Origin of the sequence: Halobellus captivus (assembly GCF_003697845.1) — an archaeon.
Taxonomy (GTDB): domain Archaea; phylum Halobacteriota; class Halobacteria; order Halobacteriales; family Haloferacaceae; genus Halorubrum; species Halorubrum glutamatedens.
The window spans coordinates 1-57,108 of record NZ_RDQE01000009.1 but is presented as its reverse complement, the minus strand read 5'-3'; the positions used below and the strand labels follow the sequence as shown (position 1 = coordinate 57,108).

Here is a 57,108-nt window from a genome sequence, read left to right as displayed (position 1 = left end):
GAGAACCGGCCCGGCGAACCCGCCGATCTCGCCGACCGCGAAGATGAACCCCACCGCAGTCCCCGTCAGCCTGGCACCGATCCCCTCGAGCTCCGGCGGGATCGTCCGAACGAGCGGGGAGAGCCCGCCGGTTCCCAGTCCGGCGGCCGCGATGCCGACGACCGCCGCACCTCCGGTGTCGCCCGCGATCAGCGCCGCGATCCCGAGGAAGGCCACGCCGCCGGACGCGGTGAGCGCCGGCCGCTTGACCTCGAACCGATCCGCCAGCTCCGGGATCCCGAGGACGCCGACGACGTAGGCGACGACGAACAGGCTCGTCGCCCGTCCGGCGAGGGCCGCCGGGAGCCCGCGCGACTCCAGGAGCGTCGGGAGCCATCCCTGTATCCCGTGGTTGATCAGCAGGTACATCGCCCCGACCACGACGACCAGCCGGAGCTCGCGGTGCGTGAGCACGAACCGGAGGTCCGCGGTCAGCGATCCCGGATCGAACGCCTCCCCGTCGCCGTTCTTGCCGTCTCTTCCGTCGGTATCCGCGTCGGCGTTTCGGTCGCCTCCCGCGTCGTCGATGCCGGTTCGGAGCGCGACGAGGAGCCAGATCGCCCCGTAGGCGACCGCGACGACGCCGCTCCAGAGGAACAGCGGCCGCCACCCGCCGAGGGCTGGGCCCAGAACGGGGCGGCCGACGGCGAAGACGCCCGCCGATCCCGCCGAGGCGGCGACGAGGTAGAGCGCCGTCGGTCGGCCGGTCCGCGCGGGGGGAAACAACACCGAAACGAGCTTCGGGAGCCCGAACGTGATGGCCGTCGCGCCGACGCCCATCGCCAGCGTGAACGCCAGGAGGGAGGCGAACCCGGGCGCGACGCTCCGCCCGACCTGTCCGCCGCCGTAGACCAGGACGCCCACGCCGATGATCCTCCCCGGGCCGATCCGATCCACGGCGAGCCCGGAGAACAGCGCGACCGGGATGTACGTCAGCGGGATCGCTCCCGCCAGGACGCCGGCCTGCGTGTTCGTCAACCCGACGTCGTCGATGATCGTCGGCAGGTACGCCGGCAACGAGAACCAGACGAACATGAGACAGGTGTAGCTCGCGCTCGCGGCGAGGGTCAACCCGTACTTGCGGCGACCGACGACTCGTCGCGCTCCCATCGATGGACCGTCCTCTCGCCGGGAGGATGGTATAGGTTGTCGTACCGGAACGGACGGACGGGACGTGTTCCGACGACCCGCTCGCACCCTGACGACTACGTGAGGCCGACCGGACCACACCCTTTTGTCGCCCCGCCGCGTCGGGATCACCCCATGACGAAGGCGGCCGACGACGGACACGTCGAGAGACAGGAGTACGACCCCGACGCCGAGCACCCGTTCCCGGACGAGCGGCTCAACGAGATGCTCGATCGACTCAAGGACGACCCGGAAGTCACGACGTACCTCGAGGCGCAGAACGTCAACGCGGTCGACCGGAAGGGGTACAACGACCACGGGACGAAACACGTCGAGATCGTCCGCAACCGCGCCCTCAAGCTCTACGAGCTGCTCAAGGCATGTAACGTCGAGTTCAACGGGGCCCGCCAGCAGGGCCTCGATGAGGCCGACGAGCCGGTGATACTCGTGCTCGCGGCGACGCTTCACGACGTCGGCCACGTCGTCCACCGCGACGACCACTCCTACTACTCGATCCCGCTGGCCGCGGACGTGCTCGACCGACTCCTTCCCGACTTCTACGACGTTCCCGAGCAGGTCCGCGTGAAGGCCGAGGTGCTCCACGCGATCCTCTGTCACCACACCGAGGAGGAGCCGCTGACGCGGGAGGCGGGCGTCATCCGGATCGCCGACGGTCTCGACATGGAACGCGGTCGTTCCCGGGTCCCCTACGAGAAGGGCGGACGCGGCATCAACACCGTCTCCTCGCAGGCGATCGAGTCCGTGGTCCTCCATCCCGACGAGGAGGTCCCCGTCCAGGTGGAGATCCGAATGAACAACGCCGCCGGCGTCTACCAGGTCGACTCGCTCCTACAGGCCAAAGTCGAGGGGTCGCTACTCGAGGACCTGGTCCGGATCGTCGCGATCAACACGAAGGAGAACGGCGGGGGCTCGCTCGTCGAACGGATCGAACTGTAGTCGCCTTTTCGGGTACATCGGCGACAGTCGCCGGGATCCTCTCCGTGATCGGGGGCTGCGACGGAACCCAGCAGGGACCGCCGGGTCGCTCGTTCTTTAATACGTGGACCACCTCGGCCGAGTCGGTATCCAGTCGTGGCCCGCTTCGGCAACTCGGTACGGCTCCTCGGAAACGCGGAGTTCGCGTCCCTCGCGGGGACCGCCTTCGCGCGGAGCCAGGCGTACTCGACGATCCTCATCGCGATCGCGCTGTACGCCGACCTGTTCGGCACCACCGGCTTCGTCGAGGGGCTGTTCGGCACCGCCTTCGCGGCCGTCCAACTGCTCGTCGTCCTCCCGCTCGGCCGGGCGGTCGACACGGGCAACGCCAAGCGCTACCTGCTCGTCGGCTTCCTGATCAACGTCGGGGTCTTCGTCGGGTTCGCGTTCGTCTCGAGCCCGGTCCACGTGATCCTCGTGCGGATGGCCCAGGGCCTCGGCGCGAGCGTTCTCTGGATCACGGGCGCGACGATAATCGGCGAGATCAGCCCCGACGACGAACAGGGCCTCTGGCTCGGGTCGTACAACCAGTTCGCGTCGGTGTCCTCGCTCATGGGGGACCTGCTCGGCGGCTACCTCCTGTACGCGTACGGGTTCACCGAGACGTACGCGGTCCTCTCTCTGATCACGCTCGTGAGCTTCCTCCTCGTCTACCGGTTCCTCCGGGACGATCCCGGCGGGAGGACCGACGCCGAGGCGGTCGACGGGATCGAGACGTTCCGGTCGCTTCTGGCGCTGCCGATGCTTCGCTCGCTCGTCGTCTTCCGGTTCACCTTCAGCGTCGGCAAGATGGCCGTCATCATCTTCCTCCCGATCTACGCCCGGACGACGTTCGGCATCTCCGCGTTCGCGATCGGGTGGATCATGGCCGGCGGGAAGGCGACGAAGGCGGTCACGCAGGGGTTCGTCGGCGACCTGACCGACCGGTACGGGAGGCGACACGCCTTCGTCGCGATCGGCGCCCTGCTGTACGGGGTCGGCACCGCCGCGATCCCGCTGGCGACCTACTTCGAGGGAACCGTCGATCCGGTCACCGTCTCGTATCTCGGCGACTCACAGACGCTCGGCGGGGCCTTCTTCGCGCTCTTCGCCGCCTACTCGCTGCTCGGGATAGCCGACTCGATCCGGCTGCCCGCCAGCATGTCTCTCTTCGTCGACGAGGGGGAGCGACACGACTCCGTCGCCAGCGCGATGTCGCTTCGTTCCATCTCCTGGAAGGTCGGACAGGTCGTCGGGCCGGTGATCGTCGGCACGACGATGGACTTCACCACGACCGAGACGGGGTTTCTGCTCGCCGCCGGGTTCATCGGGTTCGCCACGACGCTCTTTGCCGTCCAGGCGCGGCGGGCGGCGGCGAAGCGTCCGGACGGCGGCGGAGCGTGACGACCGAGTGTGTTGCGGACGCGTGGAGCGGCGGCCTGAGCGACATCCGTACCGGAACCGATTTGCGCGCGGCGGCGGTACCGCGGCCATGAGCGACAGCGAGGACCTCGCCGACCTGCGGACCGGCGCGAACTACCAGTTCGGGTCGGGGGCCGGGAGGGCGCTCTTTCCCCCCGACGAGCCGGTCACGATCCGCCGTTCCAGTGGCGGACGACCCCGGCAGGTGATCGCCGGCGACGTGGACGACACCCCCGGGAGCAGCGAGGGCGACCGGATCGTCACCTACGGGACCGACGGGCGGGTCACGCTCGGCGAACTCGGCGCGAGACGGATACGGGAGGCCTTCGCCGACCCCGCCCACCGGGTCGTCGTCGGCGAGGAGAGCGAGCCGTTCGTCCGCGACGGGCGGAACGCCTTCGCGAAGTTCGTGACGGCGGCGGACGACGGGATCCGCCCGGGCGACGAGGTCCTCGTCGTCGACGGCGACGACGCCCTGTTCGCGGCCGGGCGCGCGGAACTCTCGGGCGCGGAGGCGCTCGCGTTCGACAGCGGCGTCGCGGTGAAGGTCCGTCACGGGATCGCGGACGGCGGGGAGTGAGCGACGGTCACGACCGGGAAAGCGAGACGACCCACGCCGCCAGCGCGACCGCGAGGAGGAGTCCCGTGACGACCAGCAGGTCGACGAACGTCGGGAGCGTCTTCGGGACCAGGGGAACCAGACCGGCGTAGTACGCCGCGGTCGAGACGAACGCGAGGAGGAACGCGACCGTCGCGAGGCTCGCGACCGGATACCGTCGGGGGAGGGTTCCGACGCGCATACGCGTGGCGTCCGACGCCGCCGACAAGTTCTTTGTGGCCGCCGGAGTCGGGTCTCGATGACTAGCTAGAACACGACGCCGAGCCCGAGCGCCTCGACGAGCGGGACGCCGGCGACGAGCGCTCCGAGCAGGTAGCCGCCGATCGCCCCGCCGTTGAGCAGGGGCAAGCCGGCGTGGGGCCGCCCCTTCATCACCCAGCGCAACAGGACGAGCAGGCCGGCGAGCGTGCCGCCCATCGCGAGGAGCGCCGGGAGGTTGAGCCCGATGAACGGGACCGAGAGCGCCGGGGCCGACGAGAAGGTCGCGGCGCTGGCGACCATCACCGCCGGGATGACGGCGTCGCCGAGTCCGATGAAGAAGGCGTCGCGTTCCTCGATGTCGGGGACGTCCGCTGCGTGGTCGGCCTCGTCGCCGGCAACCCCGTCGGTCTCGTCGTCGATCTCGCCGCCGTCGACCCCGTCACCGTCAGCGGGATCGTTGCCGTCGGCGGGATCGTTTCCGTCGGCGGGATCGTCCTCCTCGAGGAGCGAGTAGGAGAGCGAGAGCGGGATCACGAGGACGACCGGGATGTTCAGGTCCATCACGCCCTCCGCGAGCGAGAGCATGTGTTCGGTTCCGTACACCGAGATCGCGTCGTAGACGGCGAGGAACGTCAGGAGGACGAGCGCGGGCAGGATTCCGAAGGAGATCCCGAAGAGGCCGGCCGCCCCCGCGCCCATCAACACCCCCGCGGCGTCGATCACGTACCACTCGGGGTGGACGAGGAGGCCGACGGCCACCGCGATCGCGGGGACGGCGGCGAGAAGCGGCGGGGCGAACGCGGCGAACACGTACCACGAGAGCCACGCGGAGACGCCGACGATGAGGAGCCGGATGGCCCAGTCGAACTCGTAGCGGAACGCCGCGAGCATCAGTCCCGTCATGGCGACGATGGCGACGATGTACACGAGACTGTTCGTCGGGTCCTGCGGGTCCTCGACGGGTTGATAGCCGCTCTCCGTGAACTCGGGGACCAACGCCAGCGCGCCCAGCTGGACGACGAGGAAGAGGCCGACCGCGAAGACGACGCCGCGGTACTCGCGGGGGAACATTCGAACGCACGTTCTCCACAGAGGCCTATCGTCCTTGCGTTTCGACGACGAGGCCGTGACTCGCGGTTCGTGTCGACTCGAAGAGGGGGATCCGTGCTTCCACGCCTCGAACGGGTCCGGGTGGTGGTGGGAGCGGGTGGCCCGAACCCACGCCGACGGACGACGGACGGTGGAAGCGAGTGGTGGGCCGACCATGCCCGAAACGGGTGGTCGACCGAGTTCGTCCGCGGCGTTCGGATCCATGGCGAAACGGTTGAAGAACGTGTCGACCGAATTATCCTCGTTGATACTCCCAGCGCGGATGGATGGGCACGTCGACGCGACGTGAGGGCGACGAACGGCCAAGGATGGCGAAAGGCGGGAAGCCGTGAAAGACGGGAGGCGGGTGGACGGGAGACGGCACCGAACAGCGGACCCCCAGGCTGTATCGGGCCGTCGCCCGAGGTGGGACGGGCGCGGGTCGTTGTCGCCGAACTTCGACGAGAAAAGCGTCGAACTCCGGCAACGCCAGGTACGGTTCCCTCGCGTATAAATCCACGGAGACCGGATGGAGACGGATCGCCTCCGACCCGAGAGCGTTCGAACGTCGATCCGGCTCAGGCGTCGAGCGTCAGCGACTCGCGGAGCGCCTCCTCCAAGTTGTCGAGCTCCGCGTCGAAGTTTCGCTTGAAGAAGGACTCGACGCCGGGAAGTTTCCCCTCGACGACGAACTCGTTCGCGAGCCGACAACCCCTCTCGGTCTCCGTGATGACGTGTTCGCCGGTCACCCGGAACGCGCTCGATCTGCCGACGAACTTCACTCGGTTCGGCGGGTCGCGTTCGACCTCCTCGGTGTCGACCGTGATCGTCGACCGGATCATCGGGATCGGGAGCGCGACGTGCCACGTCGCCGTCCCGTCCCCGTGGACCTCGAAGGTGTCGACCACGCTGATCGCTCCTGCACGCTTCTCCGCGTCCGAGATGAACGCCCACACGTCCTCGACGGGGGCATCGAACTCGAACGTCCGGGAGACTCGGACGGTCATGGACCCGGATACGAACGGGGGGTGAATAAAAGGGTGGAGTCGCGGATCCGGCCGCCGGCTCCGGACGCGTCCGTTCGAAGCCTCGCGGTCGGATCGCTCCCCGCGTGACCCGTCACCCCCGCGTCACGCGCCACGTGGTCGATCGGGCGCGGCCCCACTTCTCGATCTCGACGTCGTCGGCCTTCTCGGCGAGCCGCGGGAGCCTGGAGCCGACCTGCTTGGCGGTGAGATCGATCGCGTCGGCGATCGTCTTCGAGCGGACGTACCGCTCGCCACGGGTGACGCTGTCCGTGAGGTACGCGAGGATCCGCCGCTCCTCCTCGGTGTACTCGGTCATCGTTGGAGGTTGGTGTCAGACACGCTTAACGGTTTCTCGTCGGGGCGTCCGGTTACCGTCGCGACGCCTCACTCGAACGCCTGGACGGCGACGACCGCCAACAGAGCGAAGACGAACGCCGCCGCGAACCCCCAGGCCTTGCCGTACTGGGTCGGGTGGCCGTACATCACGACTGCGCCGACGGCCGCGACGGCCGACAGTGCGAGCGTCACGCCGATCCCCTTGTCGGACGCGATGGATCCCTCGGTCATACGAGTCGCTTCGCGGGTGGACACTTAGTTCATGCGAACCTGGCGATCCGCGCGCGAGCGGGAAGGCGAGAAAGCGGAGACGTGGCGAGGACGCGTCGGAGACGTGGCCCCGACGGCTAGACGATGTCGACGTGGTCGGACGCCTCGTTGAGCGCGAGGTTCGCGGCGATCTCGGCGTTCCGCATGGCGTACTCCGCGGTGTGCTGGAGGCTGACGAGCACCTCCCGGGTCATCAACAGCACGTCGTTGTCGAGGTCGTCGGGCAGTTCGCCGAGGATCTCCTGTTCGCGGTCCTCGAGTCGCGCGAAGAGGTCGCGGCACTCGACGGTGAGGTCGTAGTCGCGCTCGACGACGGCCCGGACCGCCAGCGCGGTGAGCTCGTCCACCTGGTCCGTGAACTCGCGGATCTGCCGCATCGTGGCGTTGTCGACGTCGAGCGTGTGGCCGTCGGCTTCCATCACGATGTCGGCGATGTCCTCGGCGTTGTCGGCGGTGAGCTCGAGGTTCTTCGCGACCGAGCGGTACCCGATGAGGGGGAACCCCTCCTCCAGTCCGACCGCCCGGGCGAGGTTCGGGTTCTGGTAGGCCGTGAAGATCAGCCGCAACAGGAGCACGAAGATCTTGTTCGCCTGCCGCTCGCGGTTGAGCGCGCGCTGAGCGAGGTCGGCGTTGCCGTGGGCGAGCGCCTTGACGGCCTCGCCGCGCATCGTCGAGCCGGTGTTCTCCAACCGTTCGAGGAGGTTGTCCAGCGTGAAGTCCTCGGGGTCGACGGAACAGCGGATCGAGATGTCCTCCGGCGTCTCCTCTATCACGCCGAGTCCCATGAGCTGGGTCTCGGCCTTGTACACCGCGTTGATGTGTTCGCTGTCGAGGGTCCCCTCGCTCCGGACGTGGATCACGCGCCGGCCGAGCACGTACTGGGCGACGACGGCCCGCTCGAGCGCCCGTGCATCGAGTCCGTCCGCGTTGATCACCGCCTCCGATTCCTCCGAGCTCACCGACTCGGGCAGCACCGTCAGCGTCCCCTTTCCTCCCATCCGCAGGGAGACCTCGTCACCCTTGTTCACGCCGTGTTCCTGTGCCCACTCGGCGGGGAGCGTCATCGCCAGCGTCGACGGTCCCAGCCGCTGGACCTTCCGCGTTTCCATATCCGTTGGTATCGCGTGAGATACCTTAACCTTGTTCCTATGTTCATTATACGCTCGAGCGAATATACAAGGTGATCGGTCATAGCAGTGTGCGGTTGGGTATCGATCCGTGAGAACCCGACCGCGACCAAAGCGACGACGGAAGGGCATCGACAGCAGGAAGAAGCCGATGGAGCCGGTTCAAGGCGGCACGAACGCTGACGTGACGAAGCCGGCCCACGCCGACCGGCTGGTCTCGAAACGGAAGACCGAGCTAGACTGAGAGGAACTCTCCGAGGTCACTCCTCGTCGATCGCGGCGGGATCGAACGAGCGGAGGATCTCCGCGAGCGCGCTGGCGAGCTCCTCGAAGCGATCGATCTCCATCGAATCGGTCGTCACCCAGACGCCGTGGCCGTTGGCGATCACCCGGGTGAGGTAGCCGTTCTCGAACACCCGGACGGTGAAGAAGTAGTTCCCGAGCTGCGTGTTGGCGTACAGCGACTGCGCGTGGAACCCGTGTCGTTCGCTCTCGGCGAACCCGACGAGGTCGGCGGTCCGGCTCAGATCGCTCCGCAGGTAGAGCTGTTCGACCTCCTCTTCGGTGAAGTACGTGAGGCTCCGCAGCTCGTCCCCCGTTGCGGTCCGCGCCGCGCTGAGTAGCGCCTCGGCGTGTTCTTCGAGTGCCTGTGACATGCCACCACATACGTCGGTGGGATACATGAGCGTGTGGGTCTCCCGTCGTTTTGCGACCGGAGGGACAGAGTTTAGCGACTCGGCCGATATCGCCCGGACGATGAGCGACTTCGACGACGTCTGCGTCCTGTTGCCGGCCTACGAGGAGGCCGAGACCGTCGGGACCGTCGTCTCCTCGTTCCGGGAGGAGGGCCTCGCGAACGTCCTCGTCGTCGACGGGGGGTCGACCGACGACACCCGCGAGATCGCCCGCGAGGCCGGCGCACGCGTCGTCGAACAGTCCGGCGAGGGAAAGGGTCAGGCGATCCGCGAGGGCGTCCGCGAGCACGTCGACGCCCCGTACGTCCTGATGGCCGACGCGGACGCCACCTACGACGCCGGGGACGCGGAGGCGATGTTGACCCCGCTTCTCGAGGGCGAGGCCGAACACGTGATCGGGGACCGCTTCGCGGACATGCGTCCGGGCGCGATGACGCGGCTGAACCGCGTCGGTAACCGCCTCATCAACGGGGCGTTTCGCGCGATCCACGGCGAGGACTACGGCGACATCCTCTCCGGCTATCGGGCGTTTACCCGCGAGTCGTTCCGCCGGCTCACCCTCACCGCCGACGGGTTCGGCGTCGAGACCGAGATGGCCGTCGAGTGCGTGAAACAGCGGGTGACCGTGACGGTCGTCCCGGTCACGTACCGGCCGCGCCCCGACGGCTCCTCGACGAACCTCCACCCGGTCCGCGACGGCGGCGTGATCTTCCTGGAGCTGTACCGGAAGGCGAAGACCAACAACCCGCTCTTTTACTTCGGGAGCGTCGGCACGATCTCGACGGTCGCCGGGGCGGTCATGGCCGCGTTCGTCCTCTACCGGTGGATCGTCTTCGACGTCGGCCACGAGATAGTCGCGGTGGCCGCGACCGGCGCGATCATCCTCGGCATGCAACTGCTCGTGTTCGGCGTCCTCGCCGACATGATCCTCTCGTTACACCGCGAGCAACTGGACCGGCAGGACCGCGTCGTCGCGGAGCGGTTGGGGTCGTCCGTCCGCGACGACGCTGGCGGGCATCGAGACGAGGTAAACGGGTCTCCTCGATCGGGGAACGACGATCGATCCGACGGGACGGGCGATCGAGCTGAGGAGACGAGAGACCGGACCGAGGAGGCGAACGACGGTTTCACCACGGGCTCGGCGGGAAACTGAACCGGACCTCGAACCTTCCACATCATTTATGTTCCGGGTCGAACACGTCCGCGCATGGACGAGAAGCGCTTCGTCGTCGCCCTCTTCGGTCTCACGGTCTCGCTGATCGCCGGCTACATCGCCTATCGGTTCGTCGCCGCCCTCACCGTCTCCGTCTTCCTCTATTACTCCACTCGGCGGTTCTACCACGACCTCGAACGGCTGCGGCTCCCCGCGCGAGTCCGGGCGGTGACGGCCCTCTCGGTGATCGCCGTCCCGCTCATACTGCTCTTGAGTTCGGCCGTGGTGCTGTTGGTGGTCGAGATGCGGCGATTCATCGAGGAGTTCCCGCTCGCCGAGACGCTCGGATCGGGAAACCAGTGGCTACAGCGCCTGACGGAGCTTTCGAACCTCTCCGTCGGGAACGTCATCGAGGCGTATCAGTCGGGGCAGTTCGACCCGTTGATCGACTTCCTCGTCGACAACGCCGCGCTGTTGACGAACACGGTGTCCGGGCTGCTCCTCAACCTGCTCATCACCGTCGTGGTCACCTACTACCTGCTCCTCGACGGCTCGAAGTTCCACGAGTGGGTGCTCCGGTTCGACGACGACGCGATCGTCCGCGAGTACTTCGAGGCGGCCGACGCGGAGCTCGAGGCGGTGCTGTACGGAAACCTCCTCAACGTCATCGCGATATCGATCATCGCGATCGCGACGTACACCGGCTACAACGTGGTCGCACCCGACGCCGTCGCGGTTCCGTACCCGACGCTCGCGGGCGCGCTCACGGGTGTCGCGAGCCTGATACCGGTCATCGGAATGAAGGTCGTCTACCTCCCTTTGGCCGCGGCGACCGCCGTTCCGGCGGTCATGGGAAACGACACCGGACTGTTGGTGTACGTCGTCGGGTTCCTCCTCGTGGCGGTCGTCGTCGTCGACACGATCCCCGACATCGTGTTGCGGCCGTACTTCAGCGGGAAGACGACGCACGTCGGGCTGTTGATGCTCGCGTACATCTTCGGCCCGGTCGTGTTCGGCTTTCACGGACTGTTCCTCGCGCCGATCGTGTTGGTGCTCGTCCTGACGTTCGCGGACACCGCGTTGCCCCGCCTGCTCGGCGTGGAGCCGGATCCCGCCGAACGGCTCCCCGACGGACAGTGCCGCCTCGACGAGTTCGAGTGGACGGTCCCCGGCGACGACGGGGGCGGCACGTCGGGTCCCGATGACGACGACAACTGGCCCGGCGTCCCGGGCGACCGCTCCGCGACCGGCCGAAGACGATAAATCCCCGTTCGCCGACCGGGAGAACGTATGCGCGTACACGTCATCGGCCTCGGCGGGGCGGGCGGGCGGATCGTCGACCGGCTCACGGCCGAACGCGACGGAGACCGATTCCTCCACGGCGTCTCCGCGTTCGACACGGACATGGAGGCGCTCGACCGCCTCGAGTCGATCGGCGAGGACCGGCGATATCGGTTCGGAGACGCCGCGGGCGGTGACGGGCTCGACGGCGACCTCCACGCGGGCCGGGAGCTCGGGGAGGTCCACGCGAGCGAGCTCGGCCGCGCCCTCGACGACCAGCGCCCGTCGCTCGCGGAGGCGTTCGTTCTCGTCGTCGGCGTCGGCGGCGCCGCCGGCGGCGGGGTCGCCCCCGCGCTCGCCGCGGAGATCGAAACGCTGTACGACGCGCCGGTGTACTCGGTCGCGATCCTTCCGACGCCCGCCGAGAGCGACGCCGAGTCGAGCTCGAAGGACGGCGGCGACGGCGGGTCGCGACCGAACGACGGATCGAGCCCGCGACGACCGCTCGCGGAGCGGAACGCGGCTCGAACGCTCGGGGCGCTCTCGGAGCGGACGGCCGCGGTCATCCCCTTCGACACCGACGCGTGGCTGCGCCCGGGCGAGACGATCGCGGACGCCCGCGACCGACTGAACGGGATCGTCGCCGATCGGATCGCGGCGCTTTTCGGGGCGGGCGAGAGCGACGCCGACGCCGTCACGCCTCAGCAGGTGCTCGACGCGAGCGATATCGCTCGGGCGGTCGGCGACGAGGGCGACGTCGCGGCGCTGGGGTACGCGACGCAGGCGGTCGAACCCCCGGAAACCGAGTCGCGGTTCGGTCTGGGTCTGTTCGGTTCCTCGGAGCCGGAGAAGGTGGACGCGAGCGCCGCGGTGTCGGCCGTCGAGACGGTGATCCGGAAGGCGACCCGCGGAAAGAACACGGTCGAGGTGCCCGAGGGACGTGCCGACCGAACCCTGCTCGTCGTCGGCGGTCCGCCCGCCTGGCTCAATCGCGAGGCGATCGCCGACGGTCGGCGGTGGCTCGCCGAGGAGACCGGCTCGGGGGCGATCCTGAGCGGGGACGCGCCCGTCCCCGACGGCGAGGAGGTGTTCGCGCTCGTGCTCCGGTCGGGGATCGACGAGCCGAGACGGATACGCGAGATCCGCGAGTCGATCCCCGGTGGGGGCGAATGACTTCCGGCCGAATCGATCGGTTCCGGTAGCCCGCGACCGAACCGGTCGCTCCCGACCGTCCCCGACCGAACCGGTTAACGTCGTTCGTCGCCCGGTTCCGGACGTGAGTTCCCCTTCCGAGACTTCCGGGCTCGGCATCGACCTCGACGTGTCCGACGTCGAGGCGGTGGCCGACCGACGCGACGAGCTGGTCGCGGCCGTCCGCGACCACGCCGGCGGGATCGCCTACCGGCTCGCGAAGCTCCAGGGCGGCGACTACGGCCGAACGGCGCTGTCGACGGCGGGCGGCGAGTGGACCGTCAAACACGAGGCCGGCGAGCTGGAGTTCCTCCGCTTCTCGCCGAAGAGCGGCTCCGACACCTACGTCGTCTCGACGAAACAGCCGCCCGATCCCTCGGGGTTGGCGACCGCGCTGGCGGACTACCCGAACATGGTGTCCGCCTGGAACGCGTACGTCGGCTCGCTTTCGGGCGTGCTCGACGGCGTCTCCGCGGAGTTCCCGGAGCCCGCCTCGACCGACGGCGTCGTCGCCGAGCGTGACCGGGTGCTCGACTCGATCCGCGAGACCTGCGGCGTCATCGCCGGCGAGGTGTACCGGTACGAGGGCGACGACTACGGGACGTTCACCGCCCGCGTCGACGGCGACCGCTGGGAGCTCAAGTGGGAGGAGGGGACGGTCTCGTACCTCCGCGTCGGCGGGTCCGGCGGCCTCTATCTCCTCTCGCAGTACGGGGCCCCCTCGGCGGCCGACGTCCGCGAGTACGCCGAGCCGTTCGCGGGCTTCGTCGAGGCGTACAACGAGTTCGTGGAGGGGCTCGAAAGCGACCTCGCGACGGTCTCGATGTAGACGCGGGTCATCGGGGTCAGCTTTATGCCGTGTTCCTCGACACTGGGAGTATGCCGACAGCAACAGCCGGATTCGTCGGACTCGGGATCATGGGCCTGCCGATGGCGAAGAACCTTCTCGACGCGGGGTACGACGTCGTCGGGCACAACCGCTCGGACGAGCCGGTCGACGAGCTCGTGGAACACGGCGGCGAGGACGGCGGATCGCCCGCGGGCGTCGCCGAGCGGAGCGACGTCGTCTTCCTGTGTCTTCCCGACTCGCCGGCCGTGGCGGACGTCGTGCTCGGCGAGGACGGCGAGCCCGACCCGGTGATCGACGGCGTGAGCGCGGGGATGACGGTCGTCGATCACTCGACGATCTCGCCGACGGTCGCGGAAGCGGTCGCCGAACGCCTCGCGGAGGAGGGGGTCGACGCCCTCGACGCGCCGATCTCGGGCGGCGAGTCGGGCGCGATCGAGGGGACGCTCTCGATCATGGTCGGCGGCGACGAGGACGTCCTCGCGGAGCACGCGGACGCCCTCGAGGTCATGGGCGAGACGGTGACGCACTGCGGGCCGAGCGGGGCCGGCCAGACGACGAAGGCGTGTAACCAGATCGTCGTCGCCGCCCAGATGGTCGGGGTGAGCGAGGCGCTGGTGTTCGCACACAACGCGGGCGCGAACCTCGAGGCCGTCGTGGACGCGATAAGCGGCGGCGCGGCCGGCTGTTGGACGCTCGACAACCGCGCCCCGTCGATGATCCGCGGCGACTTCGACCCGGGCTTCTTCGCGGAGTACCAGTACAAGGACCTCCGGATCGCGACGGACGCCGGCGAGACGTTCGGCTCGCCGATGCCCCAGACCGAACTCGCCCACGAACTGTACAAGTCGATGGTCCAGAACGACATGGGCCGAGACGACAACTCGGGCGTGATGCAGGTCCTCGAGATGCTTGCGGGCGAGGAGGCGCGGATCGACGGAGCCGACTGACCGTCCCCTGAAGATCCACGTTCGTGCACATGGATCGGCGAATTCAGCAACGTTTATTCGTCGACGTGCGATATCCCGGCGTAGATGTCGATCACGCTTCCCGGCCCGACCCTGGGCGTCGTCGGCGGCGGACAGCTCGGACGGATGCTCGCGGAGGCGGCCTCGCCCCTCGGCGTCGACGTGGTCGTCCTGGACCCCACGCCGGCGTGTCCCGCGTCGGGGGTCGCCCGCGACCAGATCGTCGCCGGCTTCGACGATCCCGACGGGATCCACGCGCTCGCCGAACGCGTCGACGCGCTCACCTTCGAGATCGAGCTCGCGGATCCCGAGGTGTTGGCGGCGGCGAGCGAGGAACACGACGTGCCGGTCCACCCGGACCCGGGAACCCTCGAGACGATCCAGGACAAGCTGGTACAGACGGAGGCGCTGTCGGACGCCGGGATCCCCGTCCCCGAGTTCGCCGCGGTCGCGACCGCCGAGGGGCTCGAGCGCGTCGTCGAGGAGTTCGACGGCGTCATGCTCAAGGCCCGCCGCGGCGGGTACGACGGCCGCGGGAACGTCCCGGTCCACGAGCCGAGCGAGGCGGCCGACGCGCTCGCGGCGGTCGGCGGCGACGCGATGGCCGAGCGGTTCGTCGACTTCGAGCGCGAGATCGCCGTGATGGGGCTGAAGGGCGCCGACGGCGCGACGCGGACCTATCCCGTGACGGAGACGATCCACCGCGAGGAGATCCTCCGCGAGAGCGTGGCTCCCGCCCGCGCGAGCGACGAGGCCATCGCCCGCGCCGAGGCGGTCGCGGAGGACGTCCTCGAGTTCCTCGACGGACGCGGCGTCTACGGGATCGAACTCTTCGAGACCCACGAGGGCGACGTCCTCGTCAACGAGATCGCGCCGCGCCCGCACAACTCCGGGCACTGGACCATCGAGGGAACGCGGACCTCGCAGTTCGAGAACCACGTCCGCGCCGTCCTCGGGTGGCCGCTCGGCCCGACCGACCTCGTCGCGCCCGCGGTCACCGCGAACGTACTCGGGGACACCGAGGAGACCCGTCCCGCGACCCTCCGGGGGGTCGAGGCGGTCCTCGACGCGCCGGAGGCCGATCTCCACTGGTACGGCAAGGAGGACGCGCGCCCGCTCCGGAAGATGGGGCATCTGACGCTGACCGACGAAACCGTCGATGCCGAGGCGACCGCTCGCGCCGCGCTGTTGTCGCGGGCCCGGGAGCTTCGCGACGGGCTGACGTTCCGCGAGACGTAGGAGGCCGACCCCCTTCCCGATCGGCCGATCCCTCACCGGGCTTCCGGAGGCGATCCGATCGGATCCTCGATCGGTTCGTCACCCCTTCCGGGCTCGTCGAACTCGACGCCGGTGATCTCGAACCGGGTGCCGCCCTCCTCGCTCTCGGTCACCTCGATCGACCAGCCGTGGGCCTCGACGACGTCGCGGACGATCGTCAGGCCGAGTCCCGTCCCCGACTCGCGGGTCGTGAAGCCGACGTCGAAGACGTTCTCGCGCTCGGATTCGGGGATCCCGGGCCCGTCGTCCGCGAGGTAGAAGCCGTCCGACGGGCGGCCGACGGCAACCGTCACGGGCTCGTCGGCGTGATCGCGTGCGTTCCGCAGGAGGTTGTCGAGAACCTGTCCCAGTCGGGCCCGATCGGCGAGTACGACCGCGTCGTCGACTCCGTCCTCGACGACCACGGTCAGGTCGTCGTCCGCGATCCCGGTCTCGACCGCCTCGAGGACCTCCCGTAGCGGGACCGGCTCGAACTCGGTCACGGTCTCGCCCTGTCTCGAGAGTTGCAACAGGTCCTCGAGGAACTCGGTCATGCGGTCGACGGTGTCGTCGATCCGTTCGAAGTGCTCCGGATCGCCCGTCTCTCTCGCGATCTCCGCGTAGCCCGAGATGACCGAGAGCGGGTTTCGGAGGTCGTGTGAGACGATCCCCGCGAAGGCGTCCAACCGCTCGTTCCGTTCCGCCAGGGCCCGACGCTGCTCCTCGATCGTGGTCACGTCCCCGATCAGGACCACCCAGCCGTACGTCTCGCCGCCCCGCCGCAGCGGCGACCGGCTCAACCGGAGGAACCGCCTCCCCTCTGGCCCTTCGCGGGTCGCGAGCACCTCGTCGTCCGCTCCGGTCTCGAGGGCGTCGTACTCCGGGAGCCGCGTCGAGACCGGTGCGCCGACCGCCGTCTCCCGGTCCCCGACGACGCCCTCCGCGGCCGGGTTGACGTCGACTATCGTCCCGGCGGCGTCGAGGACGACCACGCCGTCGTCCATCTCCGAGAGGACGACCCGCGAGGCGATGGGCGTCAGATCGAAGAGCCGGTACCGGAACACGGCCACCCCGAAACACGCCGTCGAGAGCGACAGCGAGACGGGAGTCAGGTTCACGGTCGCCGTCCCGAACGGCGGCACCGAGAGGACCTCGAACACGTTCAACGCGAGGGGAACTAGCGCCCCGACGATCAGAAGCGCCGCCTGCCGTCTGACCTGCTCACCGGAGCCGAGAGCGTGATCGACGACGAGCCACGCGCCCCCGACGACTGCGACGTACGAGAAGGCGAGATGGAGGTGATAGACCGGGCCGAGCGTCGTCTCGAGCCGCGTCAACGATCCGGTCGTGACCAGTTCGGCGTCGACCAGCACCAGCGAGTACGGGTTCGTGGCCAGCAGTGCGACCAGCGCGGCGGGGAGCGCCGCGAGTGCCGCGACGACCGTCGGCGTGAGCCGGTCCCCTCGACCGGTGTAGGCCAAGGCGAACGCCAGCCAGGCCGACGGGGTCGCGGCTGCGCCGACGTGTAGCAACCGGTGGGCGAGCAGCTTCGCCTCGAGACCGGTGCTCGCGAGCTGGACGCCGTACGTCGCGGCCCATACCGCCGCCGAGAGACAGAGGACGACGAACGCGGTGACCGTGTGGTTCCGCCTCTCCGCCGGGACCGACACGATGCCGTACCCCGCCCACAGCGACGCCACCAGCGCCGACAGAAAGAGCAGAAGCACGTACGGGGTCGACTGCCAGGGCATGTACTCGGATCTATCCAACGATACGGCGAGTATCACTTAAATGGGCCGACCACACGCCGATCGCGGCCGATCCGGAAGGTCGATCTAGTCCGCGTCACCGATCCGGACCCGTCCGTGTCACCACTCGGAGAACCCGCCGTCGATGAGGGTCTCGGCCTGTCGTTCGATGTACGCCCGCTGAGTATTGTGGACCGCGTCGTCGAACGACTCGCCGTCCGACAGCCGGGACCGGACGCCGGCCCGCTTCCAGCCGGCCGGGGTGATCCCGCCGTCGATCCGGTACCTGAGCGGGGCGAGCCACGACTCCGCCTCGGCCTCCGAGCAGCCGGCCGTCCGGAGGCCGGCGGCCGCGTGGTCGAGGAGGTCCTCGTACATCTCCGTCGCGTCCGTGGTGTGTTCGCCGTCGTAGCCGATCCACTCCATCTCGGCGTCGAGTCCGTCCGCGACCGCGGCGTAGAAGTTGGCGCGCGCGGTCTCCCACTCCAGGCCGATGACGGGGTGTTCGTGTCGCGGGAGCGCGCCCATCAGTCCCGCGAACGCGGCCTGGAACGCGATCGAGTCCCGGACGGTCGGTTGTGCGGGGACCGGACGGAACTCGATCCGGGCGTTCGCGCTCGACCGGCTCGCGCCCTCGAACACCGGGCGGACCCACCGCCAGTAGGTGCCGTGTTTCGTCCGGAACGTGGCGAAATCGTCGTCGAAGCGGTCGGTACCGTCCGACTCGGGCATGGGAACCATCGTCTCGTCGCCCGCGATCCGGTCGACGGCGGTCTCGACGTCGTGGAAGTCGTGTGGGAATCGAACCTTCTCGGCGTCGGTCCGGGCGTTGAGCACGGACTCGAACACGTGGACCCGGTTCTCCGTCGCCCCCTCCTCGAGGACCTGTTCCGCGTCCCAGTCGTCGTCGTAGAGGTCGGGCGGGAGGAACGGCGAGTTCACGCCGAGCGCCAGGAGCGGTCCCGCGATCCGGAGCGCGTACCGGAAGTGGACCGGTAGCGTGTCGGCCTGTGCGACCTGGTAGTGCGGCTGGATGGAGGTGATGAGGCTCTCCGGCATCACGGTGTCCGCTCGCAGCGTGACGCCGGGTGCCTCCAGGGCGACGGGCGCGTCGCCGCCGGCGTTCGCCATCGCGTGGTAGCGGACGGCGTCGCTCATGTTGGCCGCGACGGTCACGCCGTCGAGGTCGACGCTGTCGGTGAGGTATCCGCGTGCCGTCTCGCCCGCCGGCGGAATCGTCCAGACGCCGTCGGAGACGAGCCGCATTCCCTCGACGCCGGCCGTGTTCTCGGCGGCCTCCAGCCGGGCGCGGACCTCCGCGAGCTGGGCGCGTAGGCCGTGGTCGGAGAGGGGCTGCGGGCTCGTCGACATCTCCGCGTTGTGGAGCCCGAGCTCCTTCTCGAACCCCATCAGCTCCAGGAGGCGTCGCGGCACGCGCATCAGCGCGTACTCGCCGGCGCGGGACTCCTCGCTCCAGCGGCCGTCGGCGACCGCGTAGAACTCGTACTCGAAGCCGACGATCGACTGGTGGTTGTCGAACGCCCCGTCGTGTAGCCCCTGTTTGACGACCTCCGCCTCCTCCTCGGCGCGCGCGGCGAACTCGTCCGCGTCGACGGCGAGCGCCTCACGGACGCCGTCGGCGAGGGCCGACTCGGTGCTCATGCGATGGCCGGACGGACTCCGACGATAAAAGGGCCCCGACCCGGATCGAAACGAGGATCGAGAACGGTCCGTTCCGCATCGGCGCGCTTTTGAGCGCCGATCGCCGATCCGGGGCATGGAGTTCGCCGCGTTCGCCGAGCGGGTGGAGCGACTGGAGGCCGAGCCGGCCGACCTCGAGACGACGGCGATCGTCGCGGACCTGCTCGCCGACGCCGGAGACGACCTCGGGACGGTGACTCGCCTCCTGCTCGGGCGGACGTATCCCGCACACGACGACCGGACCCTCGACGTCGGTCCCGCGTCGTGTCGCGAGGCGATCGCCCGCGCCGCCGGGCCGAACGTCGCCGCCGCCGACGTGGAGGACCGACTCGCGAGCCGCGGGGAGATCGGCGCGGTCGCCGCCGGATTCGACTTCGGCGGACAGCGGGGACTATCGGCGTTCGGCGACGGGAGCGACCCGCTCTCGGTCGCCGAAGTAGACGGAACGCTCCGGGAGCTCGCGGCCGCCACGGGTGAGGGGAGCGAGTCCCGGAAGGTCGACGCGCTGTTCGGGTTGTTCAATCGATGTGACCCGGCGGAGGCGAAGACGCTCGCTCGCCTGGTGCTCGGCGAGATGCGGATCGGCGTCGGCGAGGGGACCGTCCGGGACGCGGTCGCCGAGGCGTTCCTCGCGGAGGACGGTCCCGGATCCGGGACCGAGGCCGGCAACGGGGAACGAGACGCGACGACCCAGACCGACGACGGAACTGACGGATCCGACGGGGACGGCGGAGATGACGCCGAGAATCGGGCGACCGACGAGGCCTACGCGGCCGTCGAGCGCGCCCTCCAAGTGACGAACGATTACGGGCGGGTCGCGCGCCTGGCTCGGGAGGCAGGGATCGAGGGACTGAACGCCGAGCGGATCCGGGTCGGCAGGCCGGTCCAGGCGATGCTGGCACAGGCGGGGACCGCCGCCGACGCCGTCGACTCGTTCGGCGAGGTCGCGGTCGAGACGAAGTTCGACGGGGCCCGCGTCCAGGTCCACTACGCCCCGGGACCCGACGGGTTCGGGCCGCGGCTCTACTCGCGGAACATGGACGACGTGACCGACGCGCTGCCGGAGATCGTCGAGTACGTCGCCGACCGAATCGAGGTACCCGTCGTCCTCGACGGGGAGATCGTCGCCGTCGACGACGACGGCTCGCCGCTGCCGTTCCAGGAGATGCTCCGCCGGTTCCGCCGAAAACACGACGTGGACCGGATGCGCGAGACGGTGACCTGCCGGCTCCACGCGTTCGACTGCCTGCTCGCTGGCGACGGCGACGCCGAGAGCGACCGCGACAGCGACGGTGACGGCGACGAGGACGCCCCCGGCGACCTCCTCGAGGAACCCCTTCGCGTCCGCCACGACCGCCTCGTCGACGTCCTCCCCGACGCGGCCGCGGAGCTGCGGGTCGTCGACGACACGGAGGCGATCGCCGGGATCGAGTCCGCGGCCCTCGAGGCCGGCCATGAAGGCGTCATGCTGAAGGACCCGACGTCGGCGTACACGCCGGGAAACCGCGGCCGCGACTGGCTGAAACGGAAGCCGGACGTGGAGACCCTCGACGCGGTCGTGGTCGGCGCGGAGTGGGGCGAGGGGCGTCGTGCGGAGCTGTTCGGGACGTTCCTGCTCGCCGTCGCGGACGGCGACGAGTACGAACCCATCGGAAAGGTCGCGACGGGCCTCTCGGACGAGGAACTCGAGGAACTCACGGAGCGGCTGGAGCCGCACGTCGTCGCCGAATCGGGGACGGAGCTACGGATCCGTCCCGAGGTCGTCCTCGAGGTCGGCTACGAGGAGATCCAGACGTCCCCGACGTACGGATCCGGGTACGCCCTTCGGTTCCCCCGGTTCGTCGGCGTCCGCGAGGACAAGTCCGTCGAGGACGTCGACACCCTCGAACGGGTCTCGGGACTCGCCGACGGCCGCGGTCGGGCGGGCGACGACGAGGCGAACGACGGGACCGGAGACGAGGCGAACGACGGGACCGGAGACGAGGCGAACGACGAGACGGACGCCGGCAACCCGAGTTGAGCGCGGCGGACGCGAAAGTCGCTTCCGGATCGGACCCGTACCGAGTACCATGTCCGACCCCCTCGGCGACGCTGCGCGGCGGCGGCTGACGGAGGCGGCGACGAGCCGGCTCGCGGCGCAGGGATACGACGTCTCCCGGCCGGGAACTCGAGCGGAGCCGCCGGCGCTCGTCACACGAGGCGGGGAGACGCTCGGGATCGAGCCGCTCACCGAGTCGGACGCGACGCCGACGACGGTCGTCTCCCGGCTCGGTCACGCGATCGATCGGGACCGACGGGCCCTGTTCGTCGTCGCCGACGTCGAGGTCGCGTCCGCGGTTCGATCGGTCCTCACCGACCCGCCGCTCGTCGTCGACGAGTCGGACGGCCACCGGACGTTCCACTCGGGACCCGACCGGATCCCCGTCGACACCGGAGAGATTCCGGGATCCACCGGCGGCTACGCCTGCGTTCGCGTCGACGGTTCCATCGGTCGGGGAACGGGGTCCGACGCGGATCCGACGTTCCGCTGGCGGGAGACGGACACGCCGTCCGGTCCGGTTCCGTCCGTGGACGGGGTCGATGCGGCCGCGAGCGAACCGGACGGTCGTCCGATCGTTCCGCGACTCGTCTGTGAGGCCGACGACCGGGTCGTCGCCGTGCTCGCGGGGACGGGGAGCCTTCGAACGCCGCCCGCCCCGGCGTTCCCGTACGTCTATCGCCGCGATCCGGCGGACAAGCGGTTCCGCGTGCGTCGCGGCGACGACGGGACCGTCGTCGAGACGGTGAGCGGTTTCGCCGCGATGCGTGCCGCCGGGTTCGTGCCGGTTCCGATGCCGCTCGTTCCCGAACACGTCCTCGGTCCGGACGTCGAGGGCGAGTGGGACCTCGTCGTCGAGGGTGCAGACCGGGGTCCCGTCGAGGGAACGGACCCCGGTAGCGATCACGACGAAGCGAGGAGATAGCCACGCTCATGGGTCGCCGGGGCGGAGGAGGAAACATGGCCGTCAAATACGACGATCTCTCCGTGGAGTGGCTCGGATACGCGACCGCCCGCGTCGACGCCGACGGCGGTCCCGTGGTGTACACGGATCCGGGTCGATACGGGGTCCTCGACGACTACTGGGCCCGCGACGGCGACGTCGTCGTGGTGACTCACGACCACCACTACGACCCCGCGGGGATCCGCTCCGTCGCCGACGCGGACGCGACGCTCGTGATCTACGACGCCGTCGACTCCGATCGGATCGACCGCGACGTGGAGCCGGTCGAGGCGCTCTCGGCCGACTACGACGTGATCCGTGTCGACGACGAGGCCCGCGTCGACGTCGAGACCGACGACGGGACCGTCACCGTCTGGACGGTCGCCGCGCACAACGAGCCGGACGGTCCCTGCGCGAACGACGACGGGACGGTCCCGCACCCGGAGGGGTTCGGCTGCGGGTTCCTGTTCTCGATCGGCGGCCGGACCGTGCTCTGGCCGGGCGACGGCGACGCGCTCGAGGGGCTCGCCGAGCTCGACGTCGGCGTCCTCCTCGCGAACGTCGGCGGCGGCGGGATCGTCTCGAACCGTCACGCCGCAGCCGACCTCGCCGAACGCATGGAGCCCGGACTGGTCGTCCCGATCCACTACGACACCTTCGACGACCTGGAGGCGGACGGGGAGGCGTTCGCCGGCGACGTCGCGTCCCGGTCGATCCCGGTCGCGCTCGACGAGCGCTCGATCGACGGGTGACGAATGAAAGCTGAAGGCGGTCGGGAGACTTACTCCTCGGTCTCGTAGGGCTCGCCGACGACCGCCGGGATCCGGGTCTTCCCGTAGACCGTGAGCACCACGAGCACCGCGACGTACGGCAGCAGGTTGACGAGCCGAGCGGATATCTCGATCCCGACCGTCTGGAACTGGACGTTCAGCATGTCCAACGCGCCGAAGAGCAGCGCGGCCGCAGCCGCTCCGACCGGGTTGTAGTTGCCGAACAGGTACGCCACGATGGCGATCCAGCCACGGCCGTCCACCATCGTCGAGCCGGTTCCCACGAAGTTCCCGGCGTGGGCGAGCAGCACGGCCCCGCCGAATCCGGCCATCGCGCCGGAGAAGATCACCGTCGCGTAGCGGACTCGATCGACGTCGACGCCGGCGGTGTCGAGCGCCTCCGGGTTCTCCCCGGCGGCCTGTACCCAGTACCCGTATCGGGTACGGAAGAGGACCACCCAGGCGACGCCGACGAGGACGACCGTGAGGAACACCAGCGGCGACTGACCGAACGCCAGCCTGTCGATGCTGGTGAGTCCCGGACTCGACCGGCTCCCCCAGACGAGCGCGGCCGCGAACGGGGCGAACCCGAGGCCGACGAACCAGACCGCCAGTCCGGCGACGATCTGGTCGGCCTTGTATCGGATCAACAGGACGGCGAAAGCCGCCGTCAGAAGCGTCGAGACGACGACCGCGACGAGGATCGCGACCCAGACGTCTCCCTGCGTCGGCGAGGTGCCGCCGAGCGCGAACATCGTGCCGGCCGTGGTGAACGCGCCGACGATCATGAAGCCCTCGAGACCGATGTTGAACACGCCGCTCTTCTCGGCGTACAGCCCGCCGACGGCCGCGAGCGTGATCGGCGTCGCCATCTCCAGCGACCGGGTCACGAACCCCCTGGTGATGAGTCGCGAGAGGTCCACGTCGAATATCCCGGAGAGGACCGCACCGAGAACTGCCAGGACGCCGATCGTGATCCCGACGAGCCGGAGTCGAGCGACGGTCAGGACGTCGGTGACGCTCATTCGACGTCACCTCCGAGTCCCGTGCGCGCCGCGATCATCCGGAACAGCTCCGGTGCCGCGACGAAGAGGACCACGAGCCCCACGATCCCGTCGATCAGTTGGACGGGGACGTCGCTGTTGATCTGGACGTGGGAGCCCGCCGATTCGAGGCCGCCGAAGAGCAGCCCGGCCGGGAGCACGCCGAGCGGGTTGTTGGCGGCGAGCAGACTCACGGCGATCGCGTCGAACCCGTAGTTGCCGATGCCCGATGGATCGGTGTAGTATCCTTGGATCATGATCACGAAGAGCGCGCCCGTCAGCCCGGCGATCATCCCGGAGAACGCCATCGTCGAGATGACCATCCGTTTCGCGTCGACGCCGGAGTACGTCGCCGCCGTGTCCTGGTATCCGCTCGTCACCATGTCGTATCCGAACCGGGTCCGCGTCATGATCACCGCGACGAGCGCGACCACGCCGAGCATGAGTACGATACCCACGATCGACAGGTTGGGGTCGCCGAAGACGGCCTGGGGGAGCTCGACGTTATCGGGGAGTCGACGGGTCCGAGTCGCCGTCGCCTCGGGGTCGCCGAACGGACCCGCGACGAGCCAGCCGACGAAGCCGGTGGCGATGAAGTTCAACATGATCGTCGTGATGATCTCGTTCGCGTCGCCGTACGCCTTCATCACGCCGGGGAGCGCGCCGTACAGTCCGCCGGCAACGACGCCGACCGCCGTCCCGAACAGCAGCAGGACGACCCCGCCGACCGTGCCGGAGGGCACGAACGCGGCCAGCCAAATGATCGAGACGACGGTGGAGAACCCGCCGACGACGAACTGGCCCTGGACCCCGATGTTGAACACGCCGGCGCGGAACGCGATCGCGACCGCGACGCCGGTCAACACGAAGAGCGTCGTGCTCCGAAGGGTGCGGGCGATCGCCCGCTCGCTCCCGAAGGCGCCGACGAGAAGCTGGCTGGCGAACCGAACCGGGTCGTATCCGGTGGCCGCGGCGACGACGAGCCCGATGAGGATCGCGAGCGTCGTCGACGCGACCGCGATCCCGATCCGCTCGAGTACCGACGCATCCAGCAAGCGGGCCGCGACCGCGTCGAGCACCCCGCCGCCGTTCGAGGCGGCCTCGGAGTCGCTCACGACGAGACACCCCCGTCGACGTCGGCGGACCCCGACTCGTCGTCCGATCCCTCGGCCAGCGTCCCTCCGGCCATCAGGAGACCGAGGTCGGACTCCGTGACCTCCTCGGGGTCGACGACGTCGACGAACTCGCCCTCGTACATCACCGCGATGCGGTCGGAGAGCTTCTGTATCTCCTCGAGCTTCGAGGAGACCATCAAGATTCCGACGCCCTGATCACGGAGCTCCATCAGCCGCTCGTGGATGAACTCGATCGATCCGATGTCGACGCCGCGCGTCGGATGCGACGCGACGAGGACGTCCGGGTCGTGGCCGATCTCGCGGCCGACGATGAACTTCTGCTGGTTCCCGCCGGAGAGCGAATCGGCGTCCGTCTCCGGGTTCGGCGGCTGAACGTCGTACTCCTCGATGACGTCCGCGGCGTGTTCCTCGATCGCCTCCCAGTTCAGGATCCCGTTCTCGGCGTACGGTTCGATCGTCTGATTGCCGAGGAGGGCGTTTCGCTGGAGGCTGTACTCCTGGACGAGCCCCTCGGTCTGACGGTCCTCGGGAATGTAGGCGATCCCGTCCTCGATCCGGTCGCGGCGGCTCCGGTCCGCGATGTCGGTCCCGCCCAGTCGGACGACGCCGTCGTCCGGCCGACGCAGGCCAGTGATGCCCTCGATGAGCTCGCTCTGTCCGTTCCCCTGAACGCCCGCGATGCCGAGGATCTCGCCCTCGTGAACGGTGAGATCGACGCCCTCGACCCGTTCGCGGCCGCGGTCGCCGACCACCCGGAGTTCCTCGACCTCGAGAACGGGAGCGCCCGTGCCGGGGTCACGCTCCAGTCGATCGAAGAGGACCTCCCGGCCGACCATCATGCGGGCGAGATCGCTTTCGGTCGTCTCCGCGGCGGGAACCGTTCCCATCGCCTTCCCGTCCCGGAGAACGGTGATGTCGTCGGCTATCTCGAGCGCCTCGTCCAGCTTGTGCGAGATGAAGATCAGCGAGCGGCCGTCCTCGCGGAGGTCGTTCATGACCTCCATCAGGCCGTCGACCTCCTGGGGAGTGAGCACCGCGGTCGGCTCGTCGAGGATGAGGACCTCCGCGCCCCGATAGAGGCTCTTGACGATCTCAACGCGCTGTTGCGCGCCGAGGTCGAGTTCCTCGATCGGGGTGTCGAGCTCCCGGTCGATGTCGAACCCGTACCGGTCGCAGATCGCCTCGATCTCGGCGCGTGCGCTCGCCTCGTCGACGGTTCCGCCCTCGGTCGGCTCGTGGCCCAGAATGACGTTCTGGAGGACCGTCATCGGCTTCACCAGCTGGAAGTGCTGGTGGATCATGCCGATCCCGGCGTCCATCGCGTCACGTGGCGACTCGAACGTCCGCTCCTCGCCGTCGACGTGGATCGTTCCGTCGTTCTGGTCGTAGAGGCCGTACAGGACGCTCATCAGCGTCGTCTTACCCGAACCGTTCTCCCCGAGGAGGGCGTGGATCGACCCCTGCTCGAGCGTGAAGTCGACCGCGTCGTTGGCGACCACGTCGCCGAACCGCTTCGTGATCCCCTCGAGACGGACCGCAGGTGCGTTACGCGTCATCGTGTTCTCATGGTGGATTTTTATAAATCGGGACGGAACCGTGGGGAGTCGTTCAGCAGCTGGTCGGGCCGCAGGTCAGCTCGATCTCGTCGTTCTCGAACCCTTCCTTCGCGTCCTGGATGTTCTCGTTCAGCGCGTCGGGGAGTTCGCCCTCGAAGGCCTGGCCGACGACGAAGTCGATGCTGCCCTGTGCGACGGAGAGGTTCTGTTCGCCGACGTACTCGGAGAAGTTCCCGTTAACGACGGCCTCGGAGACGGTGTACGTCGCCTCGTTGAGCGCCTTGACGGCGGATCCGAGGATGACGTCCTGGTACTGCTCTTCGGCGACCGACTGGTCGACGTCGACCCCGAGCGCGAATCGCCCGTTGTCCTGTGCGGCCGAGAAGACGCCGCCGCCGGCCGCGGACGCGGCGTGCCAGACGATGTCGGCCCCGTCGTCGATCTGTGACTCGGCCACGTCGTTGGCCGCGCCCGTGTCGGAGAAGCTCCCGCCGTAGCCGGTTAGGACTTCGATACCGTCGTCGACCCATTCGACGCCCTCGATGTAGGACTGCTCGAACGCGTTGATGAGCGGGATGTCCTCGCCGCCGACGAAGCCGACCGTCGACCCGTCGGGGTCGGTGGAGCTGCCCTCGTACTCGAAGTCCTCCTGGGTCATCACGCCCGCGGCGACGCCCGCGAGGAACGACATCTCGTTGTTCATCTCGATCCAGCCCGAGACGTTGTCGGCGCCCTCGATGACGTTGTTGATGAGCATCCAGTTCTGGTCGGGATACTCCTCGGCGTTCGTCGACAGCGGGTCGGTGTGGTTGTCGCCGACGCAGATGATGAGGTCGTAGCCGCTCTCGGCGGTGTCGGCCTGAACGGACTCGTACTGTGCCTCCTGGGTCTCCTCGACCGTCGTGTACTCGAGATCGAACTCCTCGGACGCCTGTTCGAGTCCTTCGACCGCGTTGTCGTTGAACGCGTTGTCGTCGAAGCCGGCCGGGCTCGAGATGATCGCGACCTGCGTGGTGGAGCCGCCCGAGCCGCCGTCGTCGCTTCCGCCGCCCCCGCCGAGACACCCGGCGAAGACGGTGCCCGTCGCGAGCGCGCCGCCGGACGCGAGCAGCATCCGACGATCGATCCCGGACGTCCCGTCGACTTCCGCCTGTCTATCTGTCATGGATGTATCCTGTAATCTCGCATCGCACATTATAAATTTACTTATTAGTGAGTTGCTGTCTCCGTTCCGGTCGAACGAATTCGGTATAAAACATATTTGATATCGTTCATCACTCGTTTACACCACCAGTAGTACTCCGTAATTATAGGAGATACTCACCGAATCGGGATCTGGAATGTGTCAGTGGACATGACGGAAAACGTATGAATTTTCCCGATGTTTCGGCAGAACGGCGACCCTCGAGTCGACGCTCGAATTCTTTACTGACGGTCGATCTAACTCCATCTCGACCGATGTTTTTCGACTCACTTTCCGTAAATGACAGACTCGGATCGTTTCTAGTATCGATCCGTCGTCGATCGAACGGCCCAGCGAGGTGGAGCCGAGACGTCCCGCCGACCTCCCCGAGCGGCGAACCGTTTTTACCCTCGGCCTCGTAGGACGGCGTATGTACGTCCGCGACGCCAAGAACCGTGACGAGGCGTGGTTACTGGACGCGATCGAGCGATTGGGGCTCGACGACGTCGCCTTCCGGTCACGGGACTACGTGATCGCGGTCGACGAGGAGTCGGGTGACAGGGCCGGATTCGGGCGACTCCGGCTCCACCGGGGCGACGACGTGGAGCGGATCGAGCTCACCGGGATCGGCGTGCTCCCGGAGTGGCGGGGGCGGGGCGTCGGGGCACACGTCGTCGAGCGCCTCGTCGACACCGCGGCCGCCGAGGGGTTCGAGACGGTGTACGTGCTCACGGACCAGCCCGAGTACCTGACGCAGTTCGGCTTCGAGGCGGTCGACACCGACGACCTTCCGGCGGCGCTCTCGGACCGACTGACCGAGAAGCGCGAGTTCCTCGGCGGAGGCGTGGTCGGGCTCCACGTCGACGTCGACGACTTCGAGATGCCGGGTCGGCTCCGGGACGCGTTCAAGAACGCCGACGCCGGCGAGACCAGTGACGCCGACGGGGACGAAGGCGATACCGGGGAGCCCGCCGAATCCGCCGAGGACTTCGGGATCGACCCGGAATCCGCGACCTACAAGTACGACACCGGTCGGTGAACGGTACCGGCCGGGAACCGATGCCGGCCGGTGACCCGACCGCTTATCGGCCCGCCGGTCGAGTGACCGACATGGCAGTGAGCGACACGGACCTGATCGAGGCCGCCCGCGACGCGCTCGCGGACGCGCACGTCCCGTACTCCGAGTACCGCGTCGGTGCCGCGCTCCGGACCGCCGACGGGACCGTCTACACCGGCTGTAACATCGAGAACGCCAACTACTCCAACACCCTCCACGCCGAGGAGGTGGCGCTCGCCGAGGCGGTGAAGAACGGCCACCGGGAGTTCGACCGACTGGCCGTCGCCTCGGGCGTACGGGACGGCGTCACGCCCTGCGGGATGTGCCGACAGAGCCTCGCCGAGTTCGCGGACGACGACCTCCCGGTGGTCTGTGACGAGGGCGACGGCGAGACGAGCGAGTACACGCTCGGCGAACTGCTCCCGAACACGATCTCCGAAGGGACGCTCGATGACGCACGGAGTCCCTGAAAACGGGTCCGTCCCTCGATGCGGAACTACTTTTAAACGCCTCGCCGAAGGTCGAGGACATGACTGACGACATCGAGCGCTCGGCGGGCGACGCCGTCGGCGACAGCGAGGATCCGAACGACGAGGTCCAGTATCACGTCGAGGTCGGCACGGGCGACGTCGCCGACGCCGTGCTTCTCCCCGGGAACCCGGAGCGAGTCGACAAGATCACCGCGCTGTGGGACGACCACGAGGAGGTCGCCTCCCACCGCGAGTACCGCACCGCGACCGGGACGTACGAGGGTGCCCCCGTCTCGGTGACCTCCACGGGGATCGGGTCGCCGTCGGCGGCGATCGCCGTCGAGGAACTCGCCAGGGTCGGCGTCGGCACGTTCGTTCGGGTCGGTTCCTGCGGTGCCATCCAGCCCGGCATGGAGGTCGGCGATCTGGTGATCACGACCGGCGCGGTCCGCCAGGAGGGGACGAGCGACGAGTACGTTCGCGAGGACTATCCGGCGACCGCCGACGGGGAGGTCGTCTCCGCGCTCGTCGCCGCCGCCGAGCGGCTCGGCTACGACTACCACACCGGGATCACGATGAGCGCCGACTCCTTTTACGCCGGACAGGGTCGTCCGGGGTTCGAGGGGTTCGAGGCGGCCGGCTCCGACGAGCTGGTCGCGGCGCTTCGGGACGCGAACGTGAAGAACATCGAGATGGAGGCGTCGGCGATCCTCACGATCGCGAACGTGTACGGCCTGCGCGCGGGCGCCGTCTGTTCGGTGTACGCCAACCGGGTCACCGGCGAGTTCCGAACCGAGGGCGAGTCGCGGGCGGCCGAAACCGCGAGCCTCGCGGTGAAGCTCCTCGCGCGCATGGACGAGATCAAACGCGAGGCCGGTGCCGACCGCTGGCACGCCGGGCTCTCGCTCTGAGCGAGCGGGAAGGGCGCCGGGATCTCCCCGCGGCTCCACGTGAGAGCGGTTCCAAAGCGTCTTTACCCGCGGACCGCGGATCGGCATCCATGACAACTCAGGTCGTCGTCGTCGGCTCCGGATACGCCGGTGCCGGGGCAGTGAAGGCGTTCGAAGACGAGGTCGGCGAAGGTGAGGCGGAACTCACCTGGGTCTCGGAACACGACTACCACCTCGTCTTACACGAGGTCCACCGCGCGATCCGGAACCCCGCCGTCGAGGACAGCATCACCATCCCCGTCGGCGAGATCATGTCCGAGGACGGCGAGTTCGTTCAGGGCCGCGTCGTCGACGTCGACACGGAGGACCGGGTCGTCGAGACCGACGACGGCGAGGCCGTCGAGTACGACTACCTGCTCTTAGCGATCGGCTCCACCACCGCCTTCTTCGGCATCGACGGCCTGAAGGAGCACGCCCACCAGCTCAAGAGCCTGGCCGACGCGCGGGCGATCCACGAGGACGTCCGCGAGGCGGCGGGGAACGCGACCCGCTCCGAGCCCGCCACCGTCATCGTCGGCGGCGCGGGGCTCTCGGGGATCCAGACCGCCGGCGAGATCGCGGAGTACCGCGACAAACACCGGGCTCCCCTCGACATCAAACTCGTCGAGGGGTTGGACGAGGTGTTCCCCGGCAACGACCCGCAGATCCAGGGCGCGCTCCGCCAGCGACTCGAGGACGCGGACGTGGAGATCCTCACCGGCGACTTCATCTCGAAGGCCGACGAGGACGCGGTGTACCTCGGCGGCGGCGAGGACGAGGAGCCGGAGGAACTGGCCTACGACGTGTTGATCTGGACCGGCGGGATCACCGGCCAGGCGGAGCTCGACGCGGTCGACGTCGAGAAGGACGACCGATCGAACCGCGTGTTCGCGGAGTCCGACTTCACCACGAGCGACGACCGCGTGTTCGCCATCGGCGACACCGCCCTGGTCGACCAGGGCGGTGACGACGTCGCCCCGCCGACCGCCCAGGCCGCCTGGCAGGCCGCGGAGGTCGCCGGCGACAACCTCGCGCGAGCGGCCCGCGGCGCGCCGCTCCAGTCGTGGCAACACGAGGACAAGGGAACCGTGATCTCCGTGGGCGAGGAGGCGGTCGCCCACGACGTGGTCGGGATGCCGATCAAGACGTTCGGCGGGACCCCGGCGAAGCTGCTGAAGAAGGCGATCGCCTCGCGCTGGATCGCGAAGGTCTCCTCGACCGGACGCGGCATCGGCGCGTTCGGCGATATGTAACCGGCCGCCTTTCACTTCCACTTTTCCGCTCTCAGAAATCTGACACTTTCGTCATCACCGGGACGCTTGCGTTCCGGTTAGCAGTCAGAACGCAGAGTGTTCTGACGACATTGCCGGAAGTCGGAAACTTCCGGCTAGCGGCCGTGGTATTCTGTCAACGTCACGAAAGAGCTCCGGTCTTTCGAACGACTTCGCTCGCGGATGCTCGTACCGATCTAGATGAACTGTGAAGCCACTCTCATCCCGGTGAGATCGTGATGTAGGAATTATCTGGTGGTATTATGTGTGGAGCACAACGTTTTGTACGGGATCGATGACTGAGAGCGAACACCGGTATCAGCAGTTGATTCGGACGTCGCCCGCTCCGATCAATCTGTTTGACGCCTCGGGAGAGGTGATCTGGGGGAACGATGCCGTTGTAACGCTCCTCGATCTCGAATCCAGAGAGGAACTCGTCGGCCGGTCGATCTTCGAGTTCATTCACCCTGATGATCGATATACCGCCGAGGAGGAGTTGACGGCGGTCGTCGAAGAGAAGATCTCGACCGGCCCGACGACGCTGAAACTCGAACGGGACGACGGCGAGATACGGAAGATTCGGGTGGCGACAGCCCCGGGTCGCTATGCCGGGCGCGATATCGGGCAGGCCGTCGTCATCGATGTGACGGAGCTCAACCGGATCCAAGAGGAACTCAAGCGCGAGCGGACCTTCATCGAGAAGGCCCTGAACGGACTCGATGACGTGTTCTACGTCGTCGACACCGCGGGAGCTCTTGAACGGTGGAACGATGCGCTCACCGAAGTCTCCGGCTACAGCGAGGAGGAGGTGCGCGAGATGGACGTCGAGGAGTTCTTCGTCGCCGACGATGTCGAGCGCGTCTCGACGTCGATCTCACGAACGTTCGCTGAAGGCTCCGCCATGCTCGAGGCAACAGTTCGTACCAAGCGCGGGACGAAGATACCCTTCGAGTTCCGCAAGCAGCGCCTGAGCATCGACGACACCGTCATCGGGATCGTGGGCATCGGACGCGATATTTCGCATCGACGAACACGAGAACAACACCTCCAAGCCGTGGATCTGCTTCTCCAACACCAGCTGCGGAACCAGATGAACGTCATCCAAGGCCGGGTAAGCCTGCTCCAGGAACAGCTCGCGGATCCCGCCAACGAACACATCAAAAAGTTGTATGCCGCGACCAACGAGGTGCTCTCGAACTTCGACCACCACCGGCACCTCATCACGCAATTAACGGAGATTACGACCTCGGAACACGTTGACATCGCGGCGATACTCGACGCCCTCGTCGCGGAGTGTCGTGACGGGAATCCGGAGGCCACCGTCATCCAAGACGTTCCTGACACGGCGATGGTTGAGGTGACACCCGCCATCGAACAGGCCCTGCGTGGACTCTTCTGGACCGTCATCGAGCACGCGGAGACGGATACGCAGACTCTCGAGATCGAACTCGAGGAGACGGAGACGTCTGTCCGAATTACGATCACCACGATCGGCCCACCGATTCCGGAAATAGAGTATGCGTTCATGGATGATCCGACCGCTCTCAAATCGACCGCTCACCCCTCGAAACTCAGCCTTTGGTCGGTCTATATCGCGGTCACGGAATCCGGAGGCACCTTGACGATCGATGAGCGGGACGAACGGGGAAACGTCATTACGATCGATCTACCGACGACACCCTCGAAGTGGAAATGATCCCGTTCATGAACTAGTAGAGCAGGAATTCTCGGACCCCGTTCGATAGCGAAGGTACACAAACGAACCATCGGATAAACGGGAATAGAGTGTCATCGAACGGTTAGCATACTTGTATTGCTCCTCGAGGATCGCTCAATACAGGTGAGCAACGAGCGATCGCGGTGGTGTGCCTGCGAGCGCTCGAAAGAGCGCGAGCAGTCCGCGAGGCTGGGGAGGTGTGAGGTACGGTTGCGGGGACGGTTCGACGAGAGCATTCACGGATCGATCGGAGACGATGCCAGCATACGCCGAGCACGGCGGAACGTTTACCGTCGGCAAGGCGACAGCCGAGCCGGCGGCTTTTACCCTCCAGGATTTTCGAGGAATGGTTCCCGAAGCGAACGCAGGTTCAGTGTGCCGCTTCGCCGGCGGGTGCGTGCATGTCGTCGATCCGGAGGATGAGGACGTTCGCGGTGTCGTCCTTGCCGTCGACGGTCCCCTCGATGAGCAGCTTCGAGAGCGGCGTGGGCCCGACCGTCACCGAGTCGCCCTCGTGGAAGCCACGTACCGAGCCCTGGACGTGGATCTCCGCCCGACAGAGTTCGGGGTGGTGAACGCTCGAGAGGTCGATCCCGTCGACGTTCACGCCGTCGACGGTCTCGCCCTCGTGTTTGATCGGGACGTGTGCGGGCTCGTCCATCCGCTGGATGTCGAGCGCCTCGTAGGCGTTCGACGTCGGTTTGTAGCCGCCCTTCGGGCCCGGGACGCCCTCGACGAGCTGGAGTGCCTTCAGGCTCTGCATCTGGTTCCGGATGGTCCCCGGGTTGCGGTCGACCTCCTCGGCGATCGCTTCCCCCTTGACGGCGTCCTCCTCCTCCCCGTAGAGGTTGATGAGCGCCGAGAGGATGCTTTTCTGGCTCGACGTGAGTTCGATCGATGACATGGATCCGAGTAGATGGCGACCCCGCATAAAGGCGATGGAAGTCACTTATAAACGTGGTCGAGATCGGCGGGGCGCTTCGTTCGCCCTACGGGCGTTCAGCCGTAGAGCTGCCGGTATCGGAAGTACGCCGCGGGGCTCGCGAACACGACGAGGAGACCGATCGCGACGAGAACGAACCCGACGTCGCCGAGGAGGACGAGCAGCGCGAAGCCGACGAACGCGATCACGGACCCGGTGAACGCGACGGCGATCACCGCCCCGGCCGGACCGATGTCCTCCGGATCGACGGGTCCCGGCTCGCGGTCGCTTCCGTCCGTGTCCTTCCCGCCCATACGGGTTCGTTCGGCGGCGACGAGGAAACCGTGACGGATCCGGACGTTCGTGGACGGCCGTTCGTTCGTCAGTGGCGTTTCGTTCGTGAGTCCGACGTGTCGCGGATTCGTCTCTTGCGAGTTCGGGTCCTCGAGACACGGTTTCCCGTGGCTCCCGTTCTCCGCGGATCCGTTCCTTTCAAGCGGTGGGGGGTTCCCCTACCGATATGACGAGAGTCGAGATCATCGGCGCGCCGACCGACTACGGAGCCAACCGACGCGGGGTCGACATGGGACCGTCCGCGATCCGCTACGGCGGGCTCGCGGACGAGCTGGCGGGCGCGGGCGTCGACGTCGTCGACGCGGGCGACCTCTCGGTGCCCCGTGCCGAGGAGCGGGACCCGGACACGGACGCCCCGTCGGAGGGCGACGCGAAGTTCCTCCACGAGGTCGCCGACGTCTGCAGGCGCCTCGCCGACGAGGTGGAGGGGACGCTCGCCGAGGGGACGGTCCCGCTGGCGCTCGGCGGCGACCACTCGATCGCGATCGGATCCCTCGTCGGGGCCGCCCGCGACGCCGACATCGGCGCGGTGTGGTTCGACGCCCACGCCGATCTCAACACCCCGTCGACGACGCCCTCGGGCAACGTCCACGGGATGCCGCTCGCGGCCGCGCTCGGGATAGGCGAGTTCGCGGACACCCCGTGGGCGAACGCGTCCGGGCTCGACCCGGAGAACGTCGCGCTCGTCGGGCTCCGATCGGTCGACGGCGCGGAGGTCGAACTCCTGCGCGAGCACGGTTTCACCGCCTACACGATGTCCGACATCGACGAGCAGGGGATCACGGACGTGACGGAAGACGCGCTCGAGGCCGCCTCGTCGGGCGTCGACGGCGTCCACGTCAGCCTCGACCTCGATTGGCTCGACCCCAAGGAGGCACCGGGCGTCGGGACGCCGGTCCGCGGCGGGGTCACCTACCGGGAGGCCCACAGCGCGATGGAGATCGTCGACGACGCCGACTGCCTCCGATCGATGGAGCTCGTCGAGGTGAACCCGACGCTCGACCAGCACAACGAGACGGCGGAGCTGGCGACGGAACTGGCCGCCAGCGCGTTCGGCAAGCGCGTGATCTGAGGGTCCTTTCGGTACCGCTCGACCGTCGTTTCCGGAGCGTGAAACGATCCGATCCACCACGATTATGTGTCAGTCTCGGAGATCGCATCCATGGATCCCAGACGTCTCGTCGGCGCGCTCGTCATCAGCCTGACCGGGGTGGGATTGGCGGCGATCGCGGTTCGCGGGTTCGCGACCGGGACCACCGGAGTCGTCGACGCGGTCGTCACCGGCGTGACGCTACTGTTCGGCGTCGCGTTCACGGTCACGGGACCGTTGGCGTACCGGACCGATGTCGAGTCGGGACACCTCCTCCGGATCGCGGGCTGGAACGTCCTGGGAGTGGTGGCCACGAGTGCCGTCCTGGTGTTGGTGTACTCCTTCCAAGTCGACGCCGGCGCGAGCGTGGCCGAACCGCTCGTCTCGGGCGCGATAATCGTCGGCGTGAGCGCGTTCGCCCACGTCCTGATCGGGTTCAACGACGTGCGGCGGATCCGCGCGCGGCGGCTCGTGAAACAACAACAGAAGGCGGCGGTGATGAACCGGTTCGTTCGACACGACCTGCGACACGCCGCCCAACTGCTGATCGGGTACGGCGAACAGCTCTCCGCGGACGCCGGGAGCGACGCGGGCGGAACCGGGAACGGAGGCGACGGAGCCGACGGCGAGAGGGAGTCGGCCCACGACCTCGGCCGACGGATCGCGGAGATCGGTTCGGACCTCGGCGACACGCAGTCGAAGATCCGCGTCTTCGACGACGTCCTCGAGCGGGACGACGAGCGAACGGCGGTCGACGTCCCGGAGGTACTCGAGGATGGACGCGACGGCTGGGCGGAGGAGCATCCCGACGGAACCCTCGAGACCGACTTCGACGGGGAGTGTTCCGTCTCGGCCAGCGACCACGTGGACACGGCGCTCGCGGAGCTCATCGACAACGCGTTCGAGCACGGCGGCGACCCGCCCGCGGTGACCGTTCGCGGGGAGCGAACCGACGGGACCGTCCGCATCGACGTGCTCGACAACGGGGACGGTTTCCCCGACGACGAGATGGCGCTCATCAACGAGGACCGCACGGAGACGCAGCTTCAACACAGCAGCGGGCTCGGGCTGTGGCTCGCCAAGTGGGTGATCGAACACTACGACGGGAGCCTGTCACTCGGACGGCGGGGCGACGCCGACGGCGGGGTCGTCACGGTCCGATTGCCCGCGGCCTAGGCCGGATCGGACGGCTGTTCGTCCGTTCTTCCGTCCGCGGTCGTCCCGTATCGACCGACCCGGAGGAACGCGACAGCAGGTCAGTCGACGAGCCACCTGCGATCCGCCAACGGTCTGCTTCGGGGTCTTCGTCTCCCGTCCCGTCGTTCGTTCCCCGTCTCCCGTCCCGCGGTTCCTCTTCGTTTGCTCCCTCCCGTTCCCCTTCGTTCGCTTCCTCTGGTTCCTTCGCTCCCCCTCGTTCCTCTTCGTTCACTCCCCGTGTTCGACCGTCGCCCCCAGCTCCGCCATCGTCTCGAAGAACGTCGGGAACGAGACGTCGACGTGTTCGCCGCCGCGGATCGTGGTCGTTCCCTCCGCCGCGAGCCCCGCCACCGCGAGCGCCATCACGATCCGGTGGTCGGCCCGGCCGTCGACGGTCGCGCCGCGGAGGTCGCTCTCCGAGCCGTGGACGATCAGGACGTCCGGCTCCTCGGTCGTCGCCGCGCCGAGCCGCTCGAGCTCCTCGGCCATCGCCGAGACCCGGTCGGTCTCCTTGTAGCGGACGTGCTCGCAGTTCACGATCCGGGTGTCGCCGTCGGCGACCGCGCCGAGCGCTGCGATCGTGGGGAGCAGGTCGGGCGTATCGCCCACGTCGACCTCGACGCCGGAGAGCGCCGAGCGCTCGACCGTGATGACGCCCGCCTCGCGGTCCCAGTCGATGGCCGCGCCCATCCGCTCCGCGACGTCGACGATGGCGGCGTCACCCTGTGCGCTCGGTCGGGCTCCCTCGATCCGGACCGCGCCGTCGGGGGCGGCGGCGACCGCGCCCGCGGCGACGAGATAGGAGATCGACGAGAAGTCGCCGGGGACCTCGTATCGCCCGCTTTCCGGAGAATACGTCTGGCCGCCGGGGACGACGAACCCCTCCGCGCCGTCGGCGGTCTCGCTGCCGACCGGCTCGGCGGTGATCCCGAAGTCGGCGAGGAGTTCGAGCGTGATGTCGACGTAAGGCGCGGACTTGAGCTCCGTCGTCAGCGACACCTCGATCCCGTCGTCGGTGACCGCTCCGGCCATCAACAGGGCGGTGACGTACTGCGAGGAGACGTCGCCGGGGATCGCCACCTCCCCGCCCGAGAGCGGCCCGAAGACGACGAGGGGGGCCTGCCCGTTGCCGCGGGTCGATTCGGCGCGGACGCCGAGGTCGGAGAGGGCCTCGAGCAGCGGTCCCTGCGGACGCGAGCGAAGCGACGAGTCGCCGGTGAGGACGGTGCCGCCGTCGCCGAGCGCGGCGGTTCCGGTCACGAGGCGGGTCGTGGTCCCCGAGTTCCCGCAGTCGATGACGTCGTCGGGGACCGCCGGTCGGCCGTCGAAGCCGTCGACGGCGAGGGCGTCCTGATCGGGAACCCAGTCCTCGGGAGCGGGATCGACGGAGCCGCCGTAGGCGGTCACGGCGCGGGCGGTCGCTCGCGTGTCGGCCGAGACGAGCGGAGAGGCCACCGTCGCGCCGTCGCTGTACCCTGCCGCGAGCAGCGCGCGGTGCGTGTAGCTCTTCGAGGGCGGCGCACGAGCCGTCCCTTCGACCGCGGATCTGCTGACGTGAACGTCCATGTCGTCCCCTGTCGCGCGCGTCGGTAAGTGGGTACCGAATGCGATTCGTAACCACGAGAACACGTGTCCCGATAAGAGTTCGTTCGTAACACGGTCGCACGGAGCCTGCGAGCCGCTTATCTCTCTCCCGGCCGTACGTGCCGGCGTGTTCATCGGCCACGCGCTGCTCGCGTTCGCCCTCGCGGCCCTCCTCGCGGACCGACTGGGCTGGTCCGCCGACCGCGCGCTGGCGATCGGTGCGGTCGCCGGCGCGTTCGCCGCCCTCCCCGACGTCGACATGGCGTACGCGGCGGTCGCGATCGATCTCGGGAGCCTCTCCGCGGAGTCGCTGGCCCGGCCGAGCACGCTCTGGGACGCCACCCGCGAGGTCCATCGCGCGCTGACCCACTCGCTCGTCGTGTCCGTCCTTGCCGGCGGCGCGTTCGGCCTCTGGGCGATCGCGTGGGACCGCAGACGGTCGGTTCGGGCGATCGGATCGGTCCTCTCCGTCGCCGTGCTGGCCGCGCTCGTCGCGGTCGCTTCCGCGCAGAACGGCATGCTCGGGCTGGTGGTTCTCGGGACGTTCGTCATCGGCGGACTCGCGATCGCGACGCTCGCTCGACTACGGACCGACCTCTCCGGGCGGGCCGTCGCGGCCGCGGCCGTCTTCGGGCTGCTCTCGCATCCGTGGGGCGATCTCGTCACCGGCGAGCCGCCGAAGCTGTTCTACCCCTTCGCCGTCCGCCTCCTCGACGGGCGGGTGCTGCTCCACGGCGACCCGACGGTACACCTGCTCGGTGCGTTCGCGCTCGAGCTGGCCGCCATCTGGCTCGCGGCGGTCGCGGTCGCCACCGTCACGGGCCGCTCGTGGCGGAAGGCGATCGATCCGCGCGCCGCGGCCGGTCTGGCCTACGGCGTCGCCGCCGTCCTCATGACGCCGCCCACGCTCGAGGTCTCGTATCACTTCGTGTTCTCGATCCTCGCCGTCGGCGTCGTCTGCGGCGGATTATCCCTGACGCCCGGTTCGACCGGATGGCGGAGGTGGGCGGTCGGGTGGCGGAGCCGGATGGCGGGGCGGCGAAGGTGGACGCCCGGGATACCGAATTCACGGGGAGTCATCTCCGGATTCTCGCTTCCGGGCAGAGACGAGTTACGCCGACGGATCACCGTCCCGCCGTCGGCGCTCGCGCTTACGTTCACCGCGCTCGCCGGAGTCACGGCCGCGTTAGTCGGATACGCGGCCGTGTACGTCGTTGCCGACTTCCTCTGAGAACGATCCGATCCAACCCGATCCGACCCGATCTCTGGACGATCCCGATCAGATCTCGGGAGGCTCGTCGCGGCCGATGACGATCACCTGGCCCTCGACGTCCTCCAACGCGGCGACGCGACCGCCGATCTCGACCGGGCCGTCGTCGGTCTCGACGACGAGCGAGGCGACCTCCTCCGTGTCCTCGAACGCGACGTCGACCACTCGACCCCGGACCGTGACGGACCGTCCCGTTTCGATGTCGCGGCCCTCGACCGTCGCGTAGAACCGGTCGCCGTCGAACTCGCGGACGTCCTTGACCGCCCGCCGGATCGAGGCGTACCGGCGCGGGAACGGTCGGGCCTTTCCGTTCGAGGCAAGCGTCTCCGCTGTGGTCCAGAGGACGGTCCCGAAGAACCCGGAGACGAGGAACCCGAGCGCGGAGCGGTTGAAGATGACGCCGTACCGCTCGCGGTCGTCACGGAGGGCGTCCTGCGTCGCGTAGACGGAGTACTCCCCGTCGCCCACCGCGAGGACCGGGGTGGTTATTCCTCGACGTGCGCGCGCGATGGTCGCGACGTCGAGGTAGTCGAACTCCTCGGGGTCGGGCGCGCGGGAGGTCGGGGTCACGAGGAGTTCGACGCTGACGCCGTTTTCGACCTTCCGTTTCAGCTCCTCGCGGAACCGCCGGAGGAGGTCGGGCGTGAGCGAGACGGCGAGCTCGTACTCCGCGCCGGTAATCACCTCCTCGAGGTAGCGGAGGATCGTCGATCGGGACTTCACGAGCGACACCGCCTCGGTCTCGCGGGTCGGCGCGGTGTATCGTGCCTCGAGCTCGTCGACCATCTCCGTGAAGGACGAACGGAGTTCGTCGAACGCGTCGTCCGGATCGACGGCCACGATCTTCATCGGGCGTGACTCGCGAAGCTCGACGAGCCCGCGGTCCGCGAGGCTCCGCACCGTGTCGTACACCCGCGGCTGTGGGATCTCGGTCCGGTCGGCGATCTCGCTCGCGGTCAACTCGCCGTGTTCCAACACCGCGAGGTACGCGTCGATCTCGTACTCTCCCAGGTTGAATCGGTCCCCGACGTGATCGAGCGTCGCCCGGAGATCGTCTGCCATGGTCGGCTCGACGGTCCCATCCGGTATAGCTTTTTACTATGAGATGAGTTGTACGCGATTCCGGAGATGAGTCCGTCCGCGACGGCGTGAACGACGGATCACATGTACATCCGGTCGTAGCTTCCCTCCGGTTCGCGCTCCTCGATCCGTTCCGCGAGGTCCTCGTAGTGACGACGGATCTCGGCCGCGAACGCCTCGAGAGGGCCGGCATCCACGTCGAGTTCGTAGAGGTCGGTCACCGTCTCGACGAGCCTGACCGCCGCCTCGACGTCGGGAGCCTGGGCGTGGACCGGCGTGACGAACAGCCCGACGCCGAGCGGCGAGTCCATGCCGCGGTCGAGCAGCGCGGCGTTCACACCGTCGAGGAACCCCGACTCCATCGGCGGGACGTCCGCGTCCACGAGCCGGGTCTCCCGGTAGTCGTCGGTAGCGATGTAGAACGTCCGGTGGGCGTCGGGGCCGTGCGGGATCGGAACCCCGGAGAGGACGGCGATCTCGTCGACGTCGTTCGTGGCCGTCCAGTCGAGGATCGATCTCGCGATCGACTCGCCGAGGACCGGAGGAACGAACTGCTCGGCGACGAGGAGAGTCACGTCGACGTCGTCCGCGGAGTACAGTCGGGTCGGGTGACGCGGTCGACCCTTCTCGAAGGGTGTGATGGAGGGGAGGCCCTCCGCGATGACGTGCCCGCGGACCTCCAGCTCGAGGTGTTCGATCAGGTAGTCGACGGCCGTGAGCCCGGCGAGGCCGTACGCCGAGAATCCCGCGATGAGCGTCTCGCTCGGTGACGAATCGTGGGTGACGCTGAACGTCGGGAGGCGATCGGTCGACCCACGTAGAGGGGCAGGAGAACCGCGAGGATCGTCGATGTTCCCGGTTCGGCCGGATGTGTCATCGGGTCGGGCGGGCGTGTCCCCGGTTCGGTCGGGCGTATCGTCGGGTCGGGCGGGTGGATCGCTGGCGTCACGCATACCGGGACTTCGACGGGACCGGTGTTAGGATTTCCCACATCGATTTCGGTCGTCCGGAAGTCGGTACCACGGTCGCTTGCGATGCCATACGGTTTCCGTCTCCGCGGAGGAAACGCTTTTTCGGATGGACGACGCGGTGGAGGTATGGCACAATCGGCGGGGACCGCCCCGATCGTCGAGTGGTCCTCGTGGCTCGCCGCGATCCCGGGGGTCCGGTTGCTCGTCGTCGTCCTGTCCGTCGTCGTCGGCGCGGCGCTCGCGCGGGTCATCGTGCGGGTCATCGGTCGACCGGTCGCCAGGCGATTCTCGCGACAGAGCGTCGCACAGACCGTCGTCCGCGGCGTTCGTGTCGGCACGATCGTGGCCTCGTTCCTCACCGGTCTCTGGGTGGTCGGGTTCCAGTTCACCGACCTCCTGATCGGGACCGCCGTCCTCTCCGCGGTGGTCGGTATAATCCTCGCGCCGCTGGTCGGGAACTTCATCAACGGCGTGTTCGTGCTCGCGGACCAGCCGTTCGAGATCGGCGACATGGTCGAACTGGACGACGGGACCCAAGGGTTCGTCGAGGACATCACCATCCGATACACGAAGATATTCACCCTCGACAACACGTTTCGCGTCGTTCCGAACGGCGCGATGCGCGAGCGCGACGTGACGAACTACTCCGCCGAGGACGAGCGGACCCGTCGGAGCATCGATGTACTCGTCACCTACGAGTGCGACGTGACGGAGGCCCGCCGACTGATCGAGCGCGCCGCCCGGGACTGTGAGGCGGTCATCGACGGCGGGCCGGACATCCGGATCGGCGTGGCCCGCTACACCGCGAGCCCGGACTGCCGGATCCACGAGTTCGGCGACGACGGCGTCCTGTTGCGGCTTCGCTACTGGGTGAAGAAACCGTACAAGCTCGGGAAGGTCCAGTCCGACGTGAACATCCGGATCCGCGAGCGGCTCGCCGACGCCGACGTGGAGATGGCGTACCCGCACCGGCACCTCGTCTTCGACGACACCTCCGGCGTCGCCGAGGTCGGCGTCCGGGAGAGCGACGACGATCCCGACGTGGCGACCGGGCCCATGGTCCGGACCGACGAGTTCGACGACGCCACCGAAGAGGCCCCGACCGACGGACCGGTCGACGAGCCGACCGGGAGCGACGTCGACGCCGATGTCGATCGGGGCGGTCTCACCGGGGACGAGACGTCGGATCTCGACGAGCGTCCGGATCGGGACGAGCGGGAACGACCGTGACACGTCCGAAACCCTCCAGACTTCGGAAACCCTCCAGACTTCGGAAACCCTCCAGACTTCGGGATCGGAAGCCTGATACGCCGACTGGGCGTTTATAAGCTAGTGAGCGACGAGCCCTCCAGCCCGCCCAGTGACTCCCCTGACGACGAGAGGGTCCCCGGTAGCGACGCAGGGAGCGGAGCCACCGACGGACCGGACGACGATGCGCTGCACGACGGTGGACCGGACGATGACGGTGGTGACCCGTCTCCCGACTCGATCACGTCGGGGAGCCTCCTCCGGCCGCTGTTCGGGCTCGCGTGGCCCATCGTCGTCATCCAACTGCTCCAAGTCACCTACAACGTCGTCGACACGCTGTATCTCGGCCGGCTCTCGGCGGAGGCCGTCGGCGCGATCAGCCTCGCGTTCCCGCTGATATTCCTCCTCATCGCGGTCGCCGGCGGGTTCACCACCGCGGGCGCGATCCTCGTGGCGCAGTACACGGGGGCGAAAGGCGACGAGTCGGCCGGGCTCGTCGCCGGCCAGACGATCGTTACCGTGGCCGTCCTCTCGGTGTTCATCGGGATCGGCGGCTACTTCTACACCCGTCCGGCGCTGGAGCTGCTGCCGAGCGACGCCGAGACGGCGGCGACGGTGATCCCGCTCGCCGCCGACTACATGGAGATCATCTTCCTCGGGATCCCGCTGATGTTCGGGTTCTTCGTGTTCTCGGCGCTGATGCGCGGCTACGGCGACACCCGAACCCCGATGGCGGTGATGTTCGTCTCCGTGCTGTTGAACGTCGTCCTCGACCCGTTCCTCATCTTCGGGTTCGCCGACAACCCGCTCTTCGGCTGGCTCGCGGGGATCCCCGGGATCGCCACGCTCGATCCGGGCGCGATCGAAGGGGCGTTGTTCGCGGCGACCGGCTTCACCGGATACGGGATCGAGGGTGCCGCGCTGGCGACGATCCTCGCTCGGGGAGTCGCCACCGGGATCGGGGTCTGGGCGCTGTTCGCGACCGATCTCGGTCCCGACGTGGGACTCGCGGACCTGCGGCCGGACCTCGGGTTCATCGAGGACGTCTTCCGGCTGGGGCTGCCATCCAGCGTCGAGCAGACGACGAGCGCGATGGCGATGATCACGCTGACCGCGATGGTGGTCACGTTCTCGCCGCCCGTCGTCGCCGCCTACGGGCTCGGGAATCGACTCATCTCGCTGGTGTTCCTCCCGGCGATGGGGCTCGGTCGCGCTATCGACACCATGGTCGGACAGAACCTCGGCGCGAACCGCGCGGACCGAGCGAGCCGAGCCGTGCGGGTCGCCGCGACGACCGGAGCGGGCGTGATGTTCCTCGTCGCCGTGGTCGCGGTGGCGTTCACGGAGCCGATCGTCTCCGTCTTCCTCGGCGACGTTCCGGACGCGCCCGAGACCGTCTCGTACGCCGTGGAGTACGTCCGGATCCGGTCGGTGGAGTTCGCCTTCATCGGCGTCTCACAGGTGATCCTCGGGGCCTTCCGAGGGGCAGGAAACACCAAGACCGCGATGGTGATCTCCATTCTCACCCTCTGGGTCGGACGGGTCGCGAGCGTGGGGTATCTCGTGTTCGTCGCGGGATGGGGCGAGACCGGGATCTGGGTCGGCATGGCGCTCGGAAACGTCCTCGGCGCGATCGTCGGTATCGCGTGGTTCTCCCGCGGAACGTGGTCGAACCGCTACATCGAGGAGCCTACGCCCGACATCGATCCGGTCGCCGAGGACTGATCGGGGGTCGGCGTGGGAACGCGCGCACATCACGTCCTTCAGCGTCGGAATCGGGTGGATCCACGTGCCTTAGTGTCGGAACACGTGTATCGCGTCGTCCTCGCGCACGAGACAGAAGCGTGCCCCGTCGTTCTCGGGAAACCGCGTCGCCGGCCTGGCGGTCGTGAACAGACGGTCGAAGGGCTCCTCACAGACGGGACACGGTATTCCTTTCCGATTCTCCCAGAGACTCGTGTCGCCGGCGTCCCGGAGCTGTTTCAAGGCGTGCCGATGCTCGTGGACGTCGAAACCGGGCATGTCCGCTGATTCGAGCGCTCTCGCTTGAACGTGTGCACGTGAGTATCAGCCCTGAGACGTGAGGGGACGTCAGCCGTGAGGGGACGTCAGCCGTGAGGGGACGCCAACCGTGAGACGTGAGAGGGCGATATCGGACGGAGAACGACTCCTCGGAAGCGTCCGTCGGCGCACTACGATTCGCTTTCGTCGATCCGATCGCGGGCGCGATCGAGGGACGCGACGTTCCCGGTCCGGACGTAGTCGCCGAGGGCGTCGGCCGCCTCGATCAGGGCGTCGGCGGTTCCCGGATCGACCTCGCCGTTGAGCGCGTCGACCCGTTTCGTTCGGTCGCGGAGGCGTTCGAGGACCGCGCGCGCCGGTGCGACGCGGTCGACGGGGTTGACGACCGAGTCGGTGGCGGTCGGACCGGCGTCGACCGTCACCGTATCCCCGACCGCATCCTCGTCGCGTTTCGGTTCGGCACGTTCCGATTCGGCGTTTTCGGATCCGCGGCGCTCCAGTTCGTCCAGAAACGCCGTGAGGTCCTCGCGGTACTCGTCGACGGCGCGAGCGGCGGCCATTCCCCTCGCCTCGCGCATGCTCTCCGGAACGGCGCTCGATTCCGGTCGTTCACCGTCGTCGGCGCCGGCGAGCAGCGCGAGGAGGTACTCCCGGTCCGCGTCGGTCGGGTCGCGCAGGCGATCGTAGACGTCGACCGCCTCGAGCAACTCGCGCGCCGCGAGATACGTGGAGTCCAGCCAACGGAGCTCTCCGCCCCGGACGAATCCTCGCTTGCGGACGTACTCGCGGAGATCGCGTTTCAACTCGTCGACGCCTTCGGCGGGGAGCGTCGAGCGTGCCTCGCCGAACCGGGCACGATGACGGCTCAACTCGAGGGTGGCGGGTGCGTCGGTGTGAAGCGCTCGCTCCGCGGTTCCGACGCTCTTGAGGCTCCCGCAGTCGGGACACTCGACGCTTCCGGTCTCGTAGTACGACCAGCGGCTCCCACAGTCGCGACACTCTCGTTCGCCGCGGATGTTCATCGTCGGGCGTTCGTCGCCTTCGCGGTAAAGTCTGCGGGTCGGGTTGGAGGCCGGCGGCATAGGGACGCGATGTCGGCGTGGAGAGACTCACATCCGTGTGAAGATGATATATATGGGAGGCCCGTGAAACGGCCGGACATGAGTTGGAGTGCCGTCGACGCCGTGGACGACGCGGTCGAGGCCACCCGTAGGTTCCTGTTCCCGTTCAGCCTCGTTCGCTGGGCGAAGCTCGCCCTCCTCGTCCTCCTGATGGGAGGTGGCGTACGCACGAACGTCTCGGTCCCGTTCTTCCCGAACCCCGAGTTCACGACCGGTCCGGGTGGGCCGGGAGGACCGGAGGGAGGGTCGACGGAAGGCTCGAGCGGAGATCCGTTGTTCGGACCGAACGGACTCCAAGGAGACGTCGGGTTCGAGGCGGTCGACATGAGTCTCGTCATCGCGCTCGTGGCGGTCATCGTCGCCGTCGCGATCGCTTTCTCGATCGCGTCGATCTCGCTTCGCCTGGTGTTTTACGACGCGCTCCGTACGAACGAGGTCCGACTCTGGAGACCGTTCGTCGGCCGGTTGCGCCAGGCGCTCGGGCTGTTCGTCTTCTCGACGCTGGTCAGTCTGGTGATGGCGGTCCCCGTCGTCGTCGCCGTGCTGGCGGAGGTGGACGTCGGGTGGGGACCCGCCGACACGCTCGGCTCCGCCGTGGCTGGTCTTCCGACCTGGGGGATCGGGGTGCTCGTCGCGCTCGCGGTCCTGCTCGCGGTCGTCGTGCTCTTCGTGCTCCGGTTCACCTACGAGTTCGTCGTTCCGGTGATGGTCCTCCGCGACGTGGGCGTCCTCGCGGGCTGGAGGCGGTTCCGACCGACGCTCCGCGAGTCGTGGGTCGAGTTCCTTCTCTATCTCGTCGTTCACTTCTTCCTGGGCGTCGGCATCTCCGTGGCCGAGAGCTTCGTCTTCCTCTTCGTCGGCGGTCTCGTCGCGGTGTTCGCCGGCGTCGCCGTGTTGATCGCCGGAGGGCTGCTGGGCGGGTTACCGGCGGTGACCGGAACGACCGCCGGACTCGCGGTGCTTGCGGTCGTCGTCGTCATCGCGGTGCTCGCGCTCTTGATCCTGCTGCTTCCGGTCCGGATCCTCACGCGGACGTATCTGATCGCCTACGAGGTCTCGACGCTCGGCGGCATCGATCCGGAACTCGCGCTCCTGGATCCGGGGATCGATCCGAACGCGTCCGGCGGGCCCGGTGGGGGAGATACGTCTGGCGGGCCCGGTGGGGGAGATACGTCTGGCGGGCCCGGTGGGGGAGATACGTCTGGCGGTTCCGATGGGAATGACGGAGGAGGAGCCTCGAGCGGAGGGGGAGAAGTCGGTGGTGCCGGCGAAGCCGACGGAAGCGTGGACACGACCGACTCGGATCGGTGGGGTTCCGCGGGCGAGGGGGACGACCCGGAAGACCCGTCCGACGCCCAGTCCCGAGATGGGTCTCGAGACCGGTCCGACGACCTATTCGGAAACGATCGGTGAGGGGTGACGAACGGATCGGCGGAGACGGTCGCCGTCGTTGGGATCGGCTCTGATCGATCACGGGGATCGACCACGAGGGATCGATCACGGGGATCGGCCACGAGGGATCGACCACGAGGAGTCGGCCGCTTGGTGATGTTTGGGTTAGACGTCTGTCGAACCGAACTCTCGACGGGTACGGATAGATTTTTACTCCGTTCCCGAAAGGGGTAACCATGGGATTGGACGACGACGCACGCGAGTACCACCGGCAGGAGCCGCCGGGGAAGATCGAGATCTCGACGACGAAGCCCACGAACACCCAGCGAGACCTCTCGCTGGCGTACTCTCCGGGAGTCGCCGCGCCGTGCCGGGACATCGCGGCCGACCCGGAGTCGGTCTTCGAGTACACGGCGAAGGGGAACATGGTGGCGGTCGTCTCGAACGGGTCGGCCGTGCTCGGGCTCGGCGACATCGGCGCGGCCGCGTCGAAGCCCGTGATGGAGGGGAAGGGAGTTCTGTTCAAGCGCTTCGCCGACATCGACGTCTTCGACATCGAACTCGACATCGAGGAGGTCGACCCGTTCTGTACCGCGGTCTCCGCGATGGAGCCCACCTTCGGCGGGATCAATCTCGAGGACATCAAGGCGCCCGAGTGCTTCGAGATCGAGGAGCGCCTCCGCGAGGAGATGGACGTCCCCGTCTTCCACGACGACCAACACGGGACCGCGATCATCTCTGGGGCGGCGCTTCTGAACGCCACGGACATCGTCGACAAGGACCTTTCCGAGCTCGACATCGTCTTCTCGGGGGCGGGCGCGTCCGCGATCGCGAGCGCTCGCTTTTACGTCTCGCTCGGTGCGAAACGCGAGAACATCACGATGTGTGACTCCTCCGGGATCATCACGGAGGAGCGGGCCGAGGCGGGCGACGTCAACGAGTACAAACGGGAGTTCGCGAGCGACGTCGACGGCGGCGATCTCTCGGACGCGATGGAGGGCGCGGACGCGTTCGTCGGTCTCTCCGTCGGCGGCATCGTCTCACAGGAGATGGTCCGATCGATGGCGTCGGACCCGATCCTGTTCGCGATGGCGAACCCCGACCCGGAGATCACCTACGAGGACGCGAAGTCGGCTCGCGATGACACCGTGATCATGGCGACCGGTCGGTCCGACTACCCCAACATGGTGAACAACGTCCTCGGGTTCCCGTTCCTGTTCCGTGGGGCGCTCGACGTGCGCGCGACCGAGATCAACGAGGAGATGAAGCGGGCGGCGGCGACGGCGCTCGCGGAGCTGGCGCGCAAGGACGTCCCTGACGCGGTCGTGAAGGCGTACGGCGACGACCCGCTCCAGTTCGGTCCCGACTACGTCATCCCGAAGCCGCTCGATCCCCGCGTGCTCTTCGAGGTCGCTCCCGCGGTCGCACGGGCGGCCATGGAGTCCGGATCCGCACGGACCGAGATCGACCTCGAGCAGTACCGCGAGCGGCTCGAGGCGCGGCTCGGGAAGTCCCGCGAGATGATGCGAGTCGTGTTGAACAAGGCGAAAAGCGATCCGAAACGGATCGCGCTCGCCGAGGGGACCGACGAGAAGATGATCCGAGCGGCCTACCAGCTCTCCGAGCAGGGGATCGCCGAGCCGGTGTTGCTCGGCGACGCCGACGAGATCGCTCGCACGGCGGCCGATCTCGGGCTCTCGTTCCGTCCGGAGATCGTGGACCCCGACGAACGGGACGTCACCGCCTACGGGGACCGGCTGTACGAGCTTCGGAAACGGAAGGGGATCACTCGACGCGAGGCCAACGAGCTCGTTGAGCGGGACACCAACTACCTCGGGAGCGTCATGGTGAAGGCCGGCGACGCCGACGCGCTGTTGACCGGACTCACCCATCACTATCCCTCGGCGTTGCGGCCGCCGCTTCAGGTGATCGGCTCGGCGGCCGACACCGACACCGTCGCCGGCGTGTACATGCTGACGTTCAAGAACCGGGTGGTGTTCTGTGCGGACACGACCGTCAACCAGGACCCGGACCGGGAGACGCTCGCGGAGATCACTCGGCACACCGCCGATCTCGCTCGGCGGTTCAACGTCGAGCCGCGCGCGGCGGTCCTCTCGTACTCGAACTTCGGGAGCGTCGACAACGAGGGCACGCGAAAGCCGCGTGAGGCGGTCGACCTCCTCCACGAGGACCCCGAGGTCGACTTCCCGGTCGACGGGGAGATGCAGGCGGACACCGCGGTCGTCGACGAGATACTCAACGGAACCTACGAGTTCTCCGAACTCGACGAGGCCGCGAACGTGCTCGTGTTCCCGAACCTCGAAGCCGGCAACATCGGATACAAACTGCTTCAGCGGCTCGGCGGTGCGGAGGCGATCGGACCCATGCTGGTCGGAATGGACGAGCCGGTTCACGTCCTCCAGCGCGGCGACGAGGTGAAGGACATCGTCAACCTGGCCGGCGTCGCGGTCGTCGACGCACAGGAGTGAGCCTCTCGACGTGACGATGGTTTCGTCGGCGTGACGATGGTTTCGTCGGCGTGACGATGGTTTCGTCGGCGTGGTATCGCCATCGGGAACGCCGAAACACCAAACATACTTGTTTTCAACACCACGACTGTTGCTATGGACGACGAAGGAGCCGTCGCCCCGCGAGTGCTCGATAACAAGCGTGACGCCAGCAAGTATCGAGTGCTCGTCGAGATCGCGGCCCGTCAGCCGGCGGTGAGCCAGGGTGAGATCGCCGAGGTTCTCGGAGTCACCTCGCAGGCCGTGAGCGATTACGTTCGCGAGCTCGTCGAGCGAGGGTACGTGGAGAAAGGCGGACGGGGGAGATACGAGGTGACGAAGGAGGGCGTCGACTGGCTCATCACGCGGACCGACGCGCTCTCGGAGTTCGTCTCCCGGGTGTCCGAGGACGTCCTCGGAAGCGTCGACGTCGACGCCGCGATCGCCATCGATCCGGTTTCTGAAGATGATGAAGTCGGGCTGACCATGCGTGATGGGGTCCTTCATGCGACCGCTGAGCAGGCCGCCGAGACGTCGACTGGTGGAGAGGCATCGTCTGACGAGGAGACGTCCGCGACTGCGGTCGCCGTCACAGGTGGAGTGGCCGGAGAGGCGATCGGTGTCACCGAGTTTGAGGGTGTCGTCGAGTACGATCCCGGCGTCGTAACCGTGATCCCCGTTCCGGTCGTGACCGAGGAAAAACCGCCGTCCGTCGAAGTCGTGACCGAGCGTGTGAACGACGAGGGATTCGTCGCGATAGCCGGTACAGAGGCGTACGCGCTGGCGATGCGGGCCGGGATCCATCCCGAGATCCGCTTCGGGACGGTCGATGCCGTCCCGCAGGCCGCGCTTCGCGGCCTGGACGTGTTACTTCTCGTGTCCACCGACGAACTCTCGCGTCACACGACGCAACTCCGGGAAAGCGGCGTTCGATACGAGGTCCACGACCCCGTCGGAGATCAGCCCTGATCCGCTGTTCTCTTTTGTTCTCTCTTCGCTTTCCTTCCTTTCCTCCCGCTCTTCTCCGATCGAATACCGAATCGACACGACGACCCGGATCCGTTCTGATGTTGGTGAGGGACACACCGTGTTTCCGGTGAAATGGGGTCGTTTGCTCTGTCGTTTTGAGTGGGTTCCCTTCCAGCGTTGGAATATACGGTTCTATCTCGAATGAAAACCCGTACTACTTCGAATGAAAACCCGTACTACTAAATATACTACTTGAGAAAAGTTCGTCGAGTCAATTGTAGTCATTAGACGAACGTCGTGTAGTCATACTGTGAGATACAGCGGAAGGCCCGATCTGTTCACGTCGATGGTGTAACGGTACGGTGTGAGCGGTACGGTGTGAGCGGTACGGTGTAAATGACATGCCGTTGACAGCGTGATGCTGGCGTTTCTTCTCTCACGATTCGTTTTCTACGGTTTCACGATCGACGACGAGTTCGTGTTTCGTTGCCGTTTGTAGTTCGGTATCGGGCTGTCTCCGTTCCTTCCGTTTGATCCGTCCCGTTTGATTCGTTCGATTTGATACGTCTCGTCTGACTCGACTCTCTTCGTGCCTTCGTTTGGGGCCACACCTCGTTTCCGATGAATCCCCACCACCACCGCCCGACCCATTTCACCGGAAACCCGGTGTGTGTCCCCAATATCTATCAAATACACAACACGAATCCCGTAGCACGCGAACTCGACCGATCGGCCGCATATATTATTTGTTTTGGCTCCCAATCTCCCGAAAGCACGCGGCCCATGAGCTCATCTCCAGACGCCATCCGTGTCCTCCACGTCGATGACGAGCCGGAGCTCGCGGAGATGGCTGCGACCTTTCTCGAACGCGAGGACGACCGGATCGACGTCGAGATCGCGTCGAACGCGAGCAAGGGACTGGATCGCGTCGCCGACGGCGACGTCGACTGTGTGGTCTCCGACTACGACATGCCCGGTCGGAACGGTATCGAGTTCCTCGAGGCCGTCCGCGAGGAGAACCCGGGCCTCCCTTTCGTTCTCTATACGGGCAAGGGCAGCGAGGAGGTCGCAAGCGACGCGATCGCCTCCGGCGTCACGGACTACCTCCAGAAGGAGAGCGGAACGAGTCAGTACACGGTCCTCGCGAACCGCGTCACCAACGCGGTCGAGCAGTATCGGACGAGCCAGCGGGCCGCCGAACTCGACCGGATCCGTACACTCGCCAGCGACATCAACCAGGCGATCGTGCGTGCGGACTCGCGGGCGGCGGTGGAAACCCGCGTCTGTGAGATCTTCAGCGAATCGGACCCCTACCTGTTCGCGTGGATCGGGGAGATCGACCCCGAAACGAACCGCGTCGAACCGCAAACGTCCGCGGGCATGGAACGCGGGTACCTCGACGGGATCACCATCACCACCGACGAGAGCCCCACCGGGCAGGGACCCGCAGGGACGGCGATCCGTGAACGGCGGATCGCCGTCTCACAGAACATCGCCGAGGATCCCCGATTCGAACCGTGGAAAGCGGAAGCGATCGAACGCGGATTCCGCGCGGTTGCCGCCCTCCCGCTCGAATATCGGGACACGCTGTACGGCGTGCTGGTAGTCTACGCCGATCGTCCGAACGCCTTCGACGCGAACGAGCGCGATCTCCTCGACGAACTCGGGAGCGACATCGCTCACGTCCTCCATTCCTTCGAGGTGCGAGCGAGCCTTCGTGAGGAACGCGACTTCGTCGAGCAGGCCCTCGATTCGCTCAATGACGTCTTCTACGTCATCAACGCCGACGGGACGTTCCGCCGGTGGAACGACCACCTCGCCGCGGTCACCGGCTATACGGACGAAGCGCTCGGACGGATGCGAGCGACCGATCTCTTCCCCGAGGACGACCGGGAGCGGATCGCCGACGCGATCGAGGAGGCCCTCGTCACCGGAGAGACGACCGTCGAATCCGCGCTCCTGACGGCGGACGACGAACGCGTTCCCTACGAGTTCACCGGATCCCGCTTGACCGACCTCGACGGCGATCTGATCGGACTCATCGGGATCGGCCGGGACCTCACCGAGCGCAAGCGACGCGAACGACAGCTCAAACGGCTCGTGGATAACCTCCCGGGAATGGTCTACCGGTGTGGCAACAAACCCGGGTGGCCGATGGAGGACGTTCGAGGTGAGGTGACGGATCTGACGGGATATCAGCCCTCCGAACTGGTGGAGAGGGCCGGAATCTACGGCGAACGGATCATCCATCCCGACGACCGAGCGGCGGTCTGGAGTTCGATACAGGACGCACTCGACGGACGCGAACCGTTCGAGATCACCTACCGGATCCGCACCAAGGACGGGGACGTCAAGTGGGTGTGGGAGCGCGGTCAGGGGATCTACGACGACGGCCACGTAGAGGAACTGGAGGGCTTCATTACGGACGTTACCAGGCGGGAACAGCACAAGCGAGTCATCAACACGCTACACGAGACCGCACAGTCGGTCGTACGAGCCGAAACGGCCGAGAAAGCGGCCGAGATAGCCGTCGAGACCGTTCACGACGTCCTCGATATGCCGGCGAGTGCCATTCACCTCCACGACGAGGACGACGAGGAACTGGTGCCGGTCGCGTGGACGGATCTGACCGAGGAGCTCGTCGGTGAACCGCCGGCGTTCTCGCCCGGCGAAGGGCTCGCCTGGAAGGCGTTCGAGACGGGCCAACCCCTGATCTACGACGACATCTCGACGATCTCCGAACGGTTCAACCCGGAGACGTCCATCCGGAGCGAGATCGTCCTCCCGCTCGACGATCACGGCGTGCTCCTCATCGGATCGACCGCCCCCGACGCGTTCGACGATGTCGACGTCTCGCTCGCGGAGACCGTCGCCGCACACACGACGACCGCGCTCGGTCGGATCGAGCACCAGCGGGAGCTCGAACGACAGAACGAACAGTTAGCGGAGTTCGCAAGCATCGTCTCCCACGACCTGCGGAACCCGTTGAACGTGGCTGAGGGATATCTCGACCTGTCCCGAACGGAGTGTGACAGCGAACATCTCGACGCGGTGGCGAAGGCACACGACAGGATCGGGGTGTTGATCGACGACCTGTTGCAGGTAGCACGCGAAGGAGTCCACGTGACCGATTCGGCGCCGGTCGACCTGGCCGGGCTCATCGAAGAGTGTTGGGCGAACGTGGACACCGCCGCGGCGACGCTCGAAGTCCTCGTCGATCGCACGGTTCGGGCCGACCGGAACCGGCTCGCACGGCTGTTGGAGAACCTGTTCCGGAACAGCGTCGAGCACGGCTCGACGAGCAGCCGGACGCAGTCCGGCGACAGTGTGGAACACGGTTCCACTGGCAGCCGGGCGGAGCCCGGCGACGCCGTCGAACACGGCGGCGGCGAGGTGTCGATCACCGTCGGCGACTTGGATGACGGTTTCTACGTTGCGGACGACGGTCCCGGGATCCCGGAAGACGAGCGGGAGCGGGTCTTCGAGTCCGGCTACTCGACGCGCGAGGACGGAACCGGATTCGGCCTCGTGATCGTCCAGGAGATCGTCGACGCACACGGCTGGGAGGTCCGGGTAACCGAGAGCGAGGCCGGCGGGGCCCGCTTCGAGTTCACTGATATCGCACGTGGTGACGACTGATCTCGAACGTAGTGTATAGATCGAATACTCGTACGGATACCGTTCCTGTACCGACCGAACGGAGGTCACGACGAAGCCGCGATCACGGCCGCTCCATCCTCGTCTCCGTTCTCTCATCCCCGGAACGTCGGGGCGGAGAAACAGAACGTATTTCACCGGAAACGCGGTGTCTCTCCTATGGACGCAGCGGACGATCTCTTCACGAGGGAGGACCCGATCTTCGCCAACAAGGAACTCCTCGAGATAAGCCATCTCCCGGGCGAAGGCCGGATCGTCGGCCGCGACGACGAGATCTCCGATCTGGCCACCGCGGTCAACCCCGCGATATTCGGACAGAGTCCGAGTAACGTTCTCCTCTACGGAAAGACCGGGACGGGGAAGTCGCTCTGTGCGAAGTACGTCTCCAAGCGTCTGGTGTCGACGGCGGGGGAGGAGGGCGTCAACGCGACGTTCGCCTACGTCGACTGCGCACAGGACACGACCGAGACGCAGGCCGTCCAGACCATCGCCGAAGGCGTGAACGACCCCGAGACGACCGGGATCAACGTCCCGGACAAGGGACTCTCGACGTCGACGTACTACAAACGGCTCTGGCGGATCCTTGACCAGCGCTACGACGTGGTGTTGATCATCCTCGACGAGATCGACAAGCTCGACGACGACGCCATCCTCATGCAACTGTCCCGTGCCGGAGAGGCCGGGAAGATCACCGACTGTAAGCTCGGCGTCGTCGGGATCAGCAACAAGATACAGTACAAAGACCGGATGGACGAGCGGGTCAAATCGAGCCTCTGTGAACGCGAGTTCGTCTTTCCGCCCTACGACGCGAACCAGCTTCGAGCGATCATGCAGGCCCGGTCCGACGCGTTCCACGACGACGTCCTCGAGGCATCGACGATCCCACGGGCGGCCGCGCTCGCCGCCCGCGAGCACGGGGACGCCCGAAAGGCGATCGACATCCTCCGGTACGCCGGCGAGATCGCTCAGGCCAACGGCGAGCCAACGGTCAGAGAGGAGTTCGTCACGCAGGCGCGCGAGCGCGCCGAAACGGATCGATTCCGGGAACTCATCCGCGGATCGACGCCCCACTCGCGATACGTCCTCCAGGCTCTCGCGTTGCTCTCGCTTTCACACGAGCGAAACGACGGGTTTCGAACCAGCCGGGTGTACGAGATATACGAGAACATCTGTCGACAGGAGGGGTCCGATAGTCTCTCGTTGCGCCGCGTTCGCGACCTACTCAAGGAACACGCCTTTCTCGACATCATCGAACAGTCGAAACACAGCGGCGGCAGCGCTGAAGGAAGCTACACCAAACACCAACTCCTCGAGGACCCCGGCGTCGTCAAGGAGGTACTCGTCGAGGACTCCACGAGCAGCTGACGGACGTCCCGCGAACCGATTCAACCCAGCAGGCCGAGCCCTTCGATCCGTTCGACGATCTCCTCGACCGCTCCCTCCGCGTCGTCGGTCCGTTTCCCGCCGGTGATGACGATCTTCCCGCTGCCGAACAACAGGATCACCACCTCCGGCTCGTCCATCCGGTAGACGAGGCCGGGGAACTGCTCGGGTTCGTACTCGACGTCCTCCAACCCGAGCCCGATCGCGAGGGCGTTGAGGTTGAGGTTGTGGCCGAGGTCCGCGCTCGAGACGATGTTCTGGACCGTGATGTCGGGATCCTCCTCGACGGGGATCTGGAGCCCGCGAAGCTTCTCGAAGATGATCCCGAGCGCCTCGTGAACGTCGTCGATGCTCTTCGCGCCCGTACAGACGATCTTGCCCGACCGGAAGATGAGTGCCGCCGCCTTCGGCTCCTGGGTCCGGTAGACGAGTCCGGGGAAGTTGTCGGGGTTGAAGTCAGCCCCCGGGAGGTCCTCCGCAAGGGCCTCCAGGTCGAGCTCCTGGCCGATCCCCGTCGATGCAACTACGTTCTGGATCTCGATCGAGTCTGCAGGGTTCGTCATCGTTCGCTTTTATATGTGGCCCCCTCCCTTATAAACGCCCGTGGTATAAACGGCCCGGTGCGCGGTACCCCCGGGAGCCGAAGCGTGAGGTGACACGCTACGGGCCGGTATGCACACCACGACGCGGTCCCGTACACGACGGCTGACGATCGGATCGGACCGTGTTCGTGATCGGGACCGGCGACGGACTCGATACGGGCTCGAACGCTCCGGTGATCCGTCGTCGGTTTGCCATCTCCTCGGTTATCCGTCCCATGAAACCGCATGACGTGGCGGGTTCGGTTCGACGGGGTTAAGTGTACACCGCGATTCGAATGGAATGCGAAGCGCCCCCGGCGTGGGGGCAGCGGCCGGCCGCCCACGTGGCCGGTCGACGCGTTCCGACGGGGTTAAATGTCTACCCCGGTTCGGACGAAACGCGAAGAACGCATCGCGAACTCGGGCCGTTCAACTCGGCCCGGTTTCGCTGAGTCGGGACATCCCGACTCGACGCCATGAGGATTTCGCCCCCTGCGCTCCGGCGTAAGAGGAGATCTGATGTGAGCCGTGGACGTTCGGTGTCATCCGGGTCGCCGGGGAGACCGGACTCC

General features: G+C 67.4%; 49 protein-coding genes (1 of these 49 only partly in view). 27 read left to right on the top strand and 22 right to left on the bottom strand.

Features of this window, described 5'->3' with window-relative positions; translation table 11 throughout:
* Positions 1–1,149, bottom strand: partial view of an MFS transporter gene (locus EAO78_RS11430; RefSeq protein WP_122105971.1) — the 5' portion only. Its footprint begins 117 nt before the window's first position; only the first 1,149 of its 1,266 coding nucleotides appear in the window; the start codon lies at positions 1,147–1,149; the stop codon falls past the left edge of the window.
* A 153-nt stretch (positions 1,150–1,302) separates the two neighbouring features.
* Here EAO78_RS11430 and EAO78_RS11425 point away from each other — a divergent pair, with 153 nt between their 5' ends.
* From EAO78_RS11425 to EAO78_RS11415, 3 genes are all read left to right on the top strand, one after another.
* Positions 1,303–2,124 carry an HD domain-containing protein gene (locus EAO78_RS11425; protein WP_122105970.1) on the top strand — a complete coding sequence of 274 codons (822 nt, stop codon included), beginning with the start codon at positions 1,303–1,305 and terminating at the stop codon, positions 2,122–2,124.
* A 135-nt stretch (positions 2,125–2,259) separates the two neighbouring features.
* Positions 2,260–3,546 carry an MFS transporter gene (locus EAO78_RS11420; protein ID WP_122105969.1) on the top strand — a complete coding sequence of 429 codons (1,287 nt, stop codon included), beginning with the start codon at positions 2,260–2,262 and terminating at the stop codon, positions 3,544–3,546.
* A gap of 88 nt (positions 3,547–3,634) precedes the next feature.
* The gene (locus tag EAO78_RS11415; RefSeq protein WP_122105968.1) at positions 3,635–4,144 is read left to right on the top strand and encodes a PUA domain-containing protein; all 510 of its coding nucleotides are present in this window, start codon (positions 3,635–3,637) and stop codon (positions 4,142–4,144) included.
* 7 nt (positions 4,145–4,151) lie between these two features.
* On the opposite strand, the gene EAO78_RS11410 is transcribed toward EAO78_RS11415, so the two are convergent.
* The 7 genes from EAO78_RS11410 to EAO78_RS11380 all read right to left on the bottom strand — a co-directional run bounded on the left by EAO78_RS11410 (position 4,152) and on the right by EAO78_RS11380 (position 8,890).
* A complete protein-coding gene (locus tag EAO78_RS11410; RefSeq protein ID WP_122105967.1) occupies positions 4,152–4,364 on the bottom strand; it encodes a hypothetical protein in 213 nt (70 codons plus the stop codon).
* Between the two features lie 65 nt (positions 4,365–4,429).
* Entirely contained in the window at positions 4,430–5,455 is a 1,026-nt protein-coding gene (locus EAO78_RS11405) for a presenilin family intramembrane aspartyl protease PSH (protein WP_122105966.1), read from the bottom strand.
* Between the two features lie 596 nt (positions 5,456–6,051).
* A complete protein-coding gene (locus EAO78_RS11400; protein WP_122105965.1) occupies positions 6,052–6,480 on the bottom strand; it encodes a CoxG family protein in 429 nt (142 codons plus the stop codon).
* A 112-nt stretch (positions 6,481–6,592) separates the two neighbouring features.
* On the bottom strand, positions 6,593–6,817 hold the full coding sequence (locus tag EAO78_RS11395; RefSeq protein ID WP_122105964.1) for a DUF7123 family protein: 225 nt from the start codon (positions 6,815–6,817) through the stop codon (positions 6,593–6,595).
* 68 nt (positions 6,818–6,885) lie between these two features.
* Positions 6,886–7,068, bottom strand: coding sequence for a DUF7525 family protein (locus tag EAO78_RS11390; protein WP_122105963.1), 183 nt, complete (start codon positions 7,066–7,068; stop codon positions 6,886–6,888).
* A gap of 116 nt (positions 7,069–7,184) precedes the next feature.
* Positions 7,185–8,216, bottom strand: coding sequence for a phosphate signaling complex PhoU family protein (locus EAO78_RS11385; protein WP_122105962.1), 1,032 nt, complete (start codon positions 8,214–8,216; stop codon positions 7,185–7,187).
* Between the two features lie 278 nt (positions 8,217–8,494).
* Positions 8,495–8,890, bottom strand: a complete 396-nt coding sequence (locus EAO78_RS11380) for a DUF7522 family protein (RefSeq protein WP_122105961.1) — start codon at positions 8,888–8,890, stop codon at positions 8,495–8,497.
* Positions 8,891–8,990: 100 nt separating this feature from the next.
* Between EAO78_RS11380 and aglJ the strand changes: the two genes are divergently transcribed.
* From aglJ to purK, 6 genes are all read left to right on the top strand, one after another.
* Positions 8,991–10,082, top strand: coding sequence for an S-layer glycoprotein N-glycosyltransferase AglJ (gene aglJ, locus EAO78_RS11375; RefSeq protein WP_122105960.1), 1,092 nt, complete (start codon positions 8,991–8,993; stop codon positions 10,080–10,082).
* A 54-nt stretch (positions 10,083–10,136) separates the two neighbouring features.
* Complete coding sequence (locus EAO78_RS11370) at positions 10,137–11,345, top strand: AI-2E family transporter (protein WP_122105959.1); 1,209 nt, start codon at positions 10,137–10,139, stop codon at positions 11,343–11,345.
* Positions 11,346–11,372: 27 nt separating this feature from the next.
* Positions 11,373–12,536, top strand: coding sequence for an FtsZ/tubulin family protein (locus tag EAO78_RS11365; RefSeq protein ID WP_122105958.1), 1,164 nt, complete (start codon positions 11,373–11,375; stop codon positions 12,534–12,536).
* Between the two features lie 103 nt (positions 12,537–12,639).
* Complete coding sequence (locus EAO78_RS11360) at positions 12,640–13,383, top strand: hypothetical protein (protein WP_122105957.1); 744 nt, start codon at positions 12,640–12,642, stop codon at positions 13,381–13,383.
* 50 nt (positions 13,384–13,433) lie between these two features.
* Positions 13,434–14,351, top strand: coding sequence for an NAD(P)-dependent oxidoreductase (locus EAO78_RS11355; protein WP_122105956.1), 918 nt, complete (start codon positions 13,434–13,436; stop codon positions 14,349–14,351).
* Positions 14,352–14,435: 84 nt separating this feature from the next.
* Positions 14,436–15,608: a 5-(carboxyamino)imidazole ribonucleotide synthase gene (gene purK, locus EAO78_RS11350; protein ID WP_122105955.1), complete on the top strand. Its 1,173-nt coding sequence runs from the start codon at positions 14,436–14,438 to the stop codon at positions 15,606–15,608.
* Positions 15,609–15,640: 32 nt separating this feature from the next.
* On the opposite strand, the gene EAO78_RS11345 is transcribed toward purK, so the two are convergent.
* On the bottom strand, positions 15,641–17,377 hold the full coding sequence (locus tag EAO78_RS11345; RefSeq protein WP_122105954.1) for a histidine kinase N-terminal 7TM domain-containing protein: 1,737 nt from the start codon (positions 17,375–17,377) through the stop codon (positions 15,641–15,643).
* 117 nt (positions 17,378–17,494) lie between these two features.
* On the bottom strand, positions 17,495–19,036 hold the full coding sequence (locus EAO78_RS11340) for a hypothetical protein (RefSeq protein ID WP_122105953.1): 1,542 nt from the start codon (positions 19,034–19,036) through the stop codon (positions 17,495–17,497).
* A 115-nt stretch (positions 19,037–19,151) separates the two neighbouring features.
* Between EAO78_RS11340 and ligA the strand changes: the two genes are divergently transcribed.
* From ligA to EAO78_RS11325, 3 genes are read left to right on the top strand one after another with little or no spacing between them, the layout of a single operon-like run.
* On the top strand, positions 19,152–21,095 hold the full coding sequence (ligA, locus tag EAO78_RS11335; protein WP_122105952.1) for an ATP-dependent DNA ligase LigA: 1,944 nt from the start codon (positions 19,152–19,154) through the stop codon (positions 21,093–21,095).
* Positions 21,096–21,144: 49 nt separating this feature from the next.
* Positions 21,145–22,038, top strand: a complete 894-nt coding sequence (locus tag EAO78_RS11330) for a hypothetical protein (RefSeq protein ID WP_122105951.1) — start codon at positions 21,145–21,147, stop codon at positions 22,036–22,038.
* A 35-nt stretch (positions 22,039–22,073) separates the two neighbouring features.
* Positions 22,074–22,808: an MBL fold metallo-hydrolase gene (locus EAO78_RS11325; protein WP_122105950.1), complete on the top strand. Its 735-nt coding sequence runs from the start codon at positions 22,074–22,076 to the stop codon at positions 22,806–22,808.
* A 29-nt stretch (positions 22,809–22,837) separates the two neighbouring features.
* On the opposite strand, the gene EAO78_RS11320 is transcribed toward EAO78_RS11325, so the two are convergent.
* Genes EAO78_RS11320 through EAO78_RS11305 form a run of 4 tightly spaced genes read right to left on the bottom strand, consistent with a single transcriptional unit; the run spans position 22,838 to position 27,726 of the window.
* On the bottom strand, positions 22,838–23,851 hold the full coding sequence (locus tag EAO78_RS11320; protein WP_122105949.1) for an ABC transporter permease: 1,014 nt from the start codon (positions 23,849–23,851) through the stop codon (positions 22,838–22,840).
* The gene (locus EAO78_RS11315) at positions 23,848–24,924 is read right to left on the bottom strand and encodes an ABC transporter permease subunit (RefSeq protein ID WP_122106086.1); all 1,077 of its coding nucleotides are present in this window, start codon (positions 24,922–24,924) and stop codon (positions 23,848–23,850) included. Before EAO78_RS11315 ends, EAO78_RS11320 begins: the two co-directional genes overlap by 4 nt.
* A 56-nt stretch (positions 24,925–24,980) precedes the next feature.
* Entirely contained in the window at positions 24,981–26,561 is a 1,581-nt protein-coding gene (locus EAO78_RS11310) for an ABC transporter ATP-binding protein (RefSeq protein WP_122105948.1), read from the bottom strand.
* Between the two features lie 52 nt (positions 26,562–26,613).
* Entirely contained in the window at positions 26,614–27,726 is a 1,113-nt protein-coding gene (locus EAO78_RS11305; protein WP_122105947.1) for a BMP family lipoprotein, read from the bottom strand.
* 448 nt (positions 27,727–28,174) lie between these two features.
* Between EAO78_RS11305 and EAO78_RS11300 the strand changes: the two genes are divergently transcribed.
* From EAO78_RS11300 to EAO78_RS11280, 5 genes are all read left to right on the top strand, one after another.
* Entirely contained in the window at positions 28,175–28,783 is a 609-nt protein-coding gene (locus tag EAO78_RS11300; RefSeq protein ID WP_122105946.1) for a GNAT family N-acetyltransferase, read from the top strand.
* A gap of 71 nt (positions 28,784–28,854) precedes the next feature.
* A complete protein-coding gene (gene cdd / locus EAO78_RS11295) occupies positions 28,855–29,271 on the top strand; it encodes a cytidine deaminase (protein WP_122105945.1) in 417 nt (138 codons plus the stop codon).
* A gap of 59 nt (positions 29,272–29,330) precedes the next feature.
* The gene (locus tag EAO78_RS11290; RefSeq protein ID WP_122105944.1) at positions 29,331–30,182 is read left to right on the top strand and encodes a nucleoside phosphorylase; all 852 of its coding nucleotides are present in this window, start codon (positions 29,331–29,333) and stop codon (positions 30,180–30,182) included.
* Between the two features lie 89 nt (positions 30,183–30,271).
* Positions 30,272–31,453, top strand: coding sequence for an NAD(P)/FAD-dependent oxidoreductase (locus tag EAO78_RS11285; RefSeq protein ID WP_122105943.1), 1,182 nt, complete (start codon positions 30,272–30,274; stop codon positions 31,451–31,453).
* A 313-nt stretch (positions 31,454–31,766) separates the two neighbouring features.
* Positions 31,767–33,167 (top strand): PAS domain S-box protein, encoded by a 1,401-nt coding sequence (locus EAO78_RS11280; RefSeq protein WP_122105942.1) that lies wholly within the window; start codon positions 31,767–31,769, stop codon positions 33,165–33,167.
* Between the two features lie 391 nt (positions 33,168–33,558).
* On the opposite strand, the gene EAO78_RS11275 is transcribed toward EAO78_RS11280, so the two are convergent.
* Together EAO78_RS11275 and EAO78_RS11270 are read right to left on the bottom strand one after the other, a co-directional pair.
* On the bottom strand, positions 33,559–34,092 hold the full coding sequence (locus EAO78_RS11275) for an Rrf2 family transcriptional regulator (protein ID WP_122105941.1): 534 nt from the start codon (positions 34,090–34,092) through the stop codon (positions 33,559–33,561).
* 95 nt (positions 34,093–34,187) lie between these two features.
* Positions 34,188–34,424, bottom strand: a complete 237-nt coding sequence (locus tag EAO78_RS11270; protein ID WP_122105940.1) for a hypothetical protein — start codon at positions 34,422–34,424, stop codon at positions 34,188–34,190.
* Positions 34,425–34,630: 206 nt separating this feature from the next.
* Between EAO78_RS11270 and rocF the strand changes: the two genes are divergently transcribed.
* Positions 34,631–35,536: an arginase gene (gene rocF, locus EAO78_RS11265; RefSeq protein WP_122105939.1), complete on the top strand. Its 906-nt coding sequence runs from the start codon at positions 34,631–34,633 to the stop codon at positions 35,534–35,536.
* 90 nt (positions 35,537–35,626) lie between these two features.
* Positions 35,627–36,730, top strand: a complete 1,104-nt coding sequence (locus tag EAO78_RS11260; RefSeq protein ID WP_122105938.1) for a sensor histidine kinase — start codon at positions 35,627–35,629, stop codon at positions 36,728–36,730.
* A gap of 249 nt (positions 36,731–36,979) precedes the next feature.
* On the opposite strand, the gene aroA is transcribed toward EAO78_RS11260, so the two are convergent.
* Positions 36,980–38,317 (bottom strand): 3-phosphoshikimate 1-carboxyvinyltransferase, encoded by a 1,338-nt coding sequence (gene aroA, locus EAO78_RS11255; RefSeq protein ID WP_122105937.1) that lies wholly within the window; start codon positions 38,315–38,317, stop codon positions 36,980–36,982.
* 145 nt (positions 38,318–38,462) lie between these two features.
* On the opposite strand from aroA, the gene EAO78_RS11250 reads away from it, so the two are divergent.
* The gene (locus tag EAO78_RS11250; RefSeq protein WP_162498069.1) at positions 38,463–39,566 is read left to right on the top strand and encodes a metal-dependent hydrolase; all 1,104 of its coding nucleotides are present in this window, start codon (positions 38,463–38,465) and stop codon (positions 39,564–39,566) included.
* Between the two features lie 48 nt (positions 39,567–39,614).
* Here EAO78_RS11250 and trmB read toward each other — a convergent pair whose 3' ends face one another.
* Both trmB and EAO78_RS11240 read right to left on the bottom strand, forming a co-directional pair.
* Positions 39,615–40,667, bottom strand: a complete 1,053-nt coding sequence (gene trmB / locus EAO78_RS11245) for an HTH-type sugar sensing transcriptional regulator TrmB (RefSeq protein WP_122105935.1) — start codon at positions 40,665–40,667, stop codon at positions 39,615–39,617.
* Between the two features lie 98 nt (positions 40,668–40,765).
* A complete protein-coding gene (locus EAO78_RS11240) occupies positions 40,766–41,638 on the bottom strand; it encodes a proteasome assembly chaperone family protein (RefSeq protein WP_122105934.1) in 873 nt (290 codons plus the stop codon).
* A 144-nt stretch (positions 41,639–41,782) separates the two neighbouring features.
* Between EAO78_RS11240 and EAO78_RS11235 the strand changes: the two genes are divergently transcribed.
* A complete protein-coding gene (locus EAO78_RS11235) occupies positions 41,783–42,886 on the top strand; it encodes a mechanosensitive ion channel family protein (protein WP_122105933.1) in 1,104 nt (367 codons plus the stop codon).
* A gap of 102 nt (positions 42,887–42,988) precedes the next feature.
* Positions 42,989–44,629: an MATE family efflux transporter gene (locus EAO78_RS11230; protein ID WP_122105932.1), complete on the top strand. Its 1,641-nt coding sequence runs from the start codon at positions 42,989–42,991 to the stop codon at positions 44,627–44,629.
* A gap of 69 nt (positions 44,630–44,698) precedes the next feature.
* Here EAO78_RS11230 and EAO78_RS11225 read toward each other — a convergent pair whose 3' ends face one another.
* Positions 44,699–44,926, bottom strand: coding sequence for a DUF7385 family protein (locus EAO78_RS11225; RefSeq protein ID WP_122105931.1), 228 nt, complete (start codon positions 44,924–44,926; stop codon positions 44,699–44,701).
* A gap of 170 nt (positions 44,927–45,096) precedes the next feature.
* Entirely contained in the window at positions 45,097–45,948 is an 852-nt protein-coding gene (locus tag EAO78_RS11220) for a DUF7117 family protein (protein ID WP_122105930.1), read from the bottom strand.
* A gap of 138 nt (positions 45,949–46,086) precedes the next feature.
* On the opposite strand from EAO78_RS11220, the gene EAO78_RS11215 reads away from it, so the two are divergent.
* The 5 genes from EAO78_RS11215 (at position 46,087) to EAO78_RS11195 (ending at position 55,937) form a co-directional block, all read left to right on the top strand.
* Complete coding sequence (locus EAO78_RS11215; RefSeq protein ID WP_203227871.1) at positions 46,087–47,460, top strand: DUF7544 domain-containing protein; 1,374 nt, start codon at positions 46,087–46,089, stop codon at positions 47,458–47,460.
* Between the two features lie 215 nt (positions 47,461–47,675).
* Positions 47,676–49,928, top strand: a complete 2,253-nt coding sequence (locus EAO78_RS11210) for an NADP-dependent malic enzyme (protein ID WP_122105929.1) — start codon at positions 47,676–47,678, stop codon at positions 49,926–49,928.
* Positions 49,929–50,063: 135 nt separating this feature from the next.
* A complete protein-coding gene (locus EAO78_RS11205; RefSeq protein WP_122105928.1) occupies positions 50,064–50,915 on the top strand; it encodes a DUF7839 domain-containing protein in 852 nt (283 codons plus the stop codon).
* Positions 50,916–51,698: 783 nt separating this feature from the next.
* Entirely contained in the window at positions 51,699–54,554 is a 2,856-nt protein-coding gene (locus tag EAO78_RS11200) for a GAF domain-containing protein (RefSeq protein ID WP_122105927.1), read from the top strand.
* A 177-nt stretch (positions 54,555–54,731) separates the two neighbouring features.
* The gene (locus EAO78_RS11195) at positions 54,732–55,937 is read left to right on the top strand and encodes a Cdc6/Cdc18 family protein (RefSeq protein WP_122105926.1); all 1,206 of its coding nucleotides are present in this window, start codon (positions 54,732–54,734) and stop codon (positions 55,935–55,937) included.
* Positions 55,938–55,957: 20 nt separating this feature from the next.
* On the opposite strand, the gene EAO78_RS11190 is transcribed toward EAO78_RS11195, so the two are convergent.
* Complete coding sequence (locus EAO78_RS11190; RefSeq protein ID WP_122105925.1) at positions 55,958–56,518, bottom strand: TATA-box-binding protein; 561 nt, start codon at positions 56,516–56,518, stop codon at positions 55,958–55,960.
* Positions 56,519–57,108 lie beyond the last annotated feature (590 nt).

What these genes read in the sequence shown, in the direction of transcription:
- EAO78_RS11425 (WP_122105970.1), top strand. Translation starts at nt 1,303, where the DNA reads ATGACGAAGGCGGCCGACGACGGACACGTCGAGAGACAGGAGTACGAC.
- EAO78_RS11415 (WP_122105968.1), top strand. Translation starts at nt 3,635, where the DNA reads ATGAGCGACAGCGAGGACCTCGCCGACCTGCGGACCGGCGCGAACTAC.
- EAO78_RS11410 (WP_122105967.1), bottom strand. Translation starts at nt 4,364, where the DNA reads ATGCGCGTCGGAACCCTCCCCCGACGGTATCCGGTCGCGAGCCTCGCG.
- EAO78_RS11405 (WP_122105966.1), bottom strand. Translation starts at nt 5,455, where the DNA reads ATGTTCCCCCGCGAGTACCGCGGCGTCGTCTTCGCGGTCGGCCTCTTC.
- EAO78_RS11400 (WP_122105965.1), bottom strand. Translation starts at nt 6,480, where the DNA reads ATGACCGTCCGAGTCTCCCGGACGTTCGAGTTCGATGCCCCCGTCGAG.
- EAO78_RS11395 (WP_122105964.1), bottom strand. Translation starts at nt 6,817, where the DNA reads ATGACCGAGTACACCGAGGAGGAGCGGCGGATCCTCGCGTACCTCACG.
- EAO78_RS11390 (WP_122105963.1), bottom strand. Translation starts at nt 7,068, where the DNA reads ATGACCGAGGGATCCATCGCGTCCGACAAGGGGATCGGCGTGACGCTC.
- EAO78_RS11385 (WP_122105962.1), bottom strand. Translation starts at nt 8,216, where the DNA reads ATGGAAACGCGGAAGGTCCAGCGGCTGGGACCGTCGACGCTGGCGATG.
- EAO78_RS11380 (WP_122105961.1), bottom strand. Translation starts at nt 8,890, where the DNA reads ATGTCACAGGCACTCGAAGAACACGCCGAGGCGCTACTCAGCGCGGCG.
- aglJ (WP_122105960.1), top strand. Translation starts at nt 8,991, where the DNA reads ATGAGCGACTTCGACGACGTCTGCGTCCTGTTGCCGGCCTACGAGGAG.
- EAO78_RS11370 (WP_122105959.1), top strand. Translation starts at nt 10,137, where the DNA reads ATGGACGAGAAGCGCTTCGTCGTCGCCCTCTTCGGTCTCACGGTCTCG.
- EAO78_RS11365 (WP_122105958.1), top strand. Translation starts at nt 11,373, where the DNA reads ATGCGCGTACACGTCATCGGCCTCGGCGGGGCGGGCGGGCGGATCGTC.
- EAO78_RS11355 (WP_122105956.1), top strand. Translation starts at nt 13,434, where the DNA reads ATGCCGACAGCAACAGCCGGATTCGTCGGACTCGGGATCATGGGCCTG.
- purK (WP_122105955.1), top strand. Translation starts at nt 14,436, where the DNA reads ATGTCGATCACGCTTCCCGGCCCGACCCTGGGCGTCGTCGGCGGCGGA.
- EAO78_RS11345 (WP_122105954.1), bottom strand. Translation starts at nt 17,377, where the DNA reads ATGCCCTGGCAGTCGACCCCGTACGTGCTTCTGCTCTTTCTGTCGGCG.
- EAO78_RS11340 (WP_122105953.1), bottom strand. Translation starts at nt 19,036, where the DNA reads ATGAGCACCGAGTCGGCCCTCGCCGACGGCGTCCGTGAGGCGCTCGCC.
- ligA (WP_122105952.1), top strand. Translation starts at nt 19,152, where the DNA reads ATGGAGTTCGCCGCGTTCGCCGAGCGGGTGGAGCGACTGGAGGCCGAG.
- EAO78_RS11330 (WP_122105951.1), top strand. Translation starts at nt 21,145, where the DNA reads ATGTCCGACCCCCTCGGCGACGCTGCGCGGCGGCGGCTGACGGAGGCG.
- EAO78_RS11325 (WP_122105950.1), top strand. Translation starts at nt 22,074, where the DNA reads ATGGCCGTCAAATACGACGATCTCTCCGTGGAGTGGCTCGGATACGCG.
- EAO78_RS11320 (WP_122105949.1), bottom strand. Translation starts at nt 23,851, where the DNA reads ATGAGCGTCACCGACGTCCTGACCGTCGCTCGACTCCGGCTCGTCGGG.
- EAO78_RS11310 (WP_122105948.1), bottom strand. Translation starts at nt 26,561, where the DNA reads ATGACGCGTAACGCACCTGCGGTCCGTCTCGAGGGGATCACGAAGCGG.
- EAO78_RS11305 (WP_122105947.1), bottom strand. Translation starts at nt 27,726, where the DNA reads ATGACAGATAGACAGGCGGAAGTCGACGGGACGTCCGGGATCGATCGT.
- EAO78_RS11300 (WP_122105946.1), top strand. Translation starts at nt 28,175, where the DNA reads ATGTACGTCCGCGACGCCAAGAACCGTGACGAGGCGTGGTTACTGGAC.
- cdd (WP_122105945.1), top strand. Translation starts at nt 28,855, where the DNA reads ATGGCAGTGAGCGACACGGACCTGATCGAGGCCGCCCGCGACGCGCTC.
- EAO78_RS11290 (WP_122105944.1), top strand. Translation starts at nt 29,331, where the DNA reads ATGACTGACGACATCGAGCGCTCGGCGGGCGACGCCGTCGGCGACAGC.
- EAO78_RS11285 (WP_122105943.1), top strand. Translation starts at nt 30,272, where the DNA reads ATGACAACTCAGGTCGTCGTCGTCGGCTCCGGATACGCCGGTGCCGGG.
- EAO78_RS11280 (WP_122105942.1), top strand. Translation starts at nt 31,767, where the DNA reads ATGACTGAGAGCGAACACCGGTATCAGCAGTTGATTCGGACGTCGCCC.
- EAO78_RS11275 (WP_122105941.1), bottom strand. Translation starts at nt 34,092, where the DNA reads ATGTCATCGATCGAACTCACGTCGAGCCAGAAAAGCATCCTCTCGGCG.
- EAO78_RS11270 (WP_122105940.1), bottom strand. Translation starts at nt 34,424, where the DNA reads ATGGGCGGGAAGGACACGGACGGAAGCGACCGCGAGCCGGGACCCGTC.
- rocF (WP_122105939.1), top strand. Translation starts at nt 34,631, where the DNA reads ATGACGAGAGTCGAGATCATCGGCGCGCCGACCGACTACGGAGCCAAC.
- EAO78_RS11260 (WP_122105938.1), top strand. Translation starts at nt 35,627, where the DNA reads ATGGATCCCAGACGTCTCGTCGGCGCGCTCGTCATCAGCCTGACCGGG.
- aroA (WP_122105937.1), bottom strand. Translation starts at nt 38,317, where the DNA reads ATGGACGTTCACGTCAGCAGATCCGCGGTCGAAGGGACGGCTCGTGCG.
- trmB (WP_122105935.1), bottom strand. Translation starts at nt 40,667, where the DNA reads ATGGCAGACGATCTCCGGGCGACGCTCGATCACGTCGGGGACCGATTC.
- EAO78_RS11240 (WP_122105934.1), bottom strand. Translation starts at nt 41,638, where the DNA reads ATGCGTGACGCCAGCGATCCACCCGCCCGACCCGACGATACGCCCGAC.
- EAO78_RS11235 (WP_122105933.1), top strand. Translation starts at nt 41,783, where the DNA reads ATGGCACAATCGGCGGGGACCGCCCCGATCGTCGAGTGGTCCTCGTGG.
- EAO78_RS11225 (WP_122105931.1), bottom strand. Translation starts at nt 44,926, where the DNA reads ATGCCCGGTTTCGACGTCCACGAGCATCGGCACGCCTTGAAACAGCTC.
- EAO78_RS11220 (WP_122105930.1), bottom strand. Translation starts at nt 45,948, where the DNA reads ATGAACATCCGCGGCGAACGAGAGTGTCGCGACTGTGGGAGCCGCTGG.
- EAO78_RS11215 (WP_203227871.1), top strand. Translation starts at nt 46,087, where the DNA reads ATGAGTTGGAGTGCCGTCGACGCCGTGGACGACGCGGTCGAGGCCACC.
- EAO78_RS11210 (WP_122105929.1), top strand. Translation starts at nt 47,676, where the DNA reads ATGGGATTGGACGACGACGCACGCGAGTACCACCGGCAGGAGCCGCCG.
- EAO78_RS11205 (WP_122105928.1), top strand. Translation starts at nt 50,064, where the DNA reads ATGGACGACGAAGGAGCCGTCGCCCCGCGAGTGCTCGATAACAAGCGT.
- EAO78_RS11200 (WP_122105927.1), top strand. Translation starts at nt 51,699, where the DNA reads ATGAGCTCATCTCCAGACGCCATCCGTGTCCTCCACGTCGATGACGAG.
- EAO78_RS11195 (WP_122105926.1), top strand. Translation starts at nt 54,732, where the DNA reads ATGGACGCAGCGGACGATCTCTTCACGAGGGAGGACCCGATCTTCGCC.
- EAO78_RS11190 (WP_122105925.1), bottom strand. Translation starts at nt 56,518, where the DNA reads ATGACGAACCCTGCAGACTCGATCGAGATCCAGAACGTAGTTGCATCG.